Raw genomic sequence first — 55975 nt, 5'->3', positions numbered from 1 at the left:
ATCGGGATGTTCACTTGACGTAATAGGTAAGGGATTCCGCCGATATGATCTTCGTGACCATGTGTAATGAATAACCCTTTAATTTTATCTTCGTTTCGCACAAAATAAGTGTAGTCTGGTATTACATAATCGATTCCGAGAAGTTCGTCCTCTGGAAATTTAATTCCAGCATCAATTATAATAATTTCATCTTGAAATTGAACAGCGTATGTATTTTTACCGATTTCACCAAGCCCACCGAGAGCAAATACAGCAACTTGGTCGTTTTTTAGAAATTTCATATCGCTATACGATTTCCGCTAATGTTAAATCAGCGTTTTCTTTTTCATATTCAAGATGAGCGCCAGTAACAGACTGAACAAACTCGATATTATATGCGAACTTATTTAATTTTGTACGAACATCCTTTTCAGACGTAGCCTCTAAATATAAAACTTTTGTATTTTCACGTACTGGAACCTCAGTTAATTTTTCTTGATAAAATACTTTAAAAATCATTTGGAAAACCTCTCCTTGTCTATGTTTTGCATTATCTGTTACTTATTATAAAGCAAACAGTCACGATTTTCATGTTTTTTCGAATGAGAATGAAGAAAAAGCCCGAAATGGGCACAATTTAAGCGATTGTCTTTTTACGGACTAGACCGTTTAAATAACGCTTGAGCTTTTTCTTCAGCTTCTTCAGCATGATTACTCCTTCCTTTCCTTATTTTAAACATGCATATTACTAGTGAAAATTCTATCTCTGATATAAGAGATAGGACAAAAGTGAATGGTGAGTCTTGTCCTTTCCCATACAGTGAAAGTTATTCTATAGTAACGATTAGTAGCCGTTAGTTATAGGTATAGTATGAGGAAGAATGGAAAAGAAAATTCATCCGAACAAGTATCCACATGTTTTACTAATATATATATGCAAAGTTTACAAATAAGGTCAGAAAGGGAACGCTTTCTTCACAGATGTTTAATATGTTATACTTTTTTTTAGAATTTGAAAAGTGATATTCAAAATAGGAATATAGAGTGCCAGAAAGGATTTTGACAAATGAATGATAAAATTGTCTTTTTTGATATTGATGGAACATTATTAGATCATGATAAAAAAATTCCACAATCTACACGAGATGCAGTAAAACAGTTACAAGAAAAAGGTGTACATGTAGCAATTGCGACAGGGCGCGCGCCATTTATGTTCGAAGATATTCGTAAGGAACTTGATATACATAATTATGTTAGTTTTAATGGACAATACGTTGTCTTTGAAGATGAGGTAATATTTAATAATCCGTTACATCCAGATGCTTTACATAAGTTTACTCAGTTTGCAAAACAAGAAGGATATCCACTTGTATATCTTGACCATCAAGATATGAGAGCATCAGTGGAATATCATGATTATGTGAAAGAAGGCTTTGGAAGCTTAAACTTTGAGCATCCACCATATGAGCCTAATTTTTATGAGGAACGTAATATTTATCAAACACTACTTTTTTGTGAAGTAAATGAAGAGGAAAAGTTTATTAATCATTATCCAGATTTTCATTTTATTCGTTGGCATGCATATTCAATGGATATCATTCCGAATGGTGGTTCTAAGGCAAAAGGAATTGAGAAATACATTGAAAAGTTAGGTTTTAATCGTGATCAAGTGTATGCATTTGGAGATGGTTTAAATGATTTAGAAATGATCGAAGCCGTTGGCACAGGTATTGTGATGGGAAATGGCCATGAAGACTTGAAAAAACTTGCAAATCATGTGACAAAGGATGTTAGTGAAGACGGTATATATCATGGACTAAAGTGGGCTGGATTGCTATAAGTGAATATGGAACCCATTTCATAATAAAGAGGCGGAAGTTAATCTTCCGCCTCTTTATTATTATCGCTCTAGAGGTTTGGAATCATCAGGAGCGGCAAAAGGATTTTCTTTATTGATATGGTCATAGAACATAACGCCATTTAAATGGTCAATCTCGTGTTGGAATACGATTGCTGGTAAACCTTTTAAACGCAATTTTACTTCTTCGCCGTTAATAGAAGTTGCTTTTACTGTAATTCTTGTATAACGAGGAACATAACCGGGTACTTCGCGGTCTACAGATAGACAGCCTTCACCACCCTGTAAATATGTACGTTCAACAGAATGGCTAATGATTTTTGGATTGAATAATGCATGGCTATATAATGTACCATCCGCATCGGTTACATGAACTGCAATCATTTTTTTGGAAACACCGATTTGCGGAGCCGCTAATCCGATTCCAGGGCGTAAACTATATTTTTCAGCCATTTCAGGATCTTGGCTATTTATTACGAATTCAATCATTTCTTTTAAGGTAGTTGTATCTTCTTCGCTTGCCGGTAATGACACCTCTTCTGCAACGTCGCGCAAAATAGGATCTCCTTCGCGAATAACATCTTTCATTGTAAGCATATGTAATCTCTCCTTTCCTCTTTAGTCTACCAAAGGAGAGGGAAAAAGTCATCGGCAAGAAAGGGTAGGCATTTTGGAAATCTTTCTATTATAGAGTAGTTATGTATGTGATAAACAGAAAAAGACGGCAAAGCCGTCTTTTTCTTTCCATAGTTGTTTCGTTTTACATTAGCGAATGCAAGCAGCACCAACGATAATTAAAAGAATAAACAACACAACGATTAAGGCGAAGCCGCGTCCAGACCCGCCACAAGAACCGCCATAACCGTAGGAAGGATATGAACAAGTTGGATAGCAATATGAGTATCCGTACATGAGATGACCTCCTTTATCATTTCCCGCTAATACTGCGGTTACTATAATGTATGGAAGAGGGGGTGGAAATGTATAGGTATTTACCTAAAAAAGGAAGAGTAGTTTGTATATTTTTGTTACGAAGAGAGAAAAACTAAAGAGAATTAAATCGTTTACATATTATTCTAAGAGAAAAAATAAGTGAAAAAGGGAATAATATAACAGTAGGTCAATGCTTACTAATACAGATGTAAAAAATAAAAACACGTTTGTGTAGTAGAAACCTGCATATTATTTATAAAAAAACGTATTCAAAGTAATTGACATCGTAATTAGAATAGTTGTAAACTAAAAAACGTGATCAAGATTGTATTAATATGTTTCTGAAAAAACATTAGTACAGATTGTTAGGTACACAAAATTATTCTCAACCGACAGACAAACATGTTGGTTTACATCGTTGCGCTTTTTAAACTGGAAAATAGCCAGTGAAAGCGTTTCAGAATATGGTTCAAGAGAGGAAGAGGTGAACGGAATGGGTACTAAAACAAAAAAGACCCTATTTAATGTTGATGAGCAAATGAAAGCTATCGCAGCTCAATTTGAAACATTACAAATTTTAAATGAAAACGGTGAAGTTGTGAATGAAGCAGCTATGCCTGAATTATCTGATGATCAATTAAAAGAATTAATGCGTCGTATGGTGTATACACGCGTATTAGATCAACGTTCTATTTCTTTAAACCGTCAAGGACGTTTAGGTTTCTACGCACCTACAGCTGGACAAGAAGCTTCTCAATTAGCGAGTCATTTCGCACTTGAAGCAGAAGACTTCATCTTACCAGGGTACCGTGATGTACCACAATTAGTATGGCACGGATTACCATTATACCAAGCATTCTTATTCTCTCGTGGACACTTCATGGGTAACCAAATGCCTGAGAATGTAAATGCATTAGCTCCACAAATCATTATCGGTGCGCAAATCATCCAAACTGCTGGTGTTGCGTTAGGTATGAAACTACGTGGTAAAAAATCTGTTGCAATTACTTACACTGGTGACGGTGGTGCTTCACAAGGTGACTTCTACGAAGGTATGAACTTTGCAGGTGCATTCAAAGCTCCAGCAATCTTCGTTGTTCAAAACAACCGTTATGCAATTTCTACTCCAGTAGAAAAGCAATCTGCAGCTAAAACTGTAGCACAAAAAGCAGTAGCAGCAGGTATTTACGGAATTCAAGTAGACGGTATGGATCCATTAGCTGTATACGCAGCAACTGCTTTCGCTCGTGAGCGCGCAGTAAATGGCGAAGGCCCTACTTTAATCGAGACTTTAACATTCCGTTACGGTCCACATACAATGGCTGGTGATGACCCAACTCGTTACCGTACAAAAGATATCGAAAACGAATGGGAACAAAAAGATCCAATCGTACGCTTCCGTAAGTTCTTAGAAGCTAAAGGCCTATGGTCTCAAGAAGTTGAAGAGACAGTAATCGAAGAAGCAAAAGAAGATATCAAACAAGCAATTGCTAAGGCTGACCAAGCTCCAAAACAAAAAGTAACTGATTTAATGGAAATCATGTACGAAAAAATGCCTTACAACTTAGCTGAACAATATGAAATTTACAAAGAAAAGGAGTCGAAGTAAGCCATGGCTCAAATGACAATGATTCAAGCAATCACTGATGCTTTACGCGTTGAAATGAAAAATGATCCTAACGTACTTGTATTTGGTGAAGACGTTGGTGTAAACGGTGGTGTATTCCGTGCTACTGAAGGTTTACAAGCTGAATTTGGTGAAGATCGTGTAATGGATACTCCACTTGCAGAGTCTGGTATTGGTGGACTTGCAGTTGGTCTTGCACTTGAAGGATTCCGTCCAGTTCCAGAAATCCAATTCTTCGGTTTCGTTTTTGAAGTAATGGATTCAATTTCTGGTCAATTGGCTCGTATGCGTTACCGTTCTGGTGGACGTTGGACTGCTCCAGTAACAGTTCGTTCTCCATTCGGTGGTGGTGTTCATACTCCTGAACTACATGCTGATAGCTTAGAAGGATTAGTGGCTCAACAACCTGGTCTAAAAGTTGTTATTCCATCTACTCCATACGATGCTAAAGGTCTTTTAATCTCTGCGATTCGTGACAACGATCCAGTTATCTACTTAGAGCATATGAAATTGTACCGTTCATTCCGTCAAGATGTACCAGAAGGCGAATACACAATTGATTTAGGTAAAGCTGATATCAAACGTGAAGGTACAGATGTATCTGTTATCGCTTACGGTGCTATGGTTCACGCTGCATTAAAAGCTGCTGAAGAACTTGAAAAAGAAGGTATCTCTTTAGAGGTTGTTGACTTACGTACAGTTCAACCATTAGATATCGAAACAATCATCGCTTCTGTTGAAAAAACAGGTCGCGTAGTTGTAGTTCAAGAAGCTCAAAAACAAGCTGGTATTGCAGCTAACGTTGTAGCGGAAATTAACGACCGTGCAATCTTAAACTTAGAAGCGCCAGTTGTACGTGTTGCAGCTGCTGATACAGTATTCCCATTCTCTCAAGCAGAGAGCGTATGGTTACCAAACCACAAGGATATTGTTGAAGCTGTAAACAAAGTAATGAACTTCTAATTTTTAGTTTTTCATGTGCAAAAGAAATCAGCACATGCTGGTTTCTTTTGTACATATTCCATAATAATGAAATGAATCAGGGGGCTGAATTCCGTGGCATTTGAATTTAAACTACCAGATATCGGTGAAGGTATCCACGAAGGTGAAATCGTAAAATGGTTTATTAAACCAGGCGATGAAGTAAATGAAGACGATGTACTTCTTGAAGTGCAAAATGATAAAGCAGTAGTAGAAATCCCTTCTCCTGTTAAAGGTAAAGTACTTGAAGTACTTGTAGAAGAAGGAACAGTTGCAATCGTAGGAGATACATTAATTAAATTTGATGCTCCTGGATACGAAAACCTTAAATTTAAAGGTGACGATCATGATGAAGCTCCAAAAGCTGAAGAAGCAGCAGTAGAAGCTCCAGCAGCGGAAGCTACTCCAGCAGCAACTGCAGAAGTAGTAAATGAGCGCGTAATCGCTATGCCATCTGTTCGTAAATACGCTCGTGAAAAAGGTGTAGACATTCATAAAGTAGCTGGTACTGGTAAGAACGGCCGTATCGTAAAAGCTGACATCGATGCATTTGCAAATGGTGGACAAACTGTAGCAGCAACTGAGGCTCCAGCAGCAGTAGAAGCTACTCCAGCAGCAGCGAAAGAAGAAGCACCAAAAGCACAACCAATTCCAGCTGGTGAATATCCAGAAACTCGTGAGAAAATGAGTGGTATCCGTAAAGCGATTGCGAAAGCAATGGTTAACTCTAAGCATACAGCTCCTCACGTAACATTAATGGATGAAGTTGATGTAACTGAGCTTGTTGCTCACCGTAAGAAGTTCAAAGCAGTAGCAGCTGACAAAGGTATTAAATTAACTTACCTTCCATACGTTGTTAAAGCTTTAACATCTGCATTACGTGAATACCCAATGTTAAACACTTCTTTAGACGATGCATCTCAAGAAGTAGTTCATAAACATTACTTCAACATCGGTATCGCAGCTGATACAGACAAAGGTCTATTAGTACCAGTTGTTAAAGATACAGATCGTAAGTCTATCTTCACTATTTCTAACGAGATCAATGATCTTGCTGGTAAAGCACGTGAAGGTCGTCTAGCTCCAACTGAAATGAAAGGTGCTTCTTGCACAATTACAAACATTGGTTCTGCAGGTGGACAATGGTTCACTCCAGTTATCAATCACCCAGAAGTAGCAATCCTTGGTATCGGCCGTATCGCTGAAAAACCAGTTGTGAAAAATGGTGAGATCGTTGCAGCTCCAGTATTAGCATTATCTCTAAGCTTTGACCATCGTTTAATTGACGGCGCAACTGCTCAAAAAGCGTTAAACCAAATTAAACGTCTATTGAATGACCCACAATTATTAGTAATGGAGGCGTAATAACAATGGTAGTAGGAGATTTCCCAATTGAATTAGATACAGTCGTTGTTGGTGCAGGTCCTGGTGGATACGTTGCGGCAATTCGTGCAGCACAATTAGGTCAAAAGGTAGCAATCATTGAAAAAGCTAACCTTGGTGGCGTATGCTTAAACGTTGGATGTATTCCTTCAAAAGCGTTAATCAATGCAGGTCATCGTTATGAGAATGCAATGCATTCTGATGACATGGGTATCACTGCAGAGAACGTAAAAGTTGACTTTACAAAAGTTCAAGAATGGAAAAACGGCGTAGTTAAGAAATTAACTGGCGGTGTTGAAGGCCTTCTTAAAGGTAACAAAGTTGAAATCATTCGCGGTGAAGCTTACTTCGTAGATGCTAATACATTACGCGTTATGACTGAAGATGCAGCTCAAACTTATACGTTTAAAAATGCTGTTCTTGCAACTGGTTCTACACCAATCGAAATTCCAGGATTCAAATACTCTAAACGTGTTATCAACTCTACAGGTGCTTTAAGCTTACCTGAAATTCCTAAAAAACTTGTTGTAATCGGCGGCGGTTACATCGGTATGGAATTAGGTACTGCATATGCTAACTTCGGTACAGAAGTTACTGTAGTAGAAGCTGGCGACGAAATCTTAGCTGGTTTCGAAAAAGCTATGAGCTCTGTTGTTAAACGTGCTCTACAGAAAAAAGGTAACGTAAATATCCATACAAAAGCTATGGCTAAAGGCGTTGAAGAAACAGAAACTGGCGTAAAAGTTAGCTTTGAAGTTAAAGGTGAAATCCAAACTGTAGAAGCAGATTACGTATTAGTAACTGTAGGTCGTCGTCCAAACACTCAAGAAATCGGTCTTGAGCAAGTTGGAGTTAAAATGACTGACCGCGGCATCATCGAAATCGATGAGCAATGTCGTACAAATGTACCAAACATCTATGCAATCGGTGATATCGTTCCTGGACCACCATTAGCTCACAAAGCTTCTTACGAAGGTAAAGTAGCTGTAGAAGCAATTAGTGGCCATGCATCAGCTATCGATTACATCGGAATTCCTGCAGTATGCTTCACTGATCCAGAATTAGCATCTGTTGGTTACACTAAAAAACAAGCTGAAGAAGCTGGAATGACTGTAACTGTATCTAAGTTCCCATTCGCTGCTAACGGTCGTGCATTATCATTAAACAGCACTGACGGTTTCCTACAACTTGTAACACGTAAAGAAGATGGTCTTCTTGTAGGTGCTCAAGTTGCAGGTGCAGGTGCTTCTGATATTATCTCTGAGATTGGTTTAGCTATCGAAGCTGGAATGACAGCTGAAGATATCGCTCAAACAATCCATGCTCACCCAACATTAGGTGAAATCACAATGGAAGCAGCTGAAGTTGCTCTTGGAATGCCAATTCACATTGTAAAATAATTTAAGTAATGTAAATAGCCCCTCTCTTATTGTAAGAGAGGGGCTATTTTTATTTTCATCAAATGACTTGCAAGGTCTTTAAACGTACTTGTCGAATGAATATATAATACTTTAACAAATGATTTAGGCGTAACTTACTTCAAAGGTAATATATATCATCCTATAATATGTAATTGATTCAAACTTAACCCCATATATTAATAAAATAGAGCATGTCAAAGGAGAAGGTTCCATGAAAATATTACATGTTATATTTTATCATTTACTACTATGGAGTGGCTTTTCCACTGTATTAACATTATCGAATGGTGATAAGTTTCATTATAAAGTTATTCTTTTTTTCGTATTCCTGTATTTAGCCTATGTAATAGCGTATTTTGTATTACACGTAAGAAAGCAAGCGTTATTTCTTACATGTTCGAATTGTATACTATTTTTAATCGTATTATTTATTTTTTAAATTAACGTTTATAAAAATACATTGTTCTTCCATTAAATAATTGTAACTCTCCTTCTAATTTCTTCGCTAAAAAACGGCAAAATTCATTTGCTTTCCCTTTGTCACCATATGTTGCATTAGGTGGTAAAGAAACTTGGATGAAAAATTGTTCATTTTCTATACCAACACCAATATAAATTGAGTCATACCGGTCGTGATTGGATTGAAGTTTTAATGTTGTTGTAGATGTATCTAAAATTTCATAAGGAAAAGCGGTATTTGTATACGTGTAATTAATTTGGGCACCAGTTTTAGAAGTAACTGTTTTATAATAATGAAAAAGTTGTTTTATATCATCTATTGAAACAGATTGTTGTTTGGATTTTGGTACAAGCGTAATAAAGGCGTGTTGCATATAAGTTCCCCCTAACTTAGTAGAATACTATCATTCTACATCCTACTGAATTTTTTGACAATTAAAAGGAGTATTACATGTTTTGTTTAATATACTATTAATGAAACGTGATGTAGAAAGGTGGAAACCAATGTTTGAAAAATTGTATGATGAGCATGAAAGTGTGAAGGTACGATTTTTAGGGTTTATGACACATGATACACGTTATGATTTTGGTGTTATTTATACAAATATGTTTTTTGGAAAACCGCTCATTGTTTGTATGCAAACAGGAAGGTCTACTTTACTCGGAAGAGATGATGTAGAGAATGTTCAATATATACAGGAGATTTTTAAATTAGGATCAGAAGAGGAAGCGAAGGAGTTAGCTCAGTTTTTCAAATTTCTAGTTCCGTCAACTTCTTTACATGCGGAATATGAAGAATAATTAATGTGAAACAGTCGTACTTATAAATATGGCTGTTTTTTATTTTAATATCGCATACTAATTAAAATTTAAAATATTTAATGTGTTATACTAAAAACCTATTGACGTAAAAAGTATAACATATTAAAATAAAGACAGAAAGTTAAGCGGTTACAAAAAAGTTTTTGGGATTATAAACTTAGGGGGAAATGAAAAATGGGAACAATCGTATGTCAAGATTGTGAAGGTACAATTGCACACTTCGAAGATGAGAAAGTAACGGTACTTTACGGGAAATGTGGATCTTGCGGATGTGATCACACAGAGCATACAAAAGCCCAATAATTGATAGGAAATGGACAGCTAAAAGTTTTTAGGACCATAAACTTAGGGGGAAATGAAAAATGGGAACAATCGTATGCCAAGTATGTGAAGGAACAATCGGACATTTTGAAGATGAGAAAACGACAGTACTTTACGGAAAATGTGGAACAAATTGTGACTGTGCTAGAAAAGATAATGCGAAAGCTTAATGATAGATAAATAGATTACTATTAAAACTCAGGGGGAAATGAAAATGGGAACAATCGTATGCCAAGTATGTGAAGGAACAATTGGACATTTTGAAGATGAAAAATCAACAGTACTATACGGGAAATGTGGATCTCATTGCGAATGTGACCATAAAGAACATACAAAAGCTTAATAATAAGAAAAAGCGCCTACATGTGTAGGCGCTTTTTTAATAAATTGTAGTTGTATGGCCAACTGTTGCAACGATTGCATCATCTCTAATTGGAATAAAGCTTATGGATGTCTGTGGTGTACTAGAAGAAGCGTATTGGCTCATTATACGGCTATCTATACGGGTAATAGTATCGGTCAAGAAAGCTGAAATAAAAGCGTAAGGGACTCGTCGTTCATTTAATGAATAAATAATTTCTTCTTTTGTTTTTACACCTACGCCATGTCCGTAAAAAAAGAAATTTCCTAAATAGATTGTGTTTTCTCCTTGCCACTCAATCGTAGCTGGATTCACTTGTGGATTTTTAAAGTAAACGAGGTCACCTGGAACAAGATCGCCACCGTTTTTTGTTATGAGTCTTAGATCTTGATCGTAGTCCCATGTATAAAGTAAAAGGTTTGCAAATAGACGATTGAAAGTTTCTTCCTCATACAATGATAATAAAGCTTTATAAAAAATAATGATCATAGCGGTTGCGCATTCAGTTCCATATAGTTTTCCGTTTTTGAAAATATCTTGTATGGCAATAGAAGGTGGTATGTTTGGAAGAAGCTCGAATCCTCCAAGGGATGTTCTTTTCCAATACTGGGGGTTGCAAAAGGATTGTTGAAATGTGCGAAACTGAAATCCACTTTGAAAAAGTTCTAGTGCAGAGATAATAATATTAACTCGTAAATTGAGATCAAAGCTGAGTTCATCAGCTGTTCGGAAGGAATAAACTTCTTGATTTCCTGCCATTATTGATAAAATTTGTTGTTTCTCTGCTGCAAATGGCTCATATTCATTTGTAATATAAGGATGTACAATAGAACGGCCTATTACAATCATAATAGTATCCCCACCTATACGTTACATTCTTTAGTATCGTATGAAGAAAAGGAAAAAAGGTGAAAAAAAAGCCTATCAACTGATAGGCTTGTACTCTTTAATAACACGTAATGTTTGTAATGTCATATCTTCAGGACCTTGTACAGGTAAACCTGCTTCTAAGTTTTTACGAATATACTCTAAGTTTTCTTGTGTAATAATTTCCCCCGGAGTAAAGATTGGAATCCCTGGCGGATAAACCATAACAAAATCAGCTATAATACGACCCGCTGCATTTTCAAATGGAATGACTTCTGTTTCCGAATAAAAAGCATCTCGAGGAGAAAGTGCTAGCACTGGAATTTCTGGAATCTCTACTTGTACTTGAACACCTTTATCTGCCCTATTTCTAAATGTTGCTGCTAAATCTTGTAATGCTGCAATAAGTGTATTTGTATCACTTTCTGTGTCTCCTAAAGTGATAAGACATAGTATGTTGTATAGATCTGAGAGTTCTACTTCAATGTTATATTGCTCTCTAAGCCATACTTCAGCTTGGTGGCCGGTAATACCTAAATCTTTTACAGATACAATTATCTTTGTAGGATCATAGTTAAAGGTAGCATCTGTACCTAACATTTCTTTTCCAGGACAGTAAAGATGCTCAATAGAATTTATAGCATCACGAACATGTTCAGCTAATTGTATTGTTTGTTCTATGAGTGCTGTTCCTTCTGTAGCAAGACGTTTTCTCGCAACATCAAGTGATGCTAACAAGATGTAAGAAGTTGATGTAGTTGTAAGCATGCTAATAATAGATTGGACATGTTTTACATTCACCAAGCCTTCTTTCACATTAAGAATAGAACTTTGAGTTAAAGAGCCTCCTAATTTGTGAACACTTGTTGCTGCCATGTCTGCACCAGCTTGCATCGCTGACATCGGCAATTCATCGTGAAAATGAATATGAACACCATGAGCCTCGTCGACTAGTACAGGGATGTCATAAGAATGTGCTAATTGTACAATCTGTTCTAAGTCTGCAGCAAATCCAAAGTACGTTGGGTTAATAACAAGTAAGCCCTTTGCATCTGAGTGCTCTTCAAGTGCTTTTTTGACAGATTGAATTGTGATTCCATGAGAAATACCGAGTTTCGGATCGATTTCAGGATGCATGAAAATCGGTTTTGCACCTGAGAAAATAATAGCTGACATTACTGATTTATGCACGTTTCGTGGTACTAGGATTTTGTCACCAGGACCGCAAACGCTCATCACCATTGTCATAATAGCGCCACTTGTACCTTGAATAGAAAAGAAAGTATGATCTGCACCGAATGCAGCGGCTGCTAAATCCTGTGCTTCTTTAATCATACCTTTTGGATGATGTAAATCATCGAGTGGCGCAATATTAATTAAATCAATTGCTAATGCATTATGCCCAATAAATTCGCGAAATGTAGGATCCATGCCCTGTCCTTTTTTATGACCAGGAATATGGAATTGAATTGGATTTCGCTTACTGTGCTCAACTAAAGCGGTAAACAATGGTGTTTCGTATTGGGACAATCTATACACCCCTTCTTCTTCATAATATTTAGTATAATTTGTTTTATATAATCCTGCTCTAAAAAAGGTAAGTTCTTTTTTTAGAATGAGGCTTGTTTTTCTGCCATTCAAAAAATCGGTTTTGAGATGGTAGCTTCACTTTATTTTCTATAAAACAAAAGCATTATATCACCAATAATTATAGATGTATAGAAAAAAATATTTTTAAGGTGAGTATGTTTAATAGTTAGCCTCAACTAATGAATAGAGGAAGACAATTCCATTAAAATGAATAAATAGTGTATAATGCAGAGTGGCTATAATGAAGAATAAAATATTCTCTTTAAGATAGCATAATGAAACAAGAAGAAATGATAAATGAGGTGCGAAATGGAATATCAATATCCGTTAGATTATGATTGGTCAAATGAGGAAATGGTTATTATTGTGAAGTTTTATGAAGCAATTGAGAAAGCTTATGAAAAAGGAATTATAAGAGAAGAATTAATGGGTTTATATCGTCGTTTTAAAGAGATTGTTCCATCGAAAGCAGAAGAAAAGAAAATTGATAAAGAGTTTCAAGAAGTAAGTGGATACTCTATATATCGTGCTATTCAAAGAGCAAAGGAAGTCGAAGAACAAAAGCTTGTAAAAATGTAAAAAATATTTTGAAAAATAAAAACTGAAGTGATATAATGTGATAACAACTAAAAACGGACAATATAAATTGTCCGTTTTCTACTATCGATTACAAAGTGCATATAAAGGAAGGAGTGATTGCATCGTAGATTCAATCTTAGCAAGGAATTGTTCGTTGGTCATTGCTGAAAACTCCTCTGGTGATATATGAATACCAACTAATAATTCTGCTTTTTTTACAGTAGCTAGTCGTTCAATCATCTTTTGTAAGTCTTCGGTTTCAAGTGTTTTATGTAATTTCACACTTGGTTTAGTATGGTCAATGGACCAAACGAAGTCATTTGGAATATTTGTTTTTAAATCATTTAAATGTTCTAAGAAGGCATGAGCCGTCTCAACTTTTTGTGGACACTCATAGATTAAACCAAAGTATATGAAGGCATGAGTACCCCATAAGCCGATTTGGAAATGCGGTAGCATTTTATATCCTCGTTTATTTGTTGAAAAAGCAACCCAAGTATCGTTTGGTGGATTGACTTTGCGACGTGCGTGTTTTGCAACATGATAAAAAAAGTTCTCATCAGTGTGTTGGGATAAGTATTCTGCAAATTGTTCCCCTAAAGCTTCTAGCTTAGGATGAATGTTCGTTTTAATTGCACTCATTCGTTCTTCGAGACCATCAACTGTAAAGACATCAAAATCAGTTGACTTGAATGTTTGTATTGTCATGATTGTTCCTCCAACTCCTATTTTGCTTTTATTTTAGCATAGCTTGTACTATTCATAAAAAAAACAGCACAAAAAAATTTAAATAAAAAAATATAATTTTGTTGCATAGATGATTTATCCAACATAGTATAGTATAAAACAAAAAATCAGAAAATTGAATTAATTCTAGTCCGAGGGCAGACGAATATTGGGAGGAGGCAAATAATATGAGACAGGTGATTAATGCGTTAAAGAGAACAGATGCCGAAAAGAGAATACCGGTGCTACGTTTGGAGCTAGATTATGAATTAGCAACTTTATATGATGCGATGATGGAAGATGATAAACAGAAAAAAGAAGAGTGTGTACAAAAGTTAGAAGTGTTAAGACTTGAAATGATTCGTTTAGAAGCGTAATAATAGTATATGTATAAAAAATTAGTTGGTGCGAACCTTATAAAGGGTTCGTTTTTTCTGTGAACAGTAAAGATCGGAGTGTTTAAACATGCAAGAAGTATGGAAAGACATCGATGCACACGCCAAACGGTGGATTCGGGATGCAGGAGAGCATTTAATAGCATCCATGAAAAAAGCACTTATTATAGAAACAAAATCCAATGCAGCTGACTTAGTTACAAATATGGACCGAGAGATAGAACAGTTTTTAATTGGGAAAATTAAAGAAACATTCCCGAATCATAATATTTTAGGAGAAGAAGGTTATGGAGACGAGATAACGTCTTCTGACGGGGTTGTTTGGTTAATTGATCCAATTGACGGCACGATGAACTTTGTTCATCAAAAAAGAAATTTTGCAATTTCAATTGGGATTTATGAGAACGGTATCGGAAAGATTGGACTTATTTATGATCCAGTACATGATGAACTATATCATGCAGTCAAGGGATCTGGAGCTTTTTGTAATGATATATCAATTCCTCCATTGGAAAAAGGAACTGTAGAGCAAGGTATTGTAGCTTTAAATGCGATATGGCTTACAGATAATCCATTGCTTAATATGGAAAGTATGATGGCACTTGTTAAGAAAGCAAGGGGCACGAGATCGTATGGCTGTGCAGCGTTAGAGATGGTGTACGTTGCAACAGGAAGAATAGATGCATATGTAACGCCGAGATTATCACCATGGGATTTTGGCGGAGGACAGATAATTGTAGAAGAAGTTGGAGGGAAGGTAACGACATTCTCTGGAGCGTCACTTTCTATCATAGAGAAGAGCAGTGTGCTAGTTGCAAAACCAGGAGTGTATGAAGAAGTGTTATCTTTTATATCAGAGCCACAAAAAAAGTAAGAGGCTATGTATAAGCTTCTTACTTTTTAGCGTTATTGTGATTTGCGCATTTTTCTTTTTGTTACAAAACCGTATCCAACTGCAACAAATGTACCGATAATGCAAATAATAATACCGATTGGACTATTTTCAGCAATCATAATGCCGATACCGATTAAGAAAATAACACCGATAATTGCGGTTAATAAAAAGCGATATTGAATGTGTTCCATTTCTTCACCCTCCAATCTCATTTTACTTTCACAAAAGTAAGAATACAACTATATTTTCATTCTTGCTTTTATTTTAATTGCTATTGTATCCCCTTCGCTCTTATAATAGAGAAGGATTAAAAAGACATTAGGAGTTGGACATGTTGAAAAAACGACAAGATTTACGTAATATAGCAATTATTGCCCACGTTGACCATGGTAAAACAACACTTGTTGACCAGTTATTACGTCAAGCGGGGACATTCCGTGCGAATGAACATATTGAAGAACGCGCAATGGATTCAAATGATCTAGAAAGAGAACGCGGTATTACAATTTTAGCGAAGAATACAGCGATTCACTATGAAGATAAAAGAATTAACATTTTAGATACACCAGGTCACGCTGACTTCGGTGGAGAAGTAGAACGTATCATGAAAATGGTTGATGGTGTTCTACTTGTTGTTGATGCATATGAAGGTTGTATGCCACAAACACGATTTGTTTTAAAGAAAGCTCTTGAGCAAAACTTAACTCCAATCGTTGTTGTAAACAAAATTGACCGTGACTTCGCTCGTCCTGATGAAGTAGTTGATGAAGTAGTTGACTTATTCATCGAACTTGGTGCAAACGAAGATCAATTAGAGTTCCCAGTTGTATTTGCATCAGCAATGAACGGAACAGCAAGCTTGGATTCAAATCCGGCAAATCAAGAAGAGAATATGAAATCATTATTCGATACAATTATCGAACATATTCCAGCACCAGTTGATAACAGCGAAGAGCCACTTCAATTCCAAGTAGCACTTCTTGATTACAACGACTACGTTGGACGTATTGGAGTTGGACGCGTATTCCGCGGTACAATGAAGGTTGGACAACAAGTTGCTTTAATGAAAGTTGACGGAAGTGTAAAACAATTCCGCGTAACGAAATTATTCGGTTACATTGGATTAAAACGTCAAGAAATTGAAGAAGCAAAAGCTGGAGATTTAGTAGCTGTTTCAGGTATGGAAGACATCAACGTAGGTGAAACGGTATGTCCGGTTGAGCATGAAGAGGCTTTACCATTATTACGTATTGATGAGCCAACGCTACAAATGACATTCCTTGTAAATAACAGCCCATTTGCAGGTCGTGAAGGTAAATTTATTACATCTCGTAAAATTGAAGAGCGTCTTCGTTCACAATTAGAAACAGATGTAAGTTTACGTGTAGATAATACAGATTCTCCTGATGCATGGATCGTATCTGGACGCGGGGAATTGCATTTATCTATCTTAATTGAAAACATGCGTCGTGAAGGTTATGAACTACAAGTATCTAAGCCTGAAGTAATTATTAAAGATATCGATGGCGTAAGATGTGAACCTGTAGAGCGCGTACAAATCGATGTTCCTGAAGAATACACTGGTTCTATTATGGAATCAATGGGTGCACGTAAAGGTGAAATGTTAGATATGGTGAATAACGGAAACGGTCAAGTTCGCCTTACTTTCATGGTTCCGGCACGTGGTTTAATTGGTTACACAACAGAATTCCTAACATTAACTCGTGGTTACGGTATTTTAAACCATACATTCGATTGCTACCAACCAGTACATGCTGGACAAGTGGGTGGACGTCGCCAAGGTGTTCTAGTTTCACTTGAAACAGGAAAAGCATCACAATACGGTATTATGCAAGTTGAAGACCGTGGTGTAATCTTCGTTGAACCAGGTACAGAAGTATATGCTGGTATGATCGTAGGAGAACATACTCGTGAGAACGACTTAACAGTTAACGTTGTGAAAATGAAACAACAAACTAACATTCGTTCTGCAACGAAAGATCAAACTTCAACAATGAAAAAACCACGCTTAATGACTCTAGAAGAGTCATTAGAGTACTTAAACGATGACGAGTTCTGTGAAGTAACTCCAGAATCAATTCGTTTACGTAAAAAGATTCTTGATAAGAGCGAACGTGAAAGAGCTGCTAAGAAAAAGAAATCTGTAGAAGCATAAAAAAAACAGCTACCTTTAAGGTAGCTGTTTTTTTATGTTTATTTTTTAGAATATTTACTCTTTTTAGTGGACAGTATTTTTTTCGCAGGTTACTCTTGTATTAAGTACATAAAGAAATTTTGTTTTTTATGAGAAGGGGGGGTAAATAGTGTTAGAAAGAATGTCTTTTTTTGCGAAATTATGTAAAGTTGATGAAAATCCAGAGTTAGGAATGTGGTTACTTTATGGGACGATTATTATATTAAGTGCTCTCGTCTATAATTTAGGATTTGCTAGAAAGTTGTCTGTACTAAAAAATATAGTAATATACATATCATTAGCAATTGGATGTACAGTATTAACCTTTTTTGCTGTATTTTTACCTGTTGGAGAAGGACTTGTTGTAGCGGCAATTGTACTTGGAATTTATACATTGCGTTTGCGTCAAGCGAAACAACAAAAAGCAGGGTGAGGGGGCGAAGTTTTATGCGTTCAGTACAAGATGCACTATATAATTGGTTAACAATTAAAACAGTTGCGGAAGCACGTCCGGATGATAGTGCTGCAAAAGAAACGTATTTGTTATTTCAAAATATGATATATGAAGAACATAAATTAAAAGATGTGGAAGTTAAAAAGAACGAGGAAATGTATTTAATTACATATGAAATGAATGGGGAAAGGAAATCTGCAAGGTTTCCGCTAGAAGCCATTGATTGTTTCTTGGATCAAATGAATCTTGAGCCTGAAAAATATAAATAAGTCCTTATCTATATGAGTAAGGACTTATTTACATTTTACCAATCGTCTTCGACTTTTTTATCACGATATAATCGGAAATTACCACTTGCATGACGTTCCATTGTACGCTCTGCAATTCGTTCCGAACATTCCATGCACATATATGTATGAATAGGGCGATTACGCAGTTTTTTTGCCGTAGGATTTTCATCATCTAACATATCTTTTTTATCACAAATCATACATTTGACTCTCATTTCGTCACCTCAATACGAATTCTATCAGTATAAGTATATCATGGAAGTATAATGTTTTTGAATAATAGTGGGAAAAAATAATATTTTCGCAATTCGAAAAATAAGTTATGATAAGGATATACCAAGTATGTTTGGAGGTGAAAATATGGCGAATGTAGTAGAGCCTACTTTAACAGAGGGTTTAGTACAAACGTTGCGTAAAGAGTGTATTGTGATGATAGCAACGACAGATTTCGAAAAACAAGTTCCTAACGTAAGTGCTATTTCTTGGGTGTATGCAGTGAGCAAAACTAGTATTCGATTTGCAGTAGATCAACGTTCACGTATTGTGGAAAATATAAGGCATAATACAGGTGTAGTATTGACTATAATGGCGAATGAATCCGTATTTTCCATAAGTGGTGCAGGTGAAATTTTGACAGATAGAATGGAAGGTATTTCTTTGAAATTAACTGTAATAGAAGTTAATGTGCAAGAAGTACGTGATGTTATGTTTTATGGAGCGAAACTTGCAATTGAACCAACATATGAAAAAACATACGATCTTCGGGCGGCCAAAAAGCTGGATAACGAAGTGCTAGTAGGAATAAGAGAATTATAAATGTGCTAAATAAGAAATTCGTTTATTCACTTTTGTAATCGGTTATTGTGATTTAACGTTAATAATTATAATAAAAAGTAATATATTGAATAGAAATGAATAAAGAATAAATAAAAGGTTTAATGACTATGATTTTCGATTCTACCTCGTTTACACGGTACATATAATTATAACAATGGTTCGTCCATATTTTATGGATGAAACCCTTGTTCTACAAATTTAAAAGTGGAGTCAGGGGGTAACAGGTTGGATAAAATTTATGTGTTAGATACGAATGTACTTTTGCAGGATCCTTTATCTATTTTTTCATTTGAAACCAATGAAGTAGTGATTCCAGCAGTTGTATTAGAAGAGGTTGATTCGAAAAAACGTTATATGGATGAAGTAGGACGAAATGCTCGTTATGTATCTAAGTTAATAGATAAATTTCGTGAAATAGGAAAGCTGCATGAAAGTATCCCGCTAGAAAATGGCGGAACATTTCGTATTGAATTAAACCATCGTTCATTTGTGCAACTACAAGATATTTTTGTAGAAAAAACAAATGATAATCGAATTTTAGCTGTAGCAAAAAATCTATCTTTAGAAGAACAGGAAAAAGAGGACGGGAAGTCTGTTATTTTAGTAAGTAAAGATGTACTCGTAAGGGTAAAAGCTGATGCAATTGGTTTGAAGGCTGAAGATTATTTAAGTGATCGCGTAATTGAAGTAGAAAATATATATTCTGGCTTTTTAGAAGGATATATATCAAAAGAACAATTGGATTATTTTTATGAGAAAGGTGAATTGCCTCTATCTGAAATTGCGAATCACCCTTTTTACCCAAATCAATTTGTAGTAATGAAAGATGCATTAGGGGGCTCTAGTTCTGCGCTTGGCATTGTGGATCACTTAGGTAAGAAGGTAAAGAAACTTATTTTTCACAATGAACAAGTGTGGGGGATACGACCACGAAACGTGCAGCAAATTATGGGGTTAGAATTGTTGCTTCGTGAAGATATTCCGCTTGTAACATTAACGGGGAAAGCCGGCACAGGAAAAACGTTACTTGCGTTAGCTTCGGGACTTATGCAAACAGAAGACTTAGGGTTATATAAAAAATTACTCGTTGCAAGACCAATTGTCCCAGTCGGAAAAGATATCGGTTATTTACCAGGAGAAAAAGAAGAAAAGTTAAGACCATGGATGCAACCAATTTTTGATAACCTAGAGTATTTATTTAATACGAAAAAGCCAGGAGAGTTAGATGCTATTTTAGCTGGAATGGGTTCGATTGAAGTAGAAGCCCTTACTTATATACGCGGGAGAAGTATTCCAGATCAGTTCATTATCATTGACGAAGCACAAAATTTAACAAAGCATGAAGTGAAAACGATACTAACTAGGGTAGGGGAAAAGAGTAAGATTGTATTGATGGGAGATCCTCAGCAAATTGATCACCCATATTTAGATGAATATAATAATGGCTTAACGTATGTTGTAGAGAAGTTTAAAGAACAGCGCATTAGTGGTCATGTGAAGTTTGTTAAAGGGGAGCGATCTAATTTAGCTCAACTAGCAGCAGATTTATTGTAAAAAGGAGTGAGCTTAAGCTCACTCCTTTTCTTTAAATAATTGTAAATTTACGGATGTTCCGGATTGGATTTTGTCGATTAGATCCATCATTGAAATAGAGATGAACAGGTCCGTCTTCTTTTAATGGCTTTCCTTCTTTTGAAAAACCTAGTATAGCATTTTTGACAGTTTCTAATGGAAGTGTCATTGTATGATCTACAGTTTCAATTTCAACTTGCGTAGCGTCCTCTAAAATTTCAGCGTTAGCAAGGAATGGATGAAATGGTATACCAAATGTTCCAGTAATTAGCTGTTCTTTTTTATATTTCTTTACACTTTGTTGTATCGGCGGGAAGGCAGCACCATCACGAATTTCACGATCCCAATGTTCTGAAGTGTTTTTTAAATAAGTTTCTAGTTCAGACGTGTTTTCTCTAGTTTCATCAAAGTAAGTTGTCAAATCTACTTTTCGATCATCAAAGATCCAAACAGTTGGATCAATAGTGATTGGAAAACGTACTTTTCCGTTAATAAATAAAATTTCGCTCATTGTTGTTCCCCCATTTGTGTTATACTCCCACTTTTCAGTATAATAGCATTAGACACTGTTGTCACAAAAAATGTTTCTATTGCAATTTATTAAAACTATCGCTAATATTAATAGATAGGATAGAGGAGAGTAGGACGGAAACGGAGGGAATCAATTTGGCGTCTGAGACAGTAGCAAATCATCAGGAAAAGGCACTAGCCCTTCTACAAGCGGATGCAGAGAAGATTTTAAGACTTATTAAGGTGCAAATGGACCATCTTACAATGCCGCAATGTCCATTATATGAAGAAGTGTTAGACACACAAATGTTTGGACTATCCCGCGAGGTCGATTTTGCAGTTCGCCTTGGTCTTATTGCAGAAGAACAAGGGAAAGCAATGTTAGGTGAGCTCGAACGTGAGTTATCTGCACTTCATGAAGCGTTTACAAACAAACAACAATAACGGGTTCAAATAAGGGGGCTCAAACTAAATTAGTTTGGGCTTTTTATTTGTATAATAAAGCAGGAAGAATCAATGTACATATGGAATACAACAATAATTAAATTGAAACAGAAAGAGGAAATGAAATGAAAAAAGTATGGAAATCAATGGATTATTCATTGTTACTTCCTCTTGTTATCTTATGTGTGCTGGGAGTAATAATGGTATATAGTTCTAGTTCCATTGTTGCGATTTCGAGATTTGATAAACCAGCAAATTTCTTTTTTAAAAGACAATTAATTACTTTAGTTGTTGGGACAATAGTATTAATAATTATTGCTACTATCCCATATAAAGTTTGGAGAAAACGAATTTTTTTGTTGGGGAGTTACGGTGCTAGTGTTGCCTTATTAGCTGCAGCTGCCTTTTTCACTAAGAAAGTAAACGGTGCAAACGGCTGGATATTTGGAATACAGCCTGCAGAATTTGTTAAGATAACAGTTATTCTTGTCTTAGCTCATTTCTTTGCCAAAAGACAAGAAACGAATACACCTGTTTCCAAAGGGTCAGGTCCAGTACTTATTGGTGTTGGTATAATCATGTTTTTAATATTAAAGCAAAATGATTTAGGTACTGATTTGTTAATTGCAGGAACAGTAGGAATTATGTTTCTTTGTTCGGGAGTACAGGTTAACTTATGGATTAAACGAATTGCTTTAACTTCTATAGTATGGATTCCGGCACTATATCTTCTTGGTAATTATGCATTAAATCCATATCAAAAGGCACGTTTTTCTGTTTTCCTTGATCCGTTTAATGATCCTCAAAAGGATGGATTTCAATTAGTGAATTCATTTATTGGAATTGCTTCTGGAGGACTTAATGGTAGAGGTTTAGGGAATAGTGTACAAAAATATGGTTATTTACCAGAACCGCAAACGGATTTTATAATGGCAATTATATCTGAAGAACTTGGTTTTATAGGTGTAGCTATCATTTTAATCTGTTTATTACTTATTATTATTCGGTCATTTAGAGTTGCACAAAAGTGTACAGATCCATTTGGAAGTTTAATAGCTATCGGAATTGCAAGCTTGTTTGGAGTTCAAACGTTTATCAATGTCGGTGGTATGTCTGGAGTAATACCGCTAACAGGGGTACCATTACCGTTTGTTAGTTACGGCGGAAGTTCTTTATTAGCTAATCTACTTGCAATGGGAATACTACTCAATATTGCTAGTCACGTGAAACGACAAGAGAAACAACAGAATGGTCTAATGAAAGAAAGAGAACAAAATGGACCACATCTTGTAGTTGTAAAATAAAAAACACATCGTGCTTTAGAGCAGGATGTGTTTTTTATTTTCAAGTAGTTTTAAATATGATGTATTAATTTCTCTTTCAGTTAAAAGATATATCACATTTGTTTAAATGTGATATACAATTAAGTTGTTAGAAAAGGAAGAGGTATGCTATACTATTTTTGTGAAACAAATTGCACAGAAAACTTATCATTTGTTAAAAAATAAGGTATGATGGATAAAAATAAAGTGAAGCTTTCTAAGTATAATATAATGTGGAAAGTGAAGAACTTCACGCTTTTTAAAGTGTGTATATATTTTATCTCTAGAGTGGTAGGAAAGTAGAGGGGGAAAATCATGACAAAGCTGCAACGTATTCAAAAAGTATTGGTAGCTAACCGTGGAGAGATTGCAATTCGTGTGTTTCGAGCTTGTTCGGAACTTGGATTAAAAACAGTTGCAATCTATTCGAAAGAGGATAGTGGTTCTTATCATCGCTATAAAGCCGATGAGTCCTATTTAGTTGGGGAAGGAAAAAAACCAATTGATGCTTATCTAGATATTGAAGGCATTATTGAGATTGCAAAAAGTAATCATGTAGATGCAATCCACCCTGGATATGGTTTCTTGTCAGAAAATATTCAATTCGCGAAACGTTGCGAAGAAGAAGGAATTATCTTTATCGGTCCGAAAAGTAAGCATTTAGATATGTTTGGAGATAAAGTGAAAGCAAGAACACAAGCGCAGCTAGCACAAATTCCAGTTATACCTGGTAGTGATGGTCCAGTAGATTCATTAGAAGAAGTCGAAAAATTTGCTGAAAAGTATGATTACCCGATTATTATTAAAGCGTCCCTTGGTGGTGGCGGTCGTGGTATGCGTATTGTGCGTACTAGTGAGGAATTAGGAGAATCATATAATCGAGCAAAATCAGAAGCGAAAGCAGCCTTTGGTAATGATGAAGTTTACGTCGAAAAATTCGTTGAAAAACCTAAACATATAGAAGTACAAATTTTAGCAGATGAAGAAGGCAATGTTGTTCATTTATACGAGCGTGACTGTTCTGTACAACGTCGCCATCAAAAAGTTGTAGAAATAGCACCGAGTGTATCACTTTCAGATGATCTGCGTCAGCGTATTTGTGATGCTGCTGTGAAGTTAACGAAAAATGTAAACTATTTAAATGCAGGGACAGTAGAATTCCTTGTAAAAGATGATGAGTTTTACTTTATTGAAGTAAATCCACGTGTTCAAGTAGAACATACGATTACAGAGATGATCACAGGAGTGGATATCGTTCAATCACAAATTTTAATAGCTGATGGACATGCATTACATAGTAAAATAGTAGGTGTTCCGAAGCAAGAGGAAGTGGTTGTACACGGATTTGCAATCCAATCTCGGGTAACAACTGAAGACCCACTAAATAATTTTATGCCGGATACAGGAAAAATTATGGCGTATCGATCAGGCGGTGGTTTTGGTGTGCGTCTTGATACAGGAAATAGCTTCCAAGGTGCAGTTATTACACCATACTACGATTCTTTACTTGTAAAAGTTACAACTTGGGCACTTACTTTTGAGCAAGCTGCTGCAAAAATGGAACGTAACTTAAAAGAATTCCGTATTCGTGGTATTAAAACAAATATTCCATTCCTAGAGAATGTAGTAAAACATAAAAACTTCTTATCAGGAGAATATGATACTTCGTTTATTGATGTGTCACCTGAACTATTCTTGTTCCCAAAACGTAAAGACCGCGGAACGAAAATGTTAAATTATATTGGTTCAGTAACAGTAAATGGCTTCCCAGGAGTAGGGAAAAAAGAAAAGCCAATATTCCCAGATGCTCGTATTCCATGTTTAAAACATTCAGAGCCAATCCAAAATGGAACGAAACAAATTTTGGACGAGCGTGGAGCAGATGGATTAGTAAAATGGGTACAGGATCAAAACCGTGTACTTTTAACGGATACAACATTCCGTGATGCACATCAGTCATTACTTGCAACTCGTATTCGTACAAAAGATTTACATCAAATTGCAGAGCCAACAGCGAGAATGTTACCAAACCTATTCTCAGCTGAAATGTGGGGAGGTGCAACGTTTGATGTCGCGTATCGTTTCTTAAAAGAAGATCCATGGGAACGATTACTAGATCTTCGTGAAAAAATGCCGAACGTTTTATTCCAAATGTTACTACGTTCGTCAAACGCAGTTGGCTACAAAAACTATCCAGATAATTTAATTCAAAAATTTGTGGAGTGTTCTGCTCAAGCAGGCATTGATGTGTTCCGTATTTTTGATAGTTTAAACTGGGTAGAAGGTATGAGAGTTGCAATTGATGCTGTACGAGATACTGGTAAAATTGCAGAAGCAACAATGTGCTACACAGGAGATATTCATGATCCATTACGTAGTAAATATGATTTGAATTATTATAAAAACTTAGCAAAAGAGTTGGAAGCATCGGGAGCTCACATTTTAGGTATTAAAGATATGGCTGGCTTACTAAAACCAAACGCAGCATATGATTTAGTTTCAGCATTAAAAGAGACGGTATCGATTCCGATTCACCTGCATACGCACGATACGAGTGGAAATGGTATATTAACGTATACGAAGGCAATTGAAGCAGGTGTTGATATTGTCGATGTAGCAGTGAGTTCTATGGCTGGTCAAACGTCACAACCGAGTGCGAACACATTATTCTATGCACTAGGTGGAAATGAAAGACAACCAGATGTTAATATCGATTCTTTAGAAAAGCTATCTCATTATTGGGAAGATGTACGCAAATACTATGCACCGTTTGAAAGTGGTATGAATGCACCTCACACAGAGGTATATATGCATGAAATGCCAGGTGGACAGTATAGTAATCTTCAGCAACAAGCGAAGGCGGTTGGTTTAGGAGATCGCTTTGATGAAGTGAAAGTAATGTACCGTCGTGTGAATGACATGTTTGGAGATATTGTAAAAGTAACACCATCATCAAAAGTTGTTGGCGATATGGCGTTATTTATGGTTCAAAACCACCTGACAGAACAAGATGTTTTAGAGCGTGGACATGCTTTGGACTTCCCTGGATCTGTTGTTGAAATGTTCTCTGGTGATTTAGGTCAACCGTACGGTGGTTTCCCGAAAGAATTGCAAAAGATTATTTTAAAAGGGAAAGAGCCGTTAACAGTAAGACCAGGTGAACTACTAGAGCCAGTAGATTTCGACGCGTTAAAAGAAGAATTATTCCATAAACTTGGACGCGAAGTAACAATTTTTGATGTAGTTGCATATGCATTATATCCAAAAGTATTTATGGACTATGAAAAAGTTGCTGAGCTTTATGGAAATGTATCTGTACTTGATACACCGACATTCTTCTATGGTATGAGACTAGGTGAAGAAATTGATGTGGAAATTGAACAAGGTAAGACATTGATGGTTAAACTTGTATCAATTGGAGAACCACAGCCGGATGGAAATCGTGTCCTTTACTTGGAATTTAATGGTCAACCACGTGAAATTGTCGTGAAAGACGAGAGTGTGAAAGCAACAGTTGCACAACGTGTGAAAGGAAACCGTGAAAATCCAAATCACATTAGTGCAACAATGCCAGGAACGGTAATTAAAGTAGTTGTAAAAGAAGGCGATGAAGTGAAAAAAGGCGATTCTATGGCAATTACAGAAGCGATGAAAATGGAAACGACAGTTCAAGCGCCGTTCAATGGTAAAGTGAAAAAAGTATATGTTAACGATGGTGATGCAATTCAAACGGGTGATTTACTTATTGAATTAGATCACTAAAATAAAAAAAGAGCTGTGTAAATATGAAGTGACCCCTAAAAGTTAGACACGGTTATTTCATTAGGCAGCTTGATAAAAGTGAGTCCGGTATTGTACTGGGCTCATTTTTAATTTTGCCTTAATCCGTTTCGTATTATAATAATCTATATATTTTTCTAATTCTATTTTAAAGTGCTCTACATTTTCAAATTCTTTTATGTAGAGGAACTCCGACTTCATAATCCCAAAGAAATTTTCTATTACTGCGTTGTCGTAACAGTTGCCTTTTCGAGACATACTCTGAACGATAGCTCTTGATTCAAGTGTAAGGACGTACTGTCTCATTTGATAATGCCATCCTTGATCCGAATGCATCAGTAGCTGGTGGGTTTCAGGTAAACGTTCCAATGCTTTCTCTAACATGTCTGAAACAAGCGAATACGTCGGTCTAGAACCAATTGTATAGGTAATAATTTCACCATTATACAAATCTAATACAGGTGATACATACAGTTTTTCTCCAAACAATTTAAACTCTGTGATGTCTGTTACCCACTTTTGATTCGGTGCATCTGTATAAAAATTACGCTCTAAAATATTAGGTGCAATTCTACCGACTTTTCCTTTATAGGATTTATATTTCTTCATACGCACAACACACTTTAACCCAAGCTCTTTCATAATGCGCTGAACCTTCTTGTGGTTCACTTTCTGGCCACGATTCGTTAATTCATCACGAATGCGACGGTAACCATAACGACCTTCATTTTCCTCATAAATCGCTTTAATCTCAGCTTTCAAATCGGCATCTAGATCTGGACGATTCATTTTCTTTACTAAATCATAATACGTGCTTCGAGGAATAGTAGCTAGCTCCACGAGTGCCTTGACCGAATATTTATGCCTTAATTCGTAGACTACTTGCGCTTTGTCTTGTTTTGTGATTTTTCCTTGTTTTGAACTAAGGCATTTAACTTTTTTAAGTACTCATTTTCCATCTCAAGCTGTTTAATGCGTGCTTCAAGTGCTTCGACTGACCCTTCAGCTAAAGGTTGTTTTAATTGTTTATTTGAATCTTTTTTCATGGATGGACGCCCCTTTTTCTTAGATTGAAGGGCATCAATATCAATTCCTTGTGTTTCGAGCTGTTTTTTCCAAACAGAAATCGTTGAAGGGGCAGGAATATTAAAGATAGCTGCCGTCTCAAATAAGGACATACCGTTTTCAATCATAAAGTTTAGTACGTCTAGTTTAAATTGTTGTGTGTAATTTGTACATCGTTTTAGAAAAGCTTCCAGACCATTCTGTTTATATTGGTTTACCCAATTCAAAATGATTGTGTCACTTATACCGAGCGATTTACCTATTTCTCGATAACTTTCATTTCCGTTCAAATAACGTAGAACGATTTGTATTTTTTCATCAGCTGTAAATTTAGCCATAGAAAAACTGCACCCCCAATTGTTAGACTGTGTCTAACAATTGGGGTGCAGTTCAATATACAGCTCTTTTCTTTATTGCAAAAAATCCCTTGCCGAATTGGCAAGGGATTTTAGTTTTAAATTATTTTGTTTGTTTAGAAGTTGATCCGGCTTCTTTTGCATTCACTTTACTTCTTGTTCCTAACATAACTAAATAGCATAGTACGGCAAACAAGCAAGAAATGAATAGAGAATGTAACAATGCCATTGCTAAACTAGCGTTTGTAAATACAACTAAAATTCCTACTACAGCTTGAAGTGTAACAAGGATAAATGAAATGATCCATCCCCAATATACTACAGGTTGCTGTTTGTAATGACGAATAGCGAGAATCATCGCGTAAAGTATCCAAGCGAAAATTAACATTGCTGCAACTCTATGGCCCATTTGAACCCATTCATGTAGTTGAGTTGGCATAGGTCTGTTTTTGCTACATAAAGGAAAGTCTGGACAGGCTAAGCTAGCTCTTTCGTGACGTACTAAAGCACCTGTGTAGACGACGATATAACTGTAAATTGTTACACCATAAATATGAAATTTCATTTTTTTGTCCATAATAAGAGAACGTGCATCAAATTTTTGGTCAATTTCAAAGATAAGACACGTTAATAAAATGACAGAAGCAAATGAAATTAAGGAAATACCGAAATGGATAGCAAGTACAGCTGGCATTTGTCCCCAAACAACTGCTGCTGCTCCCATTAATGCTTGTGCAACTAAAAATACGAAGGATAAAATTGCTAACGTTTTTGTTTCACGCACATGTTTATAATATTTCCAGGACAAAATACAAAGGAGAGTGACAAGAATTCCAGCTGATCCTGATGTTAATCGGTGGCTAAGTTCAATAATAGTTTCCATTGATAAATTAGATGGAACAAATTCACCGTTACAAAGTGGCCATGATTTACCACAACCTTGACCAGAACCTGTTTTTGTAACTAAAGCGCCTCCTAATAAAACTATTAATAAATCAAGGCTTGTAATGACTGCTAACCATTTAATAAAGCGTTGCAATCTCTTTCACCATCTTTCTGCTATGAAGTTATTGCGAAATATTTTCATTCCATTATGTATAGAATAAAACGCGCTAGTTCCTATGATATATAAAAAATAATAAAATAGCAAAGAAATGGAGGGGAAAGGAAAGTGGGAGAAAATAGGTGTAAAAACAGGGTTCCTAAGGAAAAAATTAGGTGAAAAATAGGCTATTTTGAAAAGAAATGGGGAGAATACGTGTTAAATAGGATAAAATAGTTTATTATAGAAGGTAACATCATGTTATGATAAGGACAAGTCAGAATGAAGTTTTTTATATTCGACACAAAAAGTTCATGTTTTCTTCACAAAATGTTCGGGAAATATGATTTAATATATTGGAGTATGGGCGTAGATTAGTAGTAGAATGGGTTAACAATGTTTCTACTGTAATAATATTGCTATATAGAAGCGAATTATTTCATTTGAAATAGGCGCAAAAAGAAAGATGAAAGTTTTAAGAGGGGGTTAGAGTGATGAACCATGCAACAAGTGAGCTGCATGATGAGTCCGCTGTTACAAGTGTACCGGAAACAACTCGGATACAAGATTTAAAAGCACTCGTTAAAATGGGGATTGTAAACTCAAATACACTTACTGTATTTACAGGATTTTGGTTGGCATTACACTTTAATGGATTAAGTGTAATGGACAATCTGGATAAGTTATTCTTTACAATCGTTGGTTCTGGATTAGTTATGGCAGGGGTATGTTGCTTAAACAACTACATTGATCGAGACATCGATCCATTAATGGAAAGAACAAAGACCCGTCCAACGGTTACTGGAAAATATAAACCAGGATTTGCACTTACATTTGGACTAGTCATATTACTTCTTGGTTTTGTATTTTTATTATTAACAACACCAATGGCAGTCTTAATGGGATTTATTGGTGCTTTCACATATGTTGTTCTATATAGTTTATGGACAAAGAGAAAGTATACACTAAATACTGTTGTAGGTAGTATATCTGGTGCAGTTCCACCTTTAATTGGATGGGCAGCAATCGATCCATCTTTAGGTCATCCAATTGCTTGGATGTTATTTTTAATTATGTTTATTTGGCAAATCCCACATTTCCTTGCATTAGCGATGAAACGTGTTGATGAATATCGAAATGCAGGAATTCCAATGCTTCCTGTAGTTCATGGATTTGAAATTACGAAACGCCAAATTATGATTTGGACAGTATGTTTATTACCACTACCATTTTATATGAGTGGACTAGGGATAACATTTATGGTAATTGCAACACTGCTTAACATCGGATGGATCGCTTTAGGATTTTATGGATTCCGTAAGAAAGATGACATAAAATGGTCTGTGCAAATGTTTGTTTATTCCCTAAATTATTTAACAATCTTATTTGTATCAATGATTGTAGTTACATTCTTCTAAGACAACGACATAATTGGATTTCTTTACGTTGAGATTTACTTTACTTAACTATAAAGTACAATCTAATTCACAAGGAAAGTGGGGGTTGTTTGTATGAAGAAACAGTGGCGACTGCTTTCGTTCGTTTCACTGCTGGCTTTACTGTTAGGGGGATGCGGTAAAGCCTTTCAATCTACTTTAATTCCGCAAGGAGAAGTAGCAAAAATGCAATATGATTTACTTCTACTGGCAAGTGCAATCATGGTAGGAGTAGTACTAGTAGTTACTATTATTTTCTTGTATGTAATTGTGCGTTTCCGACAAAAGAAAGGTCAGGAAGATTATATTCCAGAGCAAGTTGAAGGAAATCACAAGCTAGAAATTATATGGACAGTTATTCCGATTATTCTTTTACTAATCTTAGCTGTTCCAACGGTTACATATACATTCAAACTTGCTGATGTAAGTGCGATGGAGAAAAAGAATATTGATAAAGATACTATCGTTGTTGATGTAACAGCGAATCTTTATTGGTGGGAATTTTCTTATAAATCAGAAAAGATAGTAACTTCGCAAGATTTAGTCATCCCCACAGGTAAGAAAGTGTATTTAAATTTGAAGGGTGCCGATATTAAACACTCATTTTGGGTTCCATCTTTAGCTGGGAAAATGGATACAAATACAGACAATGTGAACAAAATGTGGTTAAAGGCAGATAAATCGGGCACTTATAATGGTTTTTGTACAGAATTTTGCGGCCCATCACATTCTTTAATGCAATTTAAAGTGAAAGCTTTAGATGAAAGCGAGTACAAAAATTGGCTTGCTGATATGAAGAAGATTGATGGGAAGAAAGAAGTAGCTTCAACAAAGGCGCAAGAGGGCCAAGAAATATTTAATAAAAGCTGTATTGGTTGTCACGCAGTTGGATCTAATGATAGTAGACCACCTTCCGCTCGTATCGCACCAAACTTAGCAAACTTTGCGGATCGCGATATGGTTGCCGGTATTGCCGAAAACAATGAAGAAAACTTAAAAAAATGGCTGAAAGATCCTGAAAATATGAAGCCAGGAAACAAAATGACTGGCAAATATGGCAACTTAACGGATGATCAAATTGATGCATTAAATGCATACTTACAAACGTTAAAAGTTGAAAAGTAAAGAGGGATTATTCGCGAAGGGGAGGTTGAAAACGTGAGTTCTGTAGCAAAAAAACAGGGGATGGGTGCTGTCATATGGGATTATTTAACGACAGTAGACCATAAAAAGATTGCCATTCTCTATTTAATTGCAGGTGGATTGTTTTTTGTAATAGGCGGAATAGAAGCTCTATTTATTCGCCTTCAATTAGCGATTCCTAACAACGCTTTTCTTGTTGGGGATGCTTATAATCAAGTATTGACGATGCACGGTACAACAATGATTTTCCTCGCAGCTATGCCACTCGTGTTTGCATTTATGAACGCCGCTGTACCACTTCAAATTGGTGCACGTGATGTAGCGTTCCCGTTTTTGAATTCACTCGGATTTTGGTTATTTTTCTTTGGTGGAGTATTTTTAAATTTAAGTTGGTTTTTAGGTGGAGCACCTGATGCAGGATGGACATCTTATGCATCTTTAGCTTTAGCCTCTAAAGGTCATGGTGTTGATTTCTATGTACTCGGTTTGCAAATCTCAGGTATTGGTACATTAATTGGAGGGATTAACTTCCTTGTCACCATTATTAATATGCGTGCGCCAGGAATGACGTATATGCGTATGCCGATGTTTACATGGACGACATTTGTAACATCTTCGCTTATATTATTCGCTTTTCCACCGTTAACTGTAGGATTAGGACTTTTAATGTTAGATCGTTTATTTGGAACAAGTTTCTTTAATCCAGCATTGGGTGGGAATACAATTATATGGGAGCATTTATTCTGGATTTTCGGTCATCCAGAAGTATACATTCTTATACTCCCAGCTTTCGGAATATTCTCAGAAATCTTCGCGACATTTTCGAAAAAACGATTGTTTGGTTATTCATCGATGGTGTTTGCGACTGTATTAATTGGATTTTTAGGATTTATGGTATGGGCGCATCATATGTTTACTGTTGGACTTGGTCCAGTTGCTAATGCTATTTTCTCAGTTGCAACAATGGCGATTGCGGTTCCGACTGGTATCAAAATATTCAACTGGCTCTTTACAATGTGGGGCGGAAATATTCGTTTTACGACACCGATGATGTGGGCAGTAGCTTTCATTCCATCATTCGTCATGGGTGGAGTTACAGGGGTTATGCTAGCATCTGCACCAGCTGATTATCAATTTCATGATAATTATTTCGTAGTAGCACATTTTCATTATGTAATCGTTGGCGGTGTTGTATTTGGTTTACTTGCAGGAGCTCATTATTATTGGCCACTGATGTTTAATAAAGTATTAAATGAAACATTAGGAAAGATAACGTTTTGGCTATTCTTTATCGGTTTCCATTTAACGTTCTTTATTCAGCATTTCCTTGGCTTGATTGGTATGCCGCGCCGTTACTACACATATCTTGAAGGGCAAGGGTTGGAAATGGGGAATATGATTAGTTCTATCGGAGCGGTGTTTATGGCTCTTGGGACGATTGTTCTTCTATTCAATGTAATTAAAACGACAGTATCAAAAGAAAAAGCTGGTCGTGATCCGTGGGATGCACGTACATTAGAATGGACGATGCCAGCACCGACACCAGAATATAACTTTAAACAACTACCATTTGTTCGCGGATTAGATCCGTTTTGGATTGAAAAACGTGAAGGTAATAAAGAGATGACAGCAGCGGAACCAATTGGTGATATTCATATGCCAAATCCTTCGTTTTCACCATTTGTCATTTCTTTCGGATTGTTTATAGCGGCATTTGGTGCAATGTATATGCAGGGCGGAAAAGATAAGTTCTGGTTATTAGTAGCAATTATTGGTTTAATCATTACATTTGGCGCAATGTTCCTACGTTCAGTAATCGATGATCATGGATACCATATTCATAAGGAAGATTTAGATGATAAGGGGGGCAAGGCATAATGCATGTAGATGAAAAATTAACGAATGAAACATTTCCAGCAGAGCCTGAAAAAGCAACCCTTGAAGGGAAAAATAAGTTTGTCGGTTTTTGGTTATTTCTTGGAGGCGAAACAGTGTTGTTCGCTTCCTTATTCGGAACATATTTAGCATTAAAGAATTCTACAAATGGTGGACCAACATCTCAAGAAATGTTCCAAATGCCACTCGTTTTCATTATGACGATGCTTTTATTAACGAGTAGCTTAACAAGTGTATATGCGATGTATCACATGAAAAACTTTAACTTTAAGAAAATGCAACTTTGGTTACTAGTAACTGTATTGCTAGGTTTAGGATTTTTAGGGTTTGAGATATATGAGTTTTATCATTATACACATGAATTTAAGCATACTATGAGAAGTAGTGCGTTTGGCTCTGCATTTTATGCTCTTGTTGGTACACATGGACTCCACGTATTGTTTGGGTTGTGTTGGATTTTAACATTAATCTTTAGAAATGCGAAGAGAGGTCTAAATTTATACAATGCACCGAAGTTTTATGTTGCATCAATTTATTGGCACTTTATTGACGTAGTTTGGGTGTTTATTTTCACTGTAGTATATTTAATGGGAATGGTGGGATAAACAATGGCGATAAAGCAAACAAATAATCCTAAAGTTGATCTTGTTTATCGGAAGAGAAAAAGTGCGGAGGAAATGAAGCATCAAGTTATTACGTTTGCATTAATGATTTTTTTAACATTAGTTGCATTTGTAGCAGTGGCGTATCCAAAAACTTTTAGTCCGACTTTCTCTGTGCCATTTATTTTACTATTAGCAGTGGTACAAGTAATTTTTCAATTGTATTATTTTATGCATATGAGTCATAAAGGACATGAAGCAGCAAGTTTCTTTCTTTACTCTGGCCTGCTAATAGGGTTAATTACAATTTTAGCTTTTATGACAATTGTGTGGATTTGAAAAGTGAAATATAAGGGAGCTTGTGTTGTCACAGCTCCCTCTTCATATTATGGGATAACCTTACGAAGGTAGGTGTGAAAATGAGTAACTTGTGGATATTTGGTTTTCAGGCTTTATGGAGTCCAATTTTTTTATTATTTATGCTTTCGATTCTTATTGGGTACTTCTTAATTATTGGACCTTATAGAATGCGATTTGAAAATGCGACGAAGGTAAGTAAGAAGCAAATTTTTTATTTTACGACTGGTATTGTTCTTTTGTATTTTGTAAAGGGAGGGCCTATTGATTTAATTGGCCATATTATATTTAGTGCTCATATGTTTGAAATGGCAGTCATGTATATTGCAGTTCCACCGTTACTGTTGCTTGGTATACCAACTTGGTTATATCGTTACATTACTTCTTTTAAGTTCGTTCAAATTATATTAAAGGTATTTGCTAAACCACTTATTGCGTTGTTTGTATTTAACGGCCTGTTTTCTTTTTATCATTTACCAGTTGTTTTTGATACGGTAAAACAAAGTCAAATTGCTCATCCTATTTGTCTCGCTATATTGTTTTTTACAGCAATCATGATGTGGTGGCCGATGTTAAATCCATTACCAGAATATCAAACGTTAAGTGATATAAAGAAACTTGGTTACATGTTTGCTAATGGTATATTATTAACGCCAGCTTGTGCGTTAATAATTTTTGCGACAGCCCCGTTATTTGCAACGTATACGGATCCGGCTGCTTGGATGAAAGCGATGGAACTATGTGTACCAGCGGGCACTTTATCAGATTTAAATATAACGGGACCGGAATTTTTGCACTGGATGCCAGTAGTACAAGACCAGCAAACTGGTGGTATCATAATGAAAATTGTCCAGGAAATAGTGTACGGTACAATTATAGGCTATGTATTCTTTAGATGGGCACGTAGAGAACGTGAAAAGGATAAGGAGCAGTTGCAACAATTGCCGCCGTATTTACAAACTAAGTAAAAAAGGTGTATGGGATTCCATACACTTTTTTTACTTAGTTTTAGCTTCTTATTAAAGATTGAATTTTCTAATTATTTATGTTAAGTTAGTGTAGGCGTGTACTAAAAGTGGATATAAAATTTACTACTAGCTTTCATGTGTAATAATTCCATATGTAGTGCAAGTTTTTTAGAGAGTTACAAATATATATTGTTATCTTTAATAAACACGAACTATTTTAAGGGGGAATTTAAATGGGTAGTAGTGGAAGTATGGTAAAGCCGATTAGTGGTTTTTTGACAGCGCTAATTCAATATCCAGTACCAGTAGTAGAGTCACGTGCAGACATTGATAAACAAATTCAACAAATCATAAAAACAATTCATTCGACCAAATCAGGTTACCCTGGATTAGAATTGATAGTATTTCCTGAATATAGTACACAAGGGCTCAATACAAAAAAATGGACTACAGAAGAATTTTTATGTACAGTGCCTGGGCCAGAAACAGACTTATTTGCTGAGGCATGTAAGGAATCTAAAGTATATGGTGTTTTTTCAATAATGGAAAAAAACCCTGATGGTGGAGAGCCATATAATACAGCAGTTATTATTGATCCACAAGGTGAAATGATTTTGAAGTATCGTAAGCTAAATCCTTGGGTGCCAGTCGAGCCTTGGAAAGCTGGAGATTTAGGCTTACCTGTTTGTGATGGACCTGGAGGAAGTAAATTAGCTGTTTGTATTTGTCATGATGGCATGTTCCCTGAAGTAGCTCGTGAAGCGGCCTATAAAGGTGCAAATGTCTTGATTCGTATTTCTGGGTATAGCACACAAGTTAGTGAACAATGGATGCTAACCAATCGTTCAAATGCATGGCAGAATTTAATGTATACATTGTCGGTAAACTTAGCGGGTTATGATGGTGTATTTTATTACTTTGGTGAAGGACAAGTATGTAATTTTGATGGGACTACTTTAGTACAGGGGCATCGAAATCCTTGGGAGATTGTTACTGCTGAAGTATATCCAGAACTAGCAGACCAGGCTAGATTAGGATGGGGATTAGAAAATAATATATATAATCTAGGTTCAAGAGGATATGTAGCAACTCCTGGTGGGGTGAAAGAAAATCCATATACGTTTGTAAAAGATTTAGCTGAAGGTAAATATAAGGTTCCTTGGGAAGATGAGATTAAAGTAAAAGATGGATCTATTTATGGATATCCAGTAAAAAAAACGATTCATTCTTAGGGAGGGAAAAAACAAGCGCATCATATTGATGCGCTTGTTTTTGTTAATCAATAATTTGAAGTTCTTTTAACTCTTTTTCGACATTTTGTAGGAGTTGTTCACTTTTTTGAAGTACATTCGTTGGGAAAGTCTCATCATCGCCATATTCAACGCCGTGAGGATAATAATGTTTTCCTAATAAGGGAGGGAGTAGTTTTACTTCAGCGTGTCTACTGCCAATGTCACCTTCAACAGCGACGCCTTGCACTCGCAAATAATAAACATCCTTTAATATTTCAAATTTATAATCGTATGTAACCCGTTCATAATCCCACTGTCCAGCAAGTACGAAGTGGTTGTTTTCCATGATTTCAGTTAAAAGAGTTAATTCAACGACGGCTCCATTAAATTTCGTATTTGTAAATTGCATATAATACCTCCTTTTTTTATGTTACACCATTATTTTTATAATAGTATGAATAATAAGAAAGTGCAATTCATATTGAGAGAAAAGGGATAATCCAGACTTTTTTCACAAAAATATGATATAGTGAAAAGAGTACGGTACACACAAAAAGAAAGAAAAGGATTTGTGTATATCTCAATTTTATGTTTTGTTCAGGAGGTATATCGTTTGAAGAAATTATTGCGTATCGTAATGATTACAATTTTAATTTTAGCTGTTGATTTATACGGGAAATTACTCGTTTCACAATATATATTAACCCCATCTCAATCAAAGCAAGAAAATAAAATTGTGAAAAAGAAAAAGCAAATTAAGGAAGACTCCTCAGACACTGTTTTAAATATGATTGGTGAAGACTCTGAAAATTTATTAGCGAAGTGGGGAGAACCCTCTCGAATAGAGCCATCTGCATACGGATATGAATGGTGGGTATACAATCAGGATTTAACTCAGTATGTTCAATTCGGAGTTTCTGAACGTAAAGTTATAACGGCGTACGCTGCTGGTGAACAAGTTAAGGTTCCACCTTATTATATAAATGAAAAATATGAAGAAGTATATAAAAAAAGTCCGCTTTCGCATGAAATTTCATTAAAAAGAGGGAAAAATAGTTATCAATTTGAACTATCTGATACCGAAGTCATGGAACAACCGTTAATACCTGTAGAAGATGGATGGGCGCAATTGTATTTTGATCAATTTACACATGAGCTTGTGGGTGTTCGTTATATGGATGATGAAACTTTATTACGCCAAAGACCATATCAGCTCGTTTATTCAGGTGAATTAATAGCAGAACAACCATTGACTCCAGAAAAGATAAAACAAGTAGAAAATGGGAATATGCAACAAATTTTTGATTTAACAAATATCATTCGAAGTCGTCATAAATTACCATTATTAACATGGGATCAGGAAACGGCAGATGTTGCTGTTGGTCACAGTAAAGATATGAAAGACAATAATTATTTTTCTCATGACTCACCTACATTAGGTACGCTAGGAGATCGTTTGCAGCGCGGGAAAGTAGGATTTCAACTTGCTGGTGAGAACATAGCGGCGCAACATAGTGATGGAATTGCGGCAGTGCAAGGTTGGTTAAATAGTGAGGGGCATAGAAAGAATTTATTAAATGAACAATTTACAGGATTAGGTGTTGGTGTATACGATAAATTTTATACACAAAACTTTATTCGAAAATAAAGCGAAACTGTAAGCGGTGGGGTGTTACATCACCTAATTAGTTACTTCGTATTCACTGAATTGTAGGTGGGAATCTGACCGTATGCAAATAGCAGAAAAAAAGGTGCATGAATCGTCTAAAAATAGGCGAACCATGCGCCTTTTTTTTCTTACTATATAGTAGATATACATGGAGAGGTGAGGATTATGCCAACAACAAAAGGGCCGTTACATCCATCGGTTCAACAGTTTAAAGAATTTGTAAACCATCACCCTAAAATGGTTCATGAGGTTAGAAGTGGTCACAAAACTTGGCAACAATTTTATGAAGAATGGTACTTACTTGGTGAAGAAGATCCAATATGGGCAACTTATAGACCGGATGGAGTGCCTGCGTTTTCTTCGGTAAAAGAAAATAAAAAAGAAAAAGATAATCGAACTGAAGAGGAAAAAACTGCTGATGTGATGGGGCAAATGCTTTCTTTTTTTAAAAAGTTGGACGTGGAACAAATGCAGAACCATTTAGCTAATGTGACGAGTGCTATTGGGAGCGTGCAACAAGTTATTCAGCAATTTCAAGGTAACCGTACGCAGCAAGAACAAAGTACTTCAGAAAATAACCCGTTTTTCTTTCAAAAGGATTAGGGGGAAAGATGATGAGAGCAGAAATTATGGAGTTTATAAAGGCTGATGAGGATTTATCTCGCTATATTAGAGAGCAACCGTACTGGTATAGAAAATTAACACGAAATCCTGAAGAAAAAGAGGCTTTTGAGTTAGCGGCGATGCAACATTTCAAAAAAACAATACCAGATAAAGTGGAAAAATTTCAAAATCAATTGGCTGTTGCTTCGATCATGATTGATATGTTTCAGTATATGAAGCAACAAAATGCAACCTAATTACAAGTGAAAAATATGTCCGTCATGCAGAACTTTTGTTACAATAGAGATTGATTATTTAAAAAGGAGTTGCAGCATGACGGAAATTTGTTTAGTACGACATGGACAAACTGATTGGAATTTTCAAGAAATTATTCAGGGGCGAGAAGATATTCCGCTTAATGAAGTTGGTAAGAAGCAAGCGAGTCAAAGTGCAGCTGCTTTACAAGAAGAAACGTGGGATATCATTATAAGTAGCCCGTTAATTAGAGCGCAAGAAACGGCTAATGAAATCGCAAAGGCGGCTGGATTACAATCGATTTTATTAGATGATCGATTTGTTGAACGGAATTTTGGAGAAGCTTCAGGGAAGCCAGTTGCGACTGTTAGAGAGTTGATTGCTGAGGGTAAAGTAGAAGGTATGGAGCAAGATGAAGAGATTGTAGCTCGTTGCTTTGCTGCTTTAGAAGATGTTGCAACAACTCATTTTGGCAAACGTATTATTATTGTTGCTCACTCACACGCGATAAAAGCAATTTTACATGCCATTGAACCAGATGAAATTACATTTAAGACACCATTAAAAAATGCGTGTATTAGTTATGTGAAACAAAATAGTGGGAAATGGGATGTTCTTAAATATAATATAGCGGAACATATTACTGTATAAGTGTGTACGGATATAGTGTGAAAATAGTTTCATTATATCTTTCTTTTGAGTAAGTCACTTCAATTAGTAGTTCTAATCTAAATGTGGTATGATGGATACTCGGAGGTGTCTCTCATGATTGTAGCGACGCTAGAAAGCGTATTAATATTAGATAAGGCAGAGCAGCTTGCAAAAGCGATTATCTGTTCAGATATAGCAGAAGATTATCGTAAGTATTATAGAGAATTACATGAAGATATGGAACTTCAGACGTTAATTCAGCAATTTACAGCGATGAAAGAACGGTATGAGGAAGTACAGCGTTTTGGAAAATACCATCCTGACTACACTACCGTATCGATGAAAATGAGAGAATTAAAGCGTTCTGTGGACTTACATGATAAGGTTGCAGCTTTTAAAAGAGCAGAAACTGCTTTGCAGAAGTTATTAGATGAAGTTAGTGTAGCAATCGGTTCGGAAGTGTCTTCTTCCATTAAAGTGCCAACAGGGAATCCATTCTTTGATGCTGGTGGCTGTGGTGGAGGTTGTGGTACTGGCGGAGGTTGTGGTTGTAAAAAAACGGGGTGATGTACCCCGTTTTTTAGAAGTTGGAAGGAAACGTATACAGAGTTTGTCCTGTAATGTTATAAATTTCTGATTGGTTTTCATAGAATATAAAATATATGTTTTTAAAAGGAGAAGATGGAGAAGATTATGTTCGGGCAACGACAAAGTATGATTGTTTATTTACATTCATTGAAACATGCCAAGATTTTAAGGAAATATGGTAACATACATTACATATCAAAACGATTAAAATATGCTGTAGTATATTGTGACATGGAACAAATTGAGCATATGATGCATAAATTGAACAAACTTCCTTTTGTGAAAAAGATAGAACAGTCGTATCGCCCGTATTTAAAAACGGAATTTGAAAATTCCCGTCCTGATCGAGCAAAAGAATACGATTATAGCTAATAGAAAAAATCCCCTGCTAAATTTAGCGGGGGATTTTTTAATTGAAATAAAGTGTTATTTCATCGGAGGAATGAAATTGTTCATTCGTAAAATACCAATTAAATGATTAAAAAATAGTTCTTTTTCTGGGAAAGTTGTAGATGGCTTTACAGTAAAAGTAGCCACTTTTTTTCCGAGTTGCTCTGCCGTTTCTTCAAATAAAATGACACGTTTACTTTTTTTATTTTCAAATATAGGAATGCCTTCACGACATATGTATAATGGTTGGAAATCACCAGTAGTAGTTGGTTTTAATATTACAACAAGCGAACACACTTTTTTATCGTTTTTTATCGTTTCAAATTGTAACATATGTGCTATACGTTCTTGATTTGTTTTGGCAATTTCAAGTAATTCATATAAATCAGAGTAGCCTTCTCCGAGTTCTATAAAGCGTTGAATCATATTTTTTCCTCCTCTTTCTTTTACTGTACCATTTCACTTTTTAAATGAAAAGCACACAAAGAAAAAAAACCCTGCATAGCAGGGCCCTTCTTATACTAGCATGTACTAGTAAGAAGGCAAAGGGAGAGGAGAAACCGGAGGAAGAACTTATGGGGAAACGTAAGTCTTCTCCGCGGTTGGCAACAACATCGAAGGTGATGTTGTTATAATTATTTATGTCCAATCTAAATGAAGATATACATAATGAAATTAAATTTTATGTCAGGCTTTTTATTTTTCTTTTTTTTATTTTGTGATAGGATAAAAAAGATAAAGTGGAACTAATATACATATTGGATTCATATTAGTGAATGATGAGATGAATACATAAAAATAATGAGTGGTTATTTGATGCTGAGTTTTCTAATATTTTGGTGAATGTAATTTGTTAACGGTTACCGAAGTGGGAATGGCTTTCTATAATCGCTCGATAGATTGAAATAAAGGTAGTGACAACAGATGAGAGTAGTTTCAGGAAAATGTAAAGGACACCCACTTAAAGCGGTTCCTGGTAATACAACACGTCCAACGACAGATAAAGTAAAAGAATCTATTTTTAATATGATAGGTCCTTATTTTGATGGTGGTATCGCCCTTGATTTATTTGGTGGTAGTGGTGGCCTTGGAATTGAGGCTTTGAGCAGAGGGATCGATAAAGCGATTTTTGTTGATAGGGATAGTAAAGCGATAAAAGTAATTCATCAAAATTTAGAAAGTTGTAGAATACAGGAACAAGCTGAAGTATATCGAAATGATGCGGAACGTGCAGTAAAGGCGCTTATAAAACGTGAAATGTCATTCGATCTTATATTAATAGACCCACCATATAAAGAGCAAAAAATTGTATCTTTAATTAGTGTAATGGATCAACATGGATTGCTACATAGTGATGGATTAATTATGGCAGAGCATGGTAATGATGTGGTTTTACCTGATTCAATAGGAAAGCTTGTAAAAGTACGAGCTGAGAATTATGGGATTACTGCAATATCGATTTATAAGTATGAAGGTGAGGGGACAGAATGACAAGTATAGCTATTTCTTCAGGAAGTTTTGATCCAATTACCCTTGGGCATCTGGATATTATTAAAAGGGGAGCAAAAGTATTTGATGAGGTGTACGTAGTCGTTTTAAACAATTCATCTAAAAAACCATTCTTTTCAGTTGAAGAGCGATTAGAACTAATTCGAGAAGCGACAAAGGATATCCCGAATGTAAAAGTAGATTCGCATAGTGGGCTGTTAGTAGAGTATGCAAAAATGCGTAATGCAAATGCAATATTACGTGGTTTACGAGCAGTTTCTGATTTTGAATATGAGATGCAAATTACTTCTATGAATCGAAAATTAGATGAAAATATTGAAACATTTTTTATTATGACAAACAACCAATATTCATTTTTAAGCTCGAGTATTGTGAAAGAAGTTGCGAGGTATGGAGGAAGTGTAGTAGATCTTGTGCCTCCTATTGTAGAGCGTGCTTTAAAAGAAAAGTTTCAAACCCCGTTAAAGTGAACGGGGTTTTTCTTTATACGTGCGAAAAAATAATAAAATAACATATAAATATAGACAAAATAATGTAAAAATTGGTCCGTAATGTATAAAAGATGTCCAAATTTCATGTAGTATAGAAGGATGCTTGGATAAAAATACAGGAATATCTTTTTGCATAGGTGAGAAAGAACTTACTTTCTCATAAAATGGTGTCCAAAATATAAATGTAAAAATAGGGGCAAGAATACTTTGAATAATTCGTGCGAAAAAATAGGGTTTAAATCGGATGTCTGTTTCAGCTAATATGCTAGCAACTTGTGCCTGAATAGAAAGACCGCTAAATGCTAAAATGAAGCTTGTTACCATAGCTTGTTGTAAGAGGGGTGTTTCATTTATTTGACTAATCATTTGGCTTCCGAGTGTCATTTCGAAAACACCTGATAATATAGGTATACTAAAATCTGTACTTAGTTGGAAGAATGATAAAATATGTTGCATAATAAAAGAAAGAGCTGCTGTAATGTGGAATACAGTAATCATTTTATTTAACACAGAGAATAAAATAATAAATCCGCCAATCATAAGTAATGTTTGAATAGAAGAAACGATAGCATCCCCAAGTAATTTACCGATTGGTCTTTTTTCTTGTAAGCGTGTCTCGTGAAGAATTAAAAAAGGGTTTTGAAAGCGGCGTTTTTTTGTAGTGTGTGTATTATTTTTGTAAGCGGTATTATGGCCGTAAAAACGCATAATTAATCCGACAGCAAAGTTACTTAAATAATGGGCAGCCGCTAATATAATCCCTAATTTTGGATTATTAAAAAAACCGATAGACACAGCACCGAAAATAAAAAGTGGATTAGAAGAATTTGTGAAAGAAACGAGGCGCTCCGCTTCAATCTGAGTTAAAAGGTTGCTTTTTCGTAGTCTAGCGCTTAGTTTGGCGCCTGCAGGGAAACCTGAAGCCATTCCCATTGCCCAAACGAATCCACCTATCCCTGGAACGCGAAAAAGTGGGCGCATGAGTGGTTCTAATATAACGCCAATAAATTTTACAACACCGATACTAATTAGAAGTTCCGCAATGATGAAAAACGGTAGTAGTGAAGGGAATACAACTTCCCACCATATATTTAACCCGCGAATAGAAGCTTGTAAAGCGGCTTGGGGGTGGAGTACAAGAGAAAAGGTTAAAAAAAGCGTTGATATGGTAAGGAAAGCGGTTTTCCATTTTTCATACATGTAAGTAAATCCCCCTTTGTCCCAAAAAACGTTCATTTCAGTATACGTGGATACGTAGTGAATTTAGACCATAAGTATGAAAAAGGAATGAAAAAAATTAAAGGGTGAGAAAAATGAAAGAACCAAAGATTGGTTTAGCACTTGGGTCTGGAGGAGCGAAAGGGTTTGCTCATATTGGTGTAATAAAGGTTTTAAGGGAAGCTGGTATCCCTATTCATATGATTGCAGGAAGTAGTATGGGGGCGCTAATAGGTACGTTTTATGCGGCAAGTAGTAACGTTGAAAGATTGTATAAATTGGCATCTGTTTTCAAGCGGAAGTATTATTTAGATTTCACGGTACCGAAAATGGGATTTATTGCTGGAAAACGTGTCAAAGATATGATTAAAATGTTTACATATAATAAAAATTTAGAAGAGTTAGATATCCCGACGGCTGTTGTGGCTACTGACATATTGAAGGGGGAAAAAGTGGTTTTTACAAGTGGACCAGTTGCAGATGCGGTGAGGGCTAGCATATCTGTTCCTGGAGTGTTTGTACCAGAAAAAATAGATGGACGATTATTAGTGGATGGTGGGGTTATTGATCGTATCCCAGTATCGGTTGTGAAAGAATTAGGGGCCGATATTGTTATCGCTGTGGATGTGTCTCCAATTAAGGTGAATGGCGATGTTACGTCCATTTATGACGTAATCATGCAAAGTATAGAAATTATGCAGCATGAGCTTGTAATGAATCGGCAAATTGCATCGGATTTAATGATGCGACCAGCTGTAGAGCAATTTAGTTCACGTGCTTTTACAAACATTGAAGACATTATTCGAGTTGGAGAAGTAGAAGCGGAAAAACATGTTTCAAATATTTATTTATTAATTGAGCAGTGGAAGGAGAAACATAATGTTTAAGCGTTTTCGGTTTATATATGCAATCTTAATAGGGGTTATATTGGCGATGTTACTTGTTTACGTGCGTTTACCGTATTATGTAACAAAACCAGGAATGGCTGCCAAATTAGAGCCTTACGTTCAAGTTGAGGGTGGAACGAAAGAATCTGGTGATTTTATGCTTGTTACGGTTTCAATGGGACCAGCAAATGTGGTGAATTTAATAGCGGCACAGTTTAATAAATATACACATATTTCAAAAGCGGAAGAAATATTGCAAAAAGGTGAGAGTAATGAAGAATATCAATTTCGCCAAAATTATGCGATGAAAGATTCACAAAATGCAGCAATTTATAATGCATATAAACGTGCAAATCGCTCCGTTTCTTTTGAAAATAAAGGTGTATTAGTTGCTGGTGTGGCAAAAGGAATGCCGTCAGAAGGAAAGCTTAAGCTTGGTGATGTTATTATAGCTGTTGATGGAAAAACATTTGAAAAGACGGAGCAATTTATTGAATATATGACTGGGAAAAAAGAAAGCGATGCTGTAAGTATTGAGTACATGAGAAATGGAAAACAATTGAAAGAAAATTTAAATGTAAAGACGATTCCTAATGGGAATGGACGTGTCGGTATAGGTGTTTCTATCGTTACGGAAAGAGAATTAGTGGTCGATCCGAAAGTGAAAATTAATTCTCATGAAATTGGTGGACCATCCGCAGGTTTAATGTTCACATTAGAAATATATAATCAACTTGTGGAAGAAGACTTAACAAAAGGACATGAAATAGCTGGAACAGGTACAATTAATGAAAAAGGAGAAGTTGGCCCGATTGGTGGTATAAATCAAAAAGTGGTGGCTGCTAGCGATGCTGGGGCTGAGGTGTTCTTTGCGCCAAATGAAAAAGGAGCGGAGAAATCGAACTATAAAGATGCACTTGAGACTGCAAAGGACATTAAAACAAAAATGAAAATTGTACCAGTGGATACGCTGGATGATGCGTTAACATATTTAGAAAAGATGGATAAGGAAAAAACCTCTCTGAAATAGAGAGGTTTTTTTATAGGAATTTTGTAGTTGTTTCATCATAGCGAATAGGATGGTGTGTTATATCCTGTTTTAATAGTTGCGTGCGTAACGGTTCGTGCATGATGGAGAAATATACAGAGTTTGCTTTTTTCTCTATATCTAAAGCAGCATGGTCAAATGTTTTTGTATGAGTAAGGATTGGAAGTTCGATTTTTTTCTTGTTTTTTGAAAGATAAGTTTGTCCTTTTTGTGACATGCCTAGCAGGCGGATATATGGTGCATGTTGTTCTATATTTGCGCTACGTATTTCCTCTTTTGTTGTGTTTGTTAAAATGTGTGTACAAGCTCTTTGTAGTCTAGTCCATGTATAACGTTTTGTTTTTAATGCTTCCATGAATGAATAGAAGGAGGAACTGTTTTGTATTTTTGATAAAATACGATGCTCTAAACCTTCTTCTATTTCATATATATGTTGTAAGTCTCCTGAAGACATTGTCATGAGTTTATATTTAAAAAATGAAAAGTATTGTTCCCAATTATGTAATATCCCGTAGTTTTGTTTGTAATTTGCTAAAAGCGAAGTGGTTGCCTGTGGGAGAAAAGGTTCAATTGTTGTAAATGATCCTTCTTCGCTAAAGAGTTGTTTCCGAATGCTTGTCGCGCTTGCAATATGTTGGTCATTAAATGTTTCATCATGATAATGAGAGGCGAATCTTTTTATAGTTTGAGCTTGTATAGAGCTATTTTGTGACAGAATTGCTTTCATATATTGGAAGCCTAAAATATTATTTGGTTGTGACATATCTATGTTTTTTTCGGATGTTAAAATGTGTGAAAAAGCATCCGATGTTGCTTTTGCATAACTATTGCCAGCGTCCATGAATTGTTTTACAAGGTAGTTAAAAGTCTCTTCTTCGTTTTTTTGTACGGAGATGGTATTATAAAAATTTTCGATTTGTCCATCCTCACTACCGAAACAAATTTCAGAAACATGTAGGGCATTTAAAATGGAAATAGCACCATTTGCGAAGGTTTCAGCCTTTTGTGTTGCAAAGACGTATGGAAGCTCTACAACAAGGTCTACGCCGTTTGCTAAGGCCATTTTAGTGCGATACCATTTGGAAATGAGTGCGGGCTCACCACGCTGTAAAAAAGGACCACTCATAACGGCAATTATTATATCGGATTGTGTTAACTTTTTTGTCTGTTGCACATGATAAAGGTGACCGTTATGAAAAGGGTTATATTCAACAACAATACCACCAGCTTTTATGGTAATCTCTCCTTTCGATGTAGCATCTTTTTGAAAAACGTGATACTCTATATATTATTTACTATGATGACTTCATTATAGTGTAAAGAAAAAACTTACACTATAAACGCATTATACCACTTGTTATACGGGTTTTAATCCTCTTCATTTTCAACGATGACCACATTTTGACCACTTCGACCACTTTTTAATACATTTCCTAGCATTTCAGTTACTTCGATTTGACGCTCTTCATAAACATCAGTATAAATATTTAAAGTTGTAGAAACATTTGTATGACCAAGCAATTTTGAAACAACCTTTGCATTTGCGCCAGAATCGATTAAAATAGTTGTAAACGTTCTTCGGATATCGTGGAATCTAATATACGGTACGTCAATTGCTTCGCACAAAGCTTTCATTTGGTAGCGTATCGTATATGGATGCACGATTTTTTTGTTTCTTGTGCAAATTAATAAGTCGAAAGAATTCTCCTTCTTATTAATTTGATATTCTAACAACTCTCCCATTAATTCTTCTGTCATCGGGATTATACGATTAGATGCTTCAGTTTTTGTCTCACCTAATTCATACTTTCCATCAACAAGCGTTAATGTTCTTTGTACATGAATAGTCTTGTTTTTGAAATTAATATCATCCCACTGTAAAGCTAATACTTCTCCGATCCGCATGCCTGTATGCAACGCTAAAACAAACGCAATATAATAGCTTCCTTGTATTTTTGCATACTCCATAAACTTCATGGCTTGTTCAACTGTCCAACTAGCTTGCGACTTCTTTTTAACTTTAGGCCGTTTAGCTTTCTTAGCAGGATTAGAGTTAATCATTTCTAGTTCCACGCCTTTATCGAGGATTTGTTTTAACATAACATCAACAGATGAAATGTATTTCGTAGTTAGACCCTCTTTAAGTAGCTTCTGGTGAAAATTATGAACAGTCAATGGTTTTATATCTGATAATCTCTTTTCGCCAAATTCAGGCATAACACGTGAGCGTAGAATGCGTTTGTATTGATACAATGTTGATGGTCTACATGATGATTCTTTCTCTTGCATCCAGATTTCTACGAGCTGAGAAAAGCGAATATCACTATTCTCGTAATCCCCATTTGCTAAATCATTTGTTACTCTTGCCACTTCTTCTTGAGCAGCTTTCTTTGTTTTAAAGCCACCTTTAGTGATTTGTTTCCGTTTACCTGTGATAGGGTCTTTGCCGACATCCATGGTAAAAGACCACTTCTCACCACGTTTACGAAAGTATGCCATGATTTTCACCTCATCATTATCGTTTTCTAGATACAAGCTGTGATATGTGGTAGTGGTATAAGAATGATAGCATAGATGATTAGTTTTTTGTAAAAATATAGCTGATTTTGAATAAAAGTTCTCTACATATTAGTACATAGTGGATATAATGGATTATATATATAATTGCAGATAACAAAAAATGGAAAATAAAGTTAATTAGAAGGTAAGAAAAATTTTGTAAAACTCCCATTACTACGCGTTTTAAATCGAAAACTAATTAGCATTATATATAAAAAGGAGAATACAGAATGAAAAAATAATTATGATCGACATGCAAAAGGGGACATTGTTAAATGGAAATCGTGACAGCAAAAATAGCGCACAAAGAAATCACCAATGGTGTTACAAAACCATATATTATTACATGTGATAATAGTGAACAGTACGTTGTTAAATTTAAAGAAAATCCTGAGGGAAAAAGAATATTAGCAAATGAATATGTATGTGCGAAGATAGCAGAAATTCTCGAGTTGCCCCTTGCTTCTCCGTCTTTGGTACAAGTTAATGAAACATTTATTGAAGATTTTGGAGAACAAATTTCAAAACACACAGAAGATGATGTGACTGCAGGGCTTCATTTTGGGACTAAAAGAATAAAAAAGGCATTCCAAATTTCTTCAGCAGGTATGCTGGATTTAGCGAAGAATAATGAATGTATACCTGGTATAATTTTATTCGATCAGTTAGTTTGTAATTGCGATAGAGAGTGCAATGGTGGTAATCTATTGTTTGACCAATCTAAAATGGAAATCGTAGTCCTGGATCATACACATGCATTTGATATAGGACCATTGTGGGATGAACATAATTTAAACTTTAAAATTGGAGAAGATTTCAAACCACTTCAACCAGATGGATATGTATATAGAAAATTAATCCCCCATGTAAAGGGGCATAATCCGTTTAACTCAATTTTAGAGAAAATGGAAAGACTAGATAATAATTCTTTGTGGAATATTATAAATAATATTCCGGAAGAATGGGGCGTTACCGGTACCCAAAAAGAAAAATTACTTGAATATATAGGGGATAGGCTGAATAGAATTGAAACAGCTCTACCTGTATTAAAACCAGGATTACCTTATTGGAAAGGAGGGTCATAGATGGAACGTATGTGTAAGTACGCTGTTCTTAGATATGTGCCAGATGATATTAGAGAAGAATTTATAAATATCGGTTTAGTATTTCATTCCCCAGAAGATAAATATGTTAATTTACAGTTGACGACTAATTTTAGTCGTGTTAGTCAATTTGATGACGAATCGGATGTTAAGTTTTTAAAATTGGTACTAGAAGGAGTAAAAGATGATTTTACACAGTCCATTACCGACGGTCCTTCTCTTCAACAGGCAAAAGATCCTAAATTTCTAGAAAAGGCAACATCCATATATGTAAATCAACTTCAATTTTCTCCAATTAGAACTATTAGAAGTCGTGATTATGTAAAAGATGAAATAGACCTTTTTAGAACATATGTATATTTTGATCCTCATAAATCGAAACGTATAACAGATACAGAAGTTAAAAGTATAATGAGTCGAGTATTTAAAAATCATGAAAAGAATATATCTGGGAATTTAGAGCGTAATGTTGAAGTGGATATTGGGGCTGAAGATATAAAGTTAGATTTTGCTTTTAAAAAGAATTGCAAAGCTCAATTTGTAAAAACACTATCTTTTGACTATGCTTTAAGAAATAGTAAAAAAGCCACACAATTAGCAAAAGAGTGGGCATGGAATTACGAGAAAATGCTAAAGGATAAATACAAAATAAATAGTAACTTAATAACTGAAGATGAATTTGATATTGTGACAGTTATTTATTTTAAATCTGAGAATAAAAATATTAAAGCCGCTTTAGATATTTTAAGTGAAGTTTCTCATATTGTAGAGGCAACGAATGAAGAAAAAATTATAGCTTTTGCTGATGAAATAATAGGTAATATTTCAACTCCAATTAGTAACTAATAAAAAAAGAGCCACGTGGCTCTTTTTATTTTGCACAATTTACAGTTACAAAGAAGGTAAGCTACAATATTCATATATTAAGTAAAGGAGGGGAGAATATGGGAGAATTCACAAAGGACCCTGGTGGTCACAGAGTAACCGATCCTGGTGTAGGTTGGCATAACGATCCAGGCACAGGAATATAAAAAAGAGAGCTAAGTGCTCTCTTTTTTTGTTGATAAAAATTTGTTAATTTTTACCGTTGCGATTGGAAATGTTTTCTACTACAATCGACTCATAACAACTCGTTATGAGTTTTAAGGAACTTTGCATATAAAACGAGTTGTTTACAGAATTGCTCTCGTTGAGATTCATCCAGGCCTGCGAAAACCGTTTGAATTTCATCGAGGGCATTTGCTATGTTCTTTTCGTGTAGTGTACTCGTTCTACCCATTAACGCATCAACAGAAACACCTAAATATGTTGCAATGCGATCGAGAGTGTCAAGGTCAGGTTGATTATAGTTAATTTCTAAATTGCCAACTTGACTACGACTTAACTGCACTTTTTCACCGAACTCTGATTGAGTAAGGGAACGACTTGATCTAAACTTTTTTAAATTTTCTCCAAATGTATTCATAGTTTTAGTATAAATACATGAGAATTTTTAGACTATACATGTCATGAAATTTGTCTTTATAATAGTAAATATCACTTAAATTGACATTTGAATGAAAAACATATAGAACAAATGTTCTTTTGGTGGTAAAATATTCTTAATGAAAAATAGAATTTTTGAAAAAAACTTTCTCAACATGATTTGACCATAAACAGAACGAACATTCTAAATCTTATGATAAACTGAATTTAGCGAAAGAAGGAATAAAAAAAGACCCACGGTGTTATAGATGTGAGGCCACACAGCTATAACATTTAACCCTAGCCTAGATAGGGAAAGTTTCCATGAGTCAGTACATAGTATAGCATACTTCATAAGTGTAAAGAAAATTATGATTCATTTTCCTATTGAGAAAAAAGGGATATGTTTTGGGTTCTGATTTGGGAGGGAATTTTAGAATGAAGCGCTTTATCAAGAACTTACAGGAGCATATCAACTATCTTAAGTTGGATGTTGGTACATTAGCTAAAAAAGCAGAGATTGATAGAACTAATCTTAATAGGATTTTAAATGGGAAAATTAAAGAAATGAAGTTGGAGTCATTCTTATTAATTGCTCCCGACTTGTATCCAAATTGGAAAGAACGTAGAAAGAAAATTAGAGAATTTATATTGCTTTGCGAGAGTGATTTAAACATAAAAAAGGCATTGTCTTACTGCCAAACAGTCGGTGAGTATCAATTAATGAAAAAATTAATAAAAAAACATATTAGCAGCGATAAAAAAGGGAAAATAAACAAATATCTACATTTGTATGATTTATACAATCAAAGAAATTTGAACAAACTAGAAGGAGAAGAATTGCAAAGGAAATTAGATGAATTACCATACTCTAAAAATGTTGACTATCAAATAATAGTAGACATGTTACATGGATTTGCGCTGTATGATAGTAGTAATTTCATGGCTATGGTCCCGTATTCTAAAAAAATCGATCAAAACTTACCATTAGTAGAGAATGTGTTTATAAAAAAACATTTGGATTTGCAACATGATGATCGAAAGTCTCATATTAATTTGTTTAGTAACAAAACAAAAGAATGCAGGGACATTTGTAATAGTATAATAAAATCCGCTCCGGAAGATTCAGTTATAAAGGCTAAAGCGTTAAGTTGCTTAGGAGAGTCTTTTATACTTGAAAATCCTTTTCAAGCGGAAACGTACTTTTTGGAAAGCCTAAAGTTAATAAAAAGCTTAGGTATTACTACTTATAGTAAAATGTATCGTGCAGTTCATAGCACATTAGCTTTTTTGCGAATTGAGTATGGAATAAATGTAGATAAAATAGATTGGGATTTTGTAGGAGAAGCGGAAAAAGCTTTCTTTGATGCTAAATTCGGTTCAGGAGTTAAAGCTAGGGCTTATTTTGAAGACTTAAAAAAACAAGGAAAAACTTTGTCCGCATTTAAATTATATTATTTATTTTTTGTAGATAGAAATGATATAATGGTTCTCAAAGAAGCTTTAGAAAAATTCGCTAATAATGGGAATGTATTCTATTCTAATTTGGTAACACGTCTTTTAATTAAAGAGGGAGTGAAGTAGGTTGAAAAAAGTTATTCTTACAATGATATGTGTTTTAGGACTACTAGGAGCAGTTGAACAAAACAAAGATACTTCACAAGCACATTCAAGTAAAGTAGAAACTACATATCTAATGGTTGATCCAGGAACTCATTAAAAATTTATAAATTATTTTTCAAGACGCTACTACTAAGTAGCGTCTTGAGTGCTTTTTAAGGGGTATGCATTTTTGAAAAACGTTACAAAAATGCACAGTTTGTTAAAGAAATCACATAGTTATTAGGATGGAGGAGTTCGTATTGTTAATAAGTGGCGAAGAAAAAATAAAATCCATGATTAAATATTTATTAGGGGATAAAGTCTCAGAAAATGACACTCTTCATGCTTTGAAAGAAATATATAAACAAGGATTCATTACTGATAAAGAATTAAGTGAAGTCATGCAGCAAATGGAACCAAAAAAAGGACTAGCCTCATGCTAATCCTTTTTTTCTTGTTTTAACATTCTTTGGATTGCTACTTCTAAAAGCGCCTTAACGCTTTCGATTTCCTCAGGAGACAGCTTTCTTCCATCCCAATGCAATTCATCACTTTCAAATATTTCTTTTATATTATTGCTACTTTTAATGGAATTATCGCTTTTTCCGAATAAGTAATCAATGGGAACATTGAAGAAATCAGCTAATTTTTCAATGTTCTCGCGTGAGGGGATTTTTGTCCCTTTTTCATATTTGGAAATAGTTTGCTTGCTCACACCAATATTTTCGCCTATTTTTTCTTGTGTTAGTTTTCGTTCTTTTCTTAACTCGAATATTCTCTCCCCTATGATATTCATCTATAACATCCTTTCGCGCTACTTGTAAAAAAGTATCTAGTTTAAATGTAACAATGAGTAGCCCTAATGGCAACGTAAAAATAAAAAATAAATTTTTGAAAATAAAAAGTTGCCTTTGGGGCTACTTTTAGTTATACTAAGTTTAGAAGTTGAAGGTGGTGACTTAAAATGCTAAATACACAACGAATTAAATCTCTAAGACAAAAAAATGGTTATTCTTTAGAATATGTTTCAAAGGCTTTAGGTCTGAAATTCAAACGTTCTTATCATAACGTTGAAAAAGGAGAATCAGGATTATCGGTAGAGAAATTAAAAAAACTTTCGGAACTTTATGGTGTATCGATTAGTGATCTAATAAAGTGAGAGAGATTTTTTTTACAATTCAAGTCGCCCTTGGGGCTACAACGGAGGGCGACGTCATAAGATAGTGTATCCATATTTGAACTTAAAAAAATGATTGGAGTGAAAAAACATGTACCAAATTAAACAACTACCATTTTCATTGAAAGCGGAGGATGTACAGGAATTCTTAAATATTTCTCGATCAGCCGCATACGCACTTATGAAGAGAAAGGACTTCCCGACAATCGTAATTGGAAAAAGCAAACGTGTTAAAGCGGAAGACTTTCTTAAATGGGTAGAAGCACAAAAGGTGGGAACAAATGCTAGTTAAAACAGAATTTCAGGTGTTTAACAAAATTATCGTTTGATAAATAAGGAGGTGATTTGGTGGAAGATACAACATCGTTAGTAGTATTCGCAATGTTTATCGCATGCAGTGTATTGTTGCTTTACATTACTTACGAACCGATAAAACAATGGGCTTGGAGTGACGTGAAACAAAATAAAAAGACCCATAGCAGTGGGTCCTTTAGTAAAAACAAGTTGTTATAAGTATACCACGGAAAGTAGGGGAATAGTACATGAATTTAACCGAATATCAAGTGCTATTACCTAATAAGTTCTGGGACTTAGCAGAGAACAAGAATGAATTAAACAAGATGATTGAACAGTATTTCAAAGTTGGTTATCCGCATTATGAAATTCAACGAATTATAAAAAGTGGACAAGAACATATTGCGGTTTGCATAAGGAGGTAAGGACTATGTCTGAAGTAAACGTAAAATGGATTAAACTTTCAACTACCATGTTTGAAGATGAAAAAATCCGAATTATTGAGAGCATGCCCGAAGCTGACACATTATTAATTATTTGGGTTAAGTTACTAGCTCAAGCAGGAAAGATAAATGCAAGTGGATACATTTTCCTAAACGAAAATATACCTTATACGGAAGATATGCTAGCAACTATTTTTAATAGGCCATTAAATACAGTTCGGATGGCATTAAGCACATTTCAAAAATTCGGAATGATTCATATTGATGAAAATCACTACATTAATGTTGTTAATTGGGGAAAACATCAGAGTTTAGATAAGTTAGAACAAATTAAAGAAAAAGATAGATTACGTAAACAAAAGCAAAGAGCAAAACAAAAACAATTGAAATTGGGTATGTCACAGGACAGTCACGGGACAAGTCACGATGGTGTCACGGACATAGATAAAGATTTAGATAAAGATTTAGATAAAGATTTAGATAAAGATTTAAAAGAAAAACATAGTCCCGAAACAATTCAGGACAACACTCAATCTATTCCGTATCAAGAAATTGTTGATTATCTTAACATGAAAGCGAATACCAATTATAAACATACATCAAAAAAAACACAGGATTTAATTAAGGCAAGATGGAGAGAAGGATTCGATTTAACTCATTTTCAACAGGTAATTGACATCAAGGCTTCACAATGGATTGATAATACGGAAATGAGTGGATATTTAAGACCTATCACATTATTTGGAACTAAATTCGAAAGTTATTTAAATGAAAAACCTGTACAACGAAAAGGAATTTTTAAAGGAGGTCAAACTAATGCAAGCCATCAAAAAGATAGTAGCTTCATCGACAAATACGATTTCAACAAACGCTAGTCAAAGATATGTATTGTCGCCTAATAGATGTACGAATGTATTTTTAGTAGGGAAAGAAAATTTTAAAGATGTTTGCAGCAAACGCATGTTGATAGATACAGAAACACTTGAGGAGTTTTGTCCTCAATGTAGATCGGTAGAAAAGGAAGATCAGAAATTAGCTATAGAGACGCTTGCTATAAAAAAGAAAAATGAAATCATTCATTTGTATGATTCATTTGCTGATAACAGCTTAATAAATGACAAACTCAAAAAAGCTACATTTGAAAATTATGTACCAACGAAAAAGGAATTAGCTGATGCGAAAGAAACAATCATGCATTTTGTAGCTTCATTCAATAAAGAAGAACCAACAAGCATGATAATAACGGGGGATTATGGAGTAGGAAAAAGTCATTTGTGTGTAGCGGCTACTAAAGAACTTATGAAAAAGGGTCACAGTGCAATGTTTA

The 55975-nt window shown here is 35.2% G+C and carries 69 protein-coding genes (2 of these 69 cut by a window edge); 49 read left to right on the top strand and 20 right to left on the bottom strand.

Annotated features, from left to right (window positions below):
* Positions 1–281, bottom strand: the start of a protein-coding gene (rnjA, locus tag MHH27_RS20495; RefSeq protein WP_000670375.1) for a ribonuclease J1. Its footprint begins 1387 nt before the window's first position; 281 of the gene's 1668 nt are visible here — the first part of the coding sequence; its start codon is at positions 279–281; the stop codon falls past the left edge of the window.
* Positions 282–285: 4 nt separating this feature from the next.
* The gene (locus MHH27_RS20490; RefSeq protein WP_000576435.1) at positions 286–498 is read right to left on the bottom strand and encodes a DNA-dependent RNA polymerase subunit epsilon; all 213 of its coding nucleotides are present in this window, start codon (positions 496–498) and stop codon (positions 286–288) included.
* Between the two features lie 547 nt (positions 499–1045).
* Between MHH27_RS20490 and MHH27_RS20485 the strand changes: the two genes are divergently transcribed.
* The gene (locus MHH27_RS20485; RefSeq protein WP_090977163.1) at positions 1046–1819 is read left to right on the top strand and encodes a Cof-type HAD-IIB family hydrolase; all 774 of its coding nucleotides are present in this window, start codon (positions 1046–1048) and stop codon (positions 1817–1819) included.
* A gap of 60 nt (positions 1820–1879) precedes the next feature.
* Here the strand turns inward: MHH27_RS20485 and def are convergent, their stop codons facing one another.
* Together def and MHH27_RS20475 are read right to left on the bottom strand one after the other, a co-directional pair.
* Positions 1880–2434, bottom strand: coding sequence for a peptide deformylase (gene def, locus MHH27_RS20480; protein WP_000957039.1), 555 nt, complete (start codon positions 2432–2434; stop codon positions 1880–1882).
* A 168-nt stretch (positions 2435–2602) separates the two neighbouring features.
* A complete protein-coding gene (locus MHH27_RS20475; RefSeq protein ID WP_000274562.1) occupies positions 2603–2749 on the bottom strand; it encodes a YjcZ family sporulation protein in 147 nt (48 codons plus the stop codon).
* Positions 2750–3263: 514 nt separating this feature from the next.
* On the opposite strand from MHH27_RS20475, the gene pdhA reads away from it, so the two are divergent.
* The 5 genes from pdhA to MHH27_RS20450 all read left to right on the top strand — a co-directional run bounded on the left by pdhA (position 3264) and on the right by MHH27_RS20450 (position 8621).
* Positions 3264–4379 carry a pyruvate dehydrogenase E1 component subunit alpha gene (pdhA, locus tag MHH27_RS20470; protein WP_000536895.1) on the top strand — a complete coding sequence of 372 codons (1116 nt, stop codon included), beginning with the start codon at positions 3264–3266 and terminating at the stop codon, positions 4377–4379.
* 3 nt (positions 4380–4382) lie between these two features.
* Positions 4383–5360: a pyruvate dehydrogenase complex E1 component subunit beta gene (gene pdhB / locus MHH27_RS20465; RefSeq protein ID WP_000068163.1), complete on the top strand. Its 978-nt coding sequence runs from the start codon at positions 4383–4385 to the stop codon at positions 5358–5360.
* 93 nt (positions 5361–5453) lie between these two features.
* Positions 5454–6743, top strand: coding sequence for a pyruvate dehydrogenase complex dihydrolipoyllysine-residue acetyltransferase (gene pdhC / locus MHH27_RS20460; RefSeq protein ID WP_000863420.1), 1290 nt, complete (start codon positions 5454–5456; stop codon positions 6741–6743).
* Positions 6744–6748: 5 nt separating this feature from the next.
* Positions 6749–8161 carry a dihydrolipoyl dehydrogenase gene (gene lpdA, locus MHH27_RS20455; RefSeq protein WP_000260104.1) on the top strand — a complete coding sequence of 471 codons (1413 nt, stop codon included), beginning with the start codon at positions 6749–6751 and terminating at the stop codon, positions 8159–8161.
* 232 nt (positions 8162–8393) lie between these two features.
* Entirely contained in the window at positions 8394–8621 is a 228-nt protein-coding gene (locus MHH27_RS20450) for a hypothetical protein (RefSeq protein WP_000697470.1), read from the top strand.
* Position 8622: 1 nt separating this feature from the next.
* Here the strand turns inward: MHH27_RS20450 and MHH27_RS20445 are convergent, their stop codons facing one another.
* A complete protein-coding gene (locus MHH27_RS20445) occupies positions 8623–9015 on the bottom strand; it encodes a DUF1885 family protein (protein ID WP_023522926.1) in 393 nt (130 codons plus the stop codon).
* A gap of 130 nt (positions 9016–9145) precedes the next feature.
* On the opposite strand from MHH27_RS20445, the gene MHH27_RS20440 reads away from it, so the two are divergent.
* The 4 genes from MHH27_RS20440 (at position 9146) to MHH27_RS20425 (ending at position 10127) form a co-directional block, all read left to right on the top strand.
* The gene (locus MHH27_RS20440) at positions 9146–9442 is read left to right on the top strand and encodes a DUF3055 domain-containing protein (RefSeq protein ID WP_000462038.1); all 297 of its coding nucleotides are present in this window, start codon (positions 9146–9148) and stop codon (positions 9440–9442) included.
* Positions 9443–9637: 195 nt separating this feature from the next.
* Positions 9638–9766, top strand: a complete 129-nt coding sequence (locus MHH27_RS20435; protein ID WP_000536778.1) for a GapA-binding peptide SR1P — start codon at positions 9638–9640, stop codon at positions 9764–9766.
* A gap of 59 nt (positions 9767–9825) precedes the next feature.
* Complete coding sequence (locus MHH27_RS20430; RefSeq protein WP_000536803.1) at positions 9826–9954, top strand: GapA-binding peptide SR1P; 129 nt, start codon at positions 9826–9828, stop codon at positions 9952–9954.
* Between the two features lie 44 nt (positions 9955–9998).
* On the top strand, positions 9999–10127 hold the full coding sequence (locus MHH27_RS20425; RefSeq protein WP_000536796.1) for a GapA-binding peptide SR1P: 129 nt from the start codon (positions 9999–10001) through the stop codon (positions 10125–10127).
* Between the two features lie 36 nt (positions 10128–10163).
* Here the strand turns inward: MHH27_RS20425 and MHH27_RS20420 are convergent, their stop codons facing one another.
* Together MHH27_RS20420 and speA are read right to left on the bottom strand one after the other, a co-directional pair.
* Entirely contained in the window at positions 10164–10994 is an 831-nt protein-coding gene (locus tag MHH27_RS20420; RefSeq protein ID WP_000635337.1) for a protein-glutamine gamma-glutamyltransferase, read from the bottom strand.
* A gap of 75 nt (positions 10995–11069) precedes the next feature.
* Positions 11070–12542 (bottom strand): arginine decarboxylase, encoded by a 1473-nt coding sequence (gene speA, locus MHH27_RS20415; protein ID WP_000084899.1) that lies wholly within the window; start codon positions 12540–12542, stop codon positions 11070–11072.
* A 369-nt stretch (positions 12543–12911) separates the two neighbouring features.
* On the opposite strand from speA, the gene MHH27_RS20410 reads away from it, so the two are divergent.
* Complete coding sequence (locus tag MHH27_RS20410) at positions 12912–13181, top strand: UPF0223 family protein (RefSeq protein ID WP_000456546.1); 270 nt, start codon at positions 12912–12914, stop codon at positions 13179–13181.
* 81 nt (positions 13182–13262) lie between these two features.
* Here the strand turns inward: MHH27_RS20410 and MHH27_RS20405 are convergent, their stop codons facing one another.
* Positions 13263–13889, bottom strand: a complete 627-nt coding sequence (locus tag MHH27_RS20405) for a YktB family protein (protein ID WP_000155318.1) — start codon at positions 13887–13889, stop codon at positions 13263–13265.
* Positions 13890–14095: 206 nt separating this feature from the next.
* Between MHH27_RS20405 and MHH27_RS20400 the strand changes: the two genes are divergently transcribed.
* Together MHH27_RS20400 and MHH27_RS20395 are read left to right on the top strand one after the other, a co-directional pair.
* Complete coding sequence (locus MHH27_RS20400) at positions 14096–14284, top strand: hypothetical protein (protein WP_001250164.1); 189 nt, start codon at positions 14096–14098, stop codon at positions 14282–14284.
* 88 nt (positions 14285–14372) lie between these two features.
* Positions 14373–15176 carry an inositol monophosphatase family protein gene (locus tag MHH27_RS20395; protein WP_001158700.1) on the top strand — a complete coding sequence of 268 codons (804 nt, stop codon included), beginning with the start codon at positions 14373–14375 and terminating at the stop codon, positions 15174–15176.
* Positions 15177–15208: 32 nt separating this feature from the next.
* Here MHH27_RS20395 and MHH27_RS20390 read toward each other — a convergent pair whose 3' ends face one another.
* Entirely contained in the window at positions 15209–15388 is a 180-nt protein-coding gene (locus MHH27_RS20390; RefSeq protein ID WP_000400123.1) for a DUF5325 family protein, read from the bottom strand.
* 140 nt (positions 15389–15528) lie between these two features.
* Between MHH27_RS20390 and typA the strand changes: the two genes are divergently transcribed.
* The 3 genes from typA to MHH27_RS20375 all read left to right on the top strand — a co-directional run bounded on the left by typA (position 15529) and on the right by MHH27_RS20375 (position 18114).
* Positions 15529–17373, top strand: coding sequence for a translational GTPase TypA (typA, locus tag MHH27_RS20385; protein WP_000914752.1), 1845 nt, complete (start codon positions 15529–15531; stop codon positions 17371–17373).
* A 148-nt stretch (positions 17374–17521) separates the two neighbouring features.
* Positions 17522–17824, top strand: coding sequence for a YlaH-like family protein (locus MHH27_RS20380; RefSeq protein WP_340943901.1), 303 nt, complete (start codon positions 17522–17524; stop codon positions 17822–17824).
* Positions 17825–17838: 14 nt separating this feature from the next.
* A complete protein-coding gene (locus MHH27_RS20375; protein ID WP_090977166.1) occupies positions 17839–18114 on the top strand; it encodes a hypothetical protein in 276 nt (91 codons plus the stop codon).
* Between the two features lie 35 nt (positions 18115–18149).
* On the opposite strand, the gene MHH27_RS20370 is transcribed toward MHH27_RS20375, so the two are convergent.
* The gene (locus MHH27_RS20370; RefSeq protein ID WP_002093346.1) at positions 18150–18350 is read right to left on the bottom strand and encodes a YlaI family protein; all 201 of its coding nucleotides are present in this window, start codon (positions 18348–18350) and stop codon (positions 18150–18152) included.
* Between the two features lie 145 nt (positions 18351–18495).
* Between MHH27_RS20370 and MHH27_RS20365 the strand changes: the two genes are divergently transcribed.
* A complete protein-coding gene (locus MHH27_RS20365; protein ID WP_000024600.1) occupies positions 18496–18951 on the top strand; it encodes a pyridoxamine 5'-phosphate oxidase family protein in 456 nt (151 codons plus the stop codon).
* Positions 18952–19197: 246 nt separating this feature from the next.
* Entirely contained in the window at positions 19198–20526 is a 1329-nt protein-coding gene (locus MHH27_RS20360; protein WP_000358083.1) for a PhoH family protein, read from the top strand.
* A gap of 31 nt (positions 20527–20557) precedes the next feature.
* Here the strand turns inward: MHH27_RS20360 and MHH27_RS20355 are convergent, their stop codons facing one another.
* Complete coding sequence (locus tag MHH27_RS20355; protein ID WP_001289810.1) at positions 20558–21055, bottom strand: hypothetical protein; 498 nt, start codon at positions 21053–21055, stop codon at positions 20558–20560.
* A gap of 155 nt (positions 21056–21210) precedes the next feature.
* Here MHH27_RS20355 and MHH27_RS20350 point away from each other — a divergent pair, with 155 nt between their 5' ends.
* The 3 genes from MHH27_RS20350 to pyc all read left to right on the top strand — a co-directional run bounded on the left by MHH27_RS20350 (position 21211) and on the right by pyc (position 26582).
* Positions 21211–21498 (top strand): YlaN family protein, encoded by a 288-nt coding sequence (locus MHH27_RS20350; protein WP_000135694.1) that lies wholly within the window; start codon positions 21211–21213, stop codon positions 21496–21498.
* Between the two features lie 125 nt (positions 21499–21623).
* Positions 21624–22802 (top strand): FtsW/RodA/SpoVE family cell cycle protein, encoded by a 1179-nt coding sequence (locus tag MHH27_RS20345; protein WP_016512362.1) that lies wholly within the window; start codon positions 21624–21626, stop codon positions 22800–22802.
* A gap of 333 nt (positions 22803–23135) precedes the next feature.
* A complete protein-coding gene (gene pyc / locus MHH27_RS20340) occupies positions 23136–26582 on the top strand; it encodes a pyruvate carboxylase (protein ID WP_000164055.1) in 3447 nt (1148 codons plus the stop codon).
* A gap of 60 nt (positions 26583–26642) precedes the next feature.
* On the opposite strand, the gene MHH27_RS20335 is transcribed toward pyc, so the two are convergent.
* A protein-coding gene (locus MHH27_RS20335; RefSeq protein ID WP_340942218.1) for an IS3 family transposase occupies positions 26643–28003 on the bottom strand; the annotation gives its coding sequence in 2 pieces (ribosomal slippage) (positions 26643–27544 and positions 27544–28003; 1362 coding nt in all).
* 121 nt (positions 28004–28124) lie between these two features.
* Positions 28125–29060, bottom strand: coding sequence for a heme A synthase (gene ctaA, locus MHH27_RS20330; protein WP_001188740.1), 936 nt, complete (start codon positions 29058–29060; stop codon positions 28125–28127).
* A gap of 497 nt (positions 29061–29557) precedes the next feature.
* Between ctaA and ctaB the strand changes: the two genes are divergently transcribed.
* From ctaB to MHH27_RS20295, 7 genes are all read left to right on the top strand, one after another.
* Positions 29558–30481: a protoheme IX farnesyltransferase gene (gene ctaB / locus MHH27_RS20325; protein WP_001015053.1), complete on the top strand. Its 924-nt coding sequence runs from the start codon at positions 29558–29560 to the stop codon at positions 30479–30481.
* A 93-nt stretch (positions 30482–30574) separates the two neighbouring features.
* Positions 30575–31624 carry a cytochrome c oxidase subunit II gene (gene coxB, locus MHH27_RS20320; protein WP_000745273.1) on the top strand — a complete coding sequence of 350 codons (1050 nt, stop codon included), beginning with the start codon at positions 30575–30577 and terminating at the stop codon, positions 31622–31624.
* Positions 31625–31684: 60 nt separating this feature from the next.
* Positions 31685–33520 carry a cytochrome c oxidase subunit I gene (gene ctaD / locus MHH27_RS20315; protein ID WP_170924972.1) on the top strand — a complete coding sequence of 612 codons (1836 nt, stop codon included), beginning with the start codon at positions 31685–31687 and terminating at the stop codon, positions 33518–33520.
* Positions 33520–34143: a cytochrome c oxidase subunit III gene (gene ctaE / locus MHH27_RS20310; protein ID WP_000557861.1), complete on the top strand. Its 624-nt coding sequence runs from the start codon at positions 33520–33522 to the stop codon at positions 34141–34143. Before ctaD ends, ctaE begins: the two co-directional genes overlap by 1 nt.
* A 3-nt stretch (positions 34144–34146) precedes the next feature.
* Positions 34147–34479, top strand: coding sequence for a cytochrome c oxidase subunit IVB (ctaF, locus tag MHH27_RS20305; protein WP_000985703.1), 333 nt, complete (start codon positions 34147–34149; stop codon positions 34477–34479).
* Between the two features lie 80 nt (positions 34480–34559).
* Positions 34560–35465 carry a cytochrome c oxidase assembly factor CtaG gene (gene ctaG / locus MHH27_RS20300; protein WP_000069031.1) on the top strand — a complete coding sequence of 302 codons (906 nt, stop codon included), beginning with the start codon at positions 34560–34562 and terminating at the stop codon, positions 35463–35465.
* 233 nt (positions 35466–35698) lie between these two features.
* Positions 35699–36697, top strand: a complete 999-nt coding sequence (locus MHH27_RS20295; protein ID WP_000535802.1) for a formamidase — start codon at positions 35699–35701, stop codon at positions 36695–36697.
* 43 nt (positions 36698–36740) lie between these two features.
* Here the strand turns inward: MHH27_RS20295 and MHH27_RS20290 are convergent, their stop codons facing one another.
* Positions 36741–37106: a YugN family protein gene (locus tag MHH27_RS20290; protein WP_001160948.1), complete on the bottom strand. Its 366-nt coding sequence runs from the start codon at positions 37104–37106 to the stop codon at positions 36741–36743.
* 204 nt (positions 37107–37310) lie between these two features.
* On the opposite strand from MHH27_RS20290, the gene MHH27_RS20285 reads away from it, so the two are divergent.
* The 6 genes from MHH27_RS20285 (at position 37311) to MHH27_RS20260 (ending at position 40835) form a co-directional block, all read left to right on the top strand.
* Entirely contained in the window at positions 37311–38345 is a 1035-nt protein-coding gene (locus MHH27_RS20285; protein WP_000735387.1) for a CAP domain-containing protein, read from the top strand.
* 186 nt (positions 38346–38531) lie between these two features.
* Positions 38532–38969, top strand: coding sequence for a YlbD family protein (locus MHH27_RS20280; protein WP_097924706.1), 438 nt, complete (start codon positions 38532–38534; stop codon positions 38967–38969).
* A gap of 11 nt (positions 38970–38980) precedes the next feature.
* Complete coding sequence (locus MHH27_RS20275; protein ID WP_001200990.1) at positions 38981–39226, top strand: YlbE-like family protein; 246 nt, start codon at positions 38981–38983, stop codon at positions 39224–39226.
* A 76-nt stretch (positions 39227–39302) separates the two neighbouring features.
* The gene (locus MHH27_RS20270) at positions 39303–39875 is read left to right on the top strand and encodes a histidine phosphatase family protein (protein WP_053563739.1); all 573 of its coding nucleotides are present in this window, start codon (positions 39303–39305) and stop codon (positions 39873–39875) included.
* 114 nt (positions 39876–39989) lie between these two features.
* Positions 39990–40442, top strand: a complete 453-nt coding sequence (locus MHH27_RS20265; RefSeq protein ID WP_000634366.1) for a YlbF family regulator — start codon at positions 39990–39992, stop codon at positions 40440–40442.
* Positions 40443–40568: 126 nt separating this feature from the next.
* Complete coding sequence (locus MHH27_RS20260) at positions 40569–40835, top strand: YlbG family protein (protein ID WP_002082261.1); 267 nt, start codon at positions 40569–40571, stop codon at positions 40833–40835.
* Positions 40836–40889: 54 nt separating this feature from the next.
* On the opposite strand, the gene MHH27_RS20255 is transcribed toward MHH27_RS20260, so the two are convergent.
* A complete protein-coding gene (locus tag MHH27_RS20255; protein ID WP_097924704.1) occupies positions 40890–41279 on the bottom strand; it encodes a DUF7147 family protein in 390 nt (129 codons plus the stop codon).
* 498 nt (positions 41280–41777) lie between these two features.
* On the opposite strand from MHH27_RS20255, the gene rsmD reads away from it, so the two are divergent.
* Both rsmD and coaD read left to right on the top strand, forming a co-directional pair.
* Positions 41778–42344 (top strand): 16S rRNA (guanine(966)-N(2))-methyltransferase RsmD, encoded by a 567-nt coding sequence (gene rsmD, locus MHH27_RS20250; RefSeq protein WP_001266976.1) that lies wholly within the window; start codon positions 41778–41780, stop codon positions 42342–42344.
* Complete coding sequence (gene coaD, locus MHH27_RS20245) at positions 42341–42832, top strand: pantetheine-phosphate adenylyltransferase (protein WP_000200601.1); 492 nt, start codon at positions 42341–42343, stop codon at positions 42830–42832. Before rsmD ends, coaD begins: the two co-directional genes overlap by 4 nt.
* Here the strand turns inward: coaD and ylbJ are convergent.
* Positions 42824–44053 carry a sporulation integral membrane protein YlbJ gene (ylbJ, locus tag MHH27_RS20240; protein WP_000273089.1) on the bottom strand — a complete coding sequence of 410 codons (1230 nt, stop codon included), beginning with the start codon at positions 44051–44053 and terminating at the stop codon, positions 42824–42826. The two genes, coaD and ylbJ, sit on opposite strands and share 9 nt — an antisense overlap.
* A gap of 113 nt (positions 44054–44166) precedes the next feature.
* Between ylbJ and MHH27_RS20235 the strand changes: the two genes are divergently transcribed.
* Both MHH27_RS20235 and MHH27_RS20230 read left to right on the top strand, forming a co-directional pair.
* Positions 44167–44958, top strand: coding sequence for a patatin-like phospholipase family protein (locus MHH27_RS20235; RefSeq protein ID WP_000662590.1), 792 nt, complete (start codon positions 44167–44169; stop codon positions 44956–44958).
* On the top strand, positions 44951–45988 hold the full coding sequence (locus MHH27_RS20230) for a SepM family pheromone-processing serine protease (protein WP_053563741.1): 1038 nt from the start codon (positions 44951–44953) through the stop codon (positions 45986–45988). Before MHH27_RS20235 ends, MHH27_RS20230 begins: the two co-directional genes overlap by 8 nt.
* Positions 45989–45998: 10 nt before the next feature.
* Here the strand turns inward: MHH27_RS20230 and MHH27_RS20225 are convergent, their stop codons facing one another.
* Complete coding sequence (locus MHH27_RS20225) at positions 45999–47180, bottom strand: nucleotidyltransferase (protein WP_340943894.1); 1182 nt, start codon at positions 47178–47180, stop codon at positions 45999–46001.
* A 194-nt stretch (positions 47181–47374) separates the two neighbouring features.
* Positions 47375–48505 (bottom strand): site-specific integrase, encoded by a 1131-nt coding sequence (locus tag MHH27_RS20220; RefSeq protein WP_340943892.1) that lies wholly within the window; start codon positions 48503–48505, stop codon positions 47375–47377.
* Positions 48506–48840: 335 nt separating this feature from the next.
* Between MHH27_RS20220 and MHH27_RS20215 the strand changes: the two genes are divergently transcribed.
* Together MHH27_RS20215 and MHH27_RS20210 are read left to right on the top strand one after the other, a co-directional pair.
* Entirely contained in the window at positions 48841–49650 is an 810-nt protein-coding gene (locus MHH27_RS20215) for a HipA family kinase (RefSeq protein WP_340943890.1), read from the top strand.
* On the top strand, positions 49651–50514 hold the full coding sequence (locus MHH27_RS20210; protein WP_340943887.1) for a DUF3037 domain-containing protein: 864 nt from the start codon (positions 49651–49653) through the stop codon (positions 50512–50514).
* A 274-nt stretch (positions 50515–50788) separates the two neighbouring features.
* Here the strand turns inward: MHH27_RS20210 and MHH27_RS20205 are convergent, their stop codons facing one another.
* Positions 50789–51133, bottom strand: a complete 345-nt coding sequence (locus MHH27_RS20205) for a helix-turn-helix domain-containing protein (protein ID WP_340943884.1) — start codon at positions 51131–51133, stop codon at positions 50789–50791.
* 437 nt (positions 51134–51570) lie between these two features.
* Between MHH27_RS20205 and MHH27_RS20200 the strand changes: the two genes are divergently transcribed.
* From MHH27_RS20200 to MHH27_RS20190, 3 genes are all read left to right on the top strand, one after another.
* Entirely contained in the window at positions 51571–52716 is a 1146-nt protein-coding gene (locus tag MHH27_RS20200) for an AimR family lysis-lysogeny pheromone receptor (RefSeq protein WP_340943882.1), read from the top strand.
* A gap of 22 nt (positions 52717–52738) precedes the next feature.
* The gene (locus MHH27_RS20195; RefSeq protein ID WP_326271286.1) at positions 52739–52852 is read left to right on the top strand and encodes an ABC transporter ATP-binding protein; all 114 of its coding nucleotides are present in this window, start codon (positions 52739–52741) and stop codon (positions 52850–52852) included.
* Positions 52853–52994: 142 nt separating this feature from the next.
* Positions 52995–53177 (top strand): hypothetical protein, encoded by a 183-nt coding sequence (locus MHH27_RS20190; RefSeq protein ID WP_340943877.1) that lies wholly within the window; start codon positions 52995–52997, stop codon positions 53175–53177.
* On the opposite strand, the gene MHH27_RS20185 is transcribed toward MHH27_RS20190, so the two are convergent.
* Positions 53174–53530 (bottom strand): helix-turn-helix domain-containing protein, encoded by a 357-nt coding sequence (locus MHH27_RS20185; RefSeq protein WP_001021266.1) that lies wholly within the window; start codon positions 53528–53530, stop codon positions 53174–53176. The two genes, MHH27_RS20190 and MHH27_RS20185, sit on opposite strands and share 4 nt — an antisense overlap.
* Before the next feature lie 168 nt (positions 53531–53698).
* Here MHH27_RS20185 and MHH27_RS20180 point away from each other — a divergent pair, with 168 nt between their 5' ends.
* The 6 genes from MHH27_RS20180 to MHH27_RS20155 all read left to right on the top strand — a co-directional run.
* Positions 53699–53893 carry a helix-turn-helix domain-containing protein gene (locus MHH27_RS20180; protein ID WP_000935436.1) on the top strand — a complete coding sequence of 65 codons (195 nt, stop codon included), beginning with the start codon at positions 53699–53701 and terminating at the stop codon, positions 53891–53893.
* A 109-nt stretch (positions 53894–54002) separates the two neighbouring features.
* Entirely contained in the window at positions 54003–54203 is a 201-nt protein-coding gene (locus MHH27_RS20175) for a helix-turn-helix domain-containing protein (protein ID WP_000284333.1), read from the top strand.
* 56 nt (positions 54204–54259) lie between these two features.
* Positions 54260–54424, top strand: coding sequence for a hypothetical protein (locus MHH27_RS20170; protein ID WP_033694514.1), 165 nt, complete (start codon positions 54260–54262; stop codon positions 54422–54424).
* A 29-nt stretch (positions 54425–54453) separates the two neighbouring features.
* On the top strand, positions 54454–54630 hold the full coding sequence (locus MHH27_RS20165) for a hypothetical protein (protein WP_340943873.1): 177 nt from the start codon (positions 54454–54456) through the stop codon (positions 54628–54630).
* A gap of 5 nt (positions 54631–54635) precedes the next feature.
* On the top strand, positions 54636–55523 hold the full coding sequence (locus MHH27_RS20160; protein ID WP_340943871.1) for a phage replisome organizer N-terminal domain-containing protein: 888 nt from the start codon (positions 54636–54638) through the stop codon (positions 55521–55523).
* On the top strand, positions 55465–55975 hold the 5' portion of the coding sequence (locus MHH27_RS20155) for an ATP-binding protein (protein WP_340943869.1). It continues 353 nt past the right edge of the window; the window shows 511 of its 864 coding nt (coding positions 1–511); its start codon is at positions 55465–55467; its stop codon lies beyond the right edge, outside the window. The genes MHH27_RS20160 and MHH27_RS20155 overlap by 59 nt, the downstream gene beginning before the upstream one ends.

It is taken from the genome of Bacillus sp. FSL L8-0152 (assembly GCF_038006365.1).
GTDB classification, from domain to species: domain Bacteria; phylum Bacillota; class Bacilli; order Bacillales; family Bacillaceae_G; genus Bacillus_A; species Bacillus_A cereus.
The sequence above is the reverse complement of the archived record's forward strand: the minus strand, read 5'-3'. Positions and strand labels throughout refer to the sequence as shown.

Coding starts and splice junctions, on each gene's coding strand:
- MHH27_RS20160 (WP_340943871.1), top strand. CDS start 54,636: ATGTCTGAAGTAAACGTAAAATGGATTAAACTTTCAACTACCATGTTT.
- typA (WP_000914752.1), top strand. CDS start 15,529: ATGTTGAAAAAACGACAAGATTTACGTAATATAGCAATTATTGCCCAC.
- MHH27_RS20390 (WP_000400123.1), bottom strand. CDS start 15,388: ATGGAACACATTCAATATCGCTTTTTATTAACCGCAATTATCGGTGTT.
- MHH27_RS20410 (WP_000456546.1), top strand. CDS start 12,912: ATGGAATATCAATATCCGTTAGATTATGATTGGTCAAATGAGGAAATG.
- MHH27_RS20405 (WP_000155318.1), bottom strand. CDS start 13,889: ATGACAATACAAACATTCAAGTCAACTGATTTTGATGTCTTTACAGTT.
- MHH27_RS20275 (WP_001200990.1), top strand. CDS start 38,981: ATGAGAGCAGAAATTATGGAGTTTATAAAGGCTGATGAGGATTTATCT.
- rsmD (WP_001266976.1), top strand. CDS start 41,778: ATGAGAGTAGTTTCAGGAAAATGTAAAGGACACCCACTTAAAGCGGTT.
- pdhA (WP_000536895.1), top strand. CDS start 3,264: ATGGGTACTAAAACAAAAAAGACCCTATTTAATGTTGATGAGCAAATG.
- MHH27_RS20280 (WP_097924706.1), top strand. CDS start 38,532: ATGCCAACAACAAAAGGGCCGTTACATCCATCGGTTCAACAGTTTAAA.
- coxB (WP_000745273.1), top strand. CDS start 30,575: ATGAAGAAACAGTGGCGACTGCTTTCGTTCGTTTCACTGCTGGCTTTA.
- MHH27_RS20200 (WP_340943882.1), top strand. CDS start 51,571: ATGAAGCGCTTTATCAAGAACTTACAGGAGCATATCAACTATCTTAAG.
- MHH27_RS20400 (WP_001250164.1), top strand. CDS start 14,096: ATGAGACAGGTGATTAATGCGTTAAAGAGAACAGATGCCGAAAAGAGA.
- MHH27_RS20485 (WP_090977163.1), top strand. CDS start 1,046: ATGAATGATAAAATTGTCTTTTTTGATATTGATGGAACATTATTAGAT.
- pdhB (WP_000068163.1), top strand. CDS start 4,383: ATGGCTCAAATGACAATGATTCAAGCAATCACTGATGCTTTACGCGTT.
- MHH27_RS20180 (WP_000935436.1), top strand. CDS start 53,699: ATGCTAAATACACAACGAATTAAATCTCTAAGACAAAAAAATGGTTAT.
- MHH27_RS20420 (WP_000635337.1), bottom strand. CDS start 10,994: ATGATTGTAATAGGCCGTTCTATTGTACATCCTTATATTACAAATGAA.
- MHH27_RS20490 (WP_000576435.1), bottom strand. CDS start 498: ATGATTTTTAAAGTATTTTATCAAGAAAAATTAACTGAGGTTCCAGTA.
- MHH27_RS20365 (WP_000024600.1), top strand. CDS start 18,496: ATGGCGAATGTAGTAGAGCCTACTTTAACAGAGGGTTTAGTACAAACG.
- MHH27_RS20195 (WP_326271286.1), top strand. CDS start 52,739: ATGATATGTGTTTTAGGACTACTAGGAGCAGTTGAACAAAACAAAGAT.
- MHH27_RS20345 (WP_016512362.1), top strand. CDS start 21,624: ATGAAAAAAGTATGGAAATCAATGGATTATTCATTGTTACTTCCTCTT.
- MHH27_RS20475 (WP_000274562.1), bottom strand. CDS start 2,749: ATGTACGGATACTCATATTGCTATCCAACTTGTTCATATCCTTCCTAC.
- MHH27_RS20215 (WP_340943890.1), top strand. CDS start 48,841: ATGGAAATCGTGACAGCAAAAATAGCGCACAAAGAAATCACCAATGGT.
- MHH27_RS20270 (WP_053563739.1), top strand. CDS start 39,303: ATGACGGAAATTTGTTTAGTACGACATGGACAAACTGATTGGAATTTT.
- MHH27_RS20175 (WP_000284333.1), top strand. CDS start 54,003: ATGTACCAAATTAAACAACTACCATTTTCATTGAAAGCGGAGGATGTA.
- MHH27_RS20220 (WP_340943892.1), bottom strand. CDS start 48,505: ATGGCATACTTTCGTAAACGTGGTGAGAAGTGGTCTTTTACCATGGAT.
- MHH27_RS20295 (WP_000535802.1), top strand. CDS start 35,699: ATGGGTAGTAGTGGAAGTATGGTAAAGCCGATTAGTGGTTTTTTGACA.
- def (WP_000957039.1), bottom strand. CDS start 2,434: ATGCTTACAATGAAAGATGTTATTCGCGAAGGAGATCCTATTTTGCGC.
- ctaD (WP_170924972.1), top strand. CDS start 31,685: ATGGGTGCTGTCATATGGGATTATTTAACGACAGTAGACCATAAAAAG.
- MHH27_RS20260 (WP_002082261.1), top strand. CDS start 40,569: ATGTTCGGGCAACGACAAAGTATGATTGTTTATTTACATTCATTGAAA.
- MHH27_RS20425 (WP_000536796.1), top strand. CDS start 9,999: ATGGGAACAATCGTATGCCAAGTATGTGAAGGAACAATTGGACATTTT.
- MHH27_RS20255 (WP_097924704.1), bottom strand. CDS start 41,279: ATGATTCAACGCTTTATAGAACTCGGAGAAGGCTACTCTGATTTATAT.
- MHH27_RS20375 (WP_090977166.1), top strand. CDS start 17,839: ATGCGTTCAGTACAAGATGCACTATATAATTGGTTAACAATTAAAACA.
- MHH27_RS20265 (WP_000634366.1), top strand. CDS start 39,990: ATGATTGTAGCGACGCTAGAAAGCGTATTAATATTAGATAAGGCAGAG.
- MHH27_RS20355 (WP_001289810.1), bottom strand. CDS start 21,055: ATGAGCGAAATTTTATTTATTAACGGAAAAGTACGTTTTCCAATCACT.
- ctaG (WP_000069031.1), top strand. CDS start 34,560: ATGAGTAACTTGTGGATATTTGGTTTTCAGGCTTTATGGAGTCCAATT.
- MHH27_RS20230 (WP_053563741.1), top strand. CDS start 44,951: ATGTTTAAGCGTTTTCGGTTTATATATGCAATCTTAATAGGGGTTATA.
- MHH27_RS20165 (WP_340943873.1), top strand. CDS start 54,454: ATGAATTTAACCGAATATCAAGTGCTATTACCTAATAAGTTCTGGGAC.
- MHH27_RS20235 (WP_000662590.1), top strand. CDS start 44,167: ATGAAAGAACCAAAGATTGGTTTAGCACTTGGGTCTGGAGGAGCGAAA.
- MHH27_RS20205 (WP_340943884.1), bottom strand. CDS start 51,133: ATGAATACATTTGGAGAAAATTTAAAAAAGTTTAGATCAAGTCGTTCC.
- MHH27_RS20450 (WP_000697470.1), top strand. CDS start 8,394: ATGAAAATATTACATGTTATATTTTATCATTTACTACTATGGAGTGGC.
- MHH27_RS20210 (WP_340943887.1), top strand. CDS start 49,651: ATGGAACGTATGTGTAAGTACGCTGTTCTTAGATATGTGCCAGATGAT.
- lpdA (WP_000260104.1), top strand. CDS start 6,749: ATGGTAGTAGGAGATTTCCCAATTGAATTAGATACAGTCGTTGTTGGT.
- MHH27_RS20435 (WP_000536778.1), top strand. CDS start 9,638: ATGGGAACAATCGTATGTCAAGATTGTGAAGGTACAATTGCACACTTC.
- ylbJ (WP_000273089.1), bottom strand. CDS start 44,053: ATGTATGAAAAATGGAAAACCGCTTTCCTTACCATATCAACGCTTTTT.
- MHH27_RS20290 (WP_001160948.1), bottom strand. CDS start 37,106: ATGCAATTTACAAATACGAAATTTAATGGAGCCGTCGTTGAATTAACT.
- MHH27_RS20430 (WP_000536803.1), top strand. CDS start 9,826: ATGGGAACAATCGTATGCCAAGTATGTGAAGGAACAATCGGACATTTT.
- MHH27_RS20185 (WP_001021266.1), bottom strand. CDS start 53,530: ATGAATATCATAGGGGAGAGAATATTCGAGTTAAGAAAAGAACGAAAA.
- coaD (WP_000200601.1), top strand. CDS start 42,341: ATGACAAGTATAGCTATTTCTTCAGGAAGTTTTGATCCAATTACCCTT.
- MHH27_RS20445 (WP_023522926.1), bottom strand. CDS start 9,015: ATGCAACACGCCTTTATTACGCTTGTACCAAAATCCAAACAACAATCT.
- ctaF (WP_000985703.1), top strand. CDS start 34,147: ATGGCGATAAAGCAAACAAATAATCCTAAAGTTGATCTTGTTTATCGG.
- ctaB (WP_001015053.1), top strand. CDS start 29,558: ATGAACCATGCAACAAGTGAGCTGCATGATGAGTCCGCTGTTACAAGT.
- MHH27_RS20370 (WP_002093346.1), bottom strand. CDS start 18,350: ATGAGAGTCAAATGTATGATTTGTGATAAAAAAGATATGTTAGATGAT.
- MHH27_RS20395 (WP_001158700.1), top strand. CDS start 14,373: ATGCAAGAAGTATGGAAAGACATCGATGCACACGCCAAACGGTGGATT.
- ctaE (WP_000557861.1), top strand. CDS start 33,520: ATGCATGTAGATGAAAAATTAACGAATGAAACATTTCCAGCAGAGCCT.
- pyc (WP_000164055.1), top strand. CDS start 23,136: ATGACAAAGCTGCAACGTATTCAAAAAGTATTGGTAGCTAACCGTGGA.
- MHH27_RS20440 (WP_000462038.1), top strand. CDS start 9,146: ATGTTTGAAAAATTGTATGATGAGCATGAAAGTGTGAAGGTACGATTT.